We start from the raw sequence: 56,750 nt of genomic DNA on the forward strand, positions 1-56,750 counted from the left end.
AGGCACAGAAGCAGTCGCAAAAATAGCGATGCAAGCTGCGTAGGCTTTGGGGTTAAGGAGGTTAAGAATAAACCCATCTTTAAAGCTAGGTAGCTGTGCGCCAGCATTACCAAGCGCCGAGTTGTTTGCTGCAATTTTATAGGCAACGTAAATTAAGTAGGCGGCTGCAAGCCACTTTAGCACGAGCGTCACCTGAGGCTGACTTACCAGCAATCCAGCCACTCCCGTAGCCGCACAGATCACTGCTACTAACAACCCCGCCAAAATACCAGCTAAGAACGGCAAACCTTTTTTCACTCCCTGACTGGCGCCAGCTGCCGCAAGTGCAAGCGGCGCAGGTCCGGGAGAGCCAAGTAACACCGCGGTTGTAACCGCTACCGAAAGTAAAGCTTCAAACATCATATCGTCCTTATGATTTACAAGTCTGCATGGTGATACCAAAGATGAAACCCAATGACAGGCACACCTTCACGACCAAGCAACAACTCGGGAGTTTTCTTATCTTGAAAATAAGGCTCCTGGGAACAGAGCCTTTAATTTAGTATGGAACTACGCCTCAGGGACGCGAACAAAGCCTTCCATTAGCACCCGAGCGCTGCGGCTCATAATGGCTTTTTTAGCTTGCCAGCGACCTGACTCTTGTAGCGCTTCAGCGCCAACCTTTAAGGTGCCTGACGGATGTCCGAAGGTCACAGAATTAAGATTACCGCCACCTGCAGCTTCGTTAACTAAGGTGCCAGGAATTGCTGCTGCAGTTGCTATCGCCACAGCAGCCGTGCCCATCATCGCATGGTGTAACTTACCCATAGATAACGCGCGAACGTTTAGGTCGATGGTATTGGCTTCCACCGCTTTACCGCTCGATGCTGCATAAGATTTAGCAGGTGAAACGAAGGCTATTTTTGGGGTATGTTGGCGAACTTTCGCTTCGTCAATATGACCTATTAAACCCATTTTAACTGCGCCATAAGCACGAATCTTTTCAAATCGCTCTAGTGCAGCTGAGTCCCCATTAATCGCTTCTTGCAATTCTGTACCTTCATAGCCTAAATCGGCGGCACGGAAGAAAAGCGTTGGGATCCCGGCACTAATCATAGTCACTTCAAAGGTGCCTTCATCAGGCACAGTTAACGTATCGACAAGATTGCCCGATGGAAACATATCAACATCCGGATCGCTTGGATCCATAAACTCAACCACCACTTCTGCTGCAGGGAAAGTTACGCCATCCAGTTCAAAGTCGCCCGTCTCTTGTACTTCTCCATTGCTGATAGGAATATGCGCCACTATAGTTTTGCTAATATTCGCCTGCCAGATTTTAACTACGGCGATGCCGTTTTCTGGTACTTTATCGGCGTCAACTAGGCCATTACTAATTGCAAATGCCCCCACGGCAGCTGTTAAGTTGCCGCAGTTTCCGCTCCAATCAATAAATGGCTTGTCGATAGCAACCTGACCAAACAAGTAATCCACGTCATGGTCGGTTTTATCGCTTTTACTTAAGATCACGGTTTTACTGGTGCTTGAAGTTGCTCCCCCCATGCCATCGGTATGTTTGCCATAGGGATCTGGGCTGCCAATCACACGTAACAGTAAATTATCTCGCGCTTCACCCGGTTGCTGCGCACACTCTGGTAAATCCGCTAAATTAAAGAATACCCCTTTTGAGGTGCCGCCACGCATATAAGTGGCGGGAATTTTAATTTGAGGCTTAAACTGACCCATGGTTATACGCCTTCCGCTTCGAGGAAGTCTTGAGCGAAGCGCTGCAATACACCACCTGCAGAGTAAATAGACACTTCTTCAAAAGTATCTAATCGACAAGTCACTGGGACCTCTACACGTTCACCACTTTGACGATTAACCACCAGTGTTAATGTGGCGCCTGGAGCCGGCTCCCCTTCAACGTCGTAGGTTTCTGTGCCATCGAGTTCAAGCGTTTTACGGGTTGTACCCGCTTTAAATTCAAGCGGTAGTACACCCATACCGATTAAGTTGGTACGGTGAATACGCTCAAACCCTTCCGCTGCGATAACTTCAACTCCAGCTAATCGAACACCTTTTGCAGCCCAATCACGAGATGAACCTTGGCCGTAATCGGCACCGGCAACGATGATCAGCGGTTGTTTACGCTCCATGTAGGCTTCGATGGCTTCCCACATTCTGGTGACTTTGCCTTCAGGCTCAACACGCGCCAGTGAACCCTGTACCACTTCGCCGTTTTCAACCACCATTTCGTTTAATAGTTTAGGGTTGGCGAATGTCGCACGCTGTGCCGTTAAGTGATCACCTCGGTGTGTAGCGTATGAGTTAAAATCTTCTTCAGGTAGGCCCATTTTTGCTAAATATTCGCCGGCTGCACTACTTGCCAAAATCGCATTCGATGGCGACAAATGGTCAGTGGTGATGTTATCGCCTAAAATCGCTAATGGACGCATACCTTTCATGGTGCGCTCACTCGCCAGTGCCCCTTCCCAATAAGGAGGGCGACGAATATAGGTACTCATTGGACGCCACTGATAAAGCGGATCATTGTCTTCACCATAGTCTACGGTGAGGTCAAACATTGGCTCATAAACGGCGCGGAACTGCTCTGGTTTTACACTTTCTTTGATCACCGCATCGATTTCTTCATCGCTTGGCCAAATGTCTTTTAGCGTTACCGGATTACCTTCTTGGTCGCGACCTAGAACGCCATTTTCAATATCAAAGCGCACAGTGCCTGCAATTGCATAAGCCACAACTAGCGGTGGTGAAGCTAAGAAGGCTTGTTTTGCATAGGGGTGAATACGACCGTCAAAGTTACGGTTACCCGATAACACTGCCGTTGAATACAAATCGCGGTCAATCACTTCTTGTTGGATTTTTGGATCAAGTGCGCCACTCATGCCATTACAAGTCGTACAAGCAAAGGCAACGACACCAAAACCGAGCTGTTCAAGCTCAGGTAAGAGCTTTGCTTCTTCCATATAAGAACGCACTGCTTTTGACCCCGGAGCAAAAGACGTTTTCACCCAAGGTTTACGAGCAAGGCCTAGTTTATTAGCATTACGCGCCAGTAAGCCTGCGGCAACTACGTTGCGTGGGTTACTGGTGTTAGTGCAGCTAGTGATAGCAGCGATGATCACCGCGCCATCTGGCATTAAACCATCTTTTGGCGCTTCAATCTCTTTAACAATACCTTGATTGGCAAGGTCGTTAGTTGCAACGCGACGATGCGGATTTGAAGGACCTGCAATATTACGAGTCACCGTAGACAAATCGAACTTAAGTACACGCTCGTACTGTACGTTTTGTAAAGAATCAGCCCAAAGCCCTGTTAGCTTCGCGTATTTTTCCACCAGCTTTATTTGCTCGTCGTCACGGCCTGTGAGCTTCAAATAATCAATGGTTTGCTCATCGATATAGAACATGGCCGCAGTTGCACCATACTCTGGGGTCATGTTTGAAATTGTCGCACGGTCACCTAAATTAAGGTCCTGCGTACCTTCACCAAAGAATTCTAAGTAGCTAGAAACTACACGTTCTTTACGCAAGAACTCAGTGATCGCCAGTACGATATCCGTTGCGGTGATCCCCGGTTGACGTTTGCCAATGATCTCAACACCCACAATATCCGGCAGTCGCATGTAAGACGCACGACCAAGCATCACGCTTTCCGCTTCAAGGCCACCTACACCAACGGCAATAACACCGAGTGCATCTACGTGTGGCGTGTGGCTGTCGGTGCCAACAAGTGTATCAGGGAAGGCAACACCGTCGCGCGCTTGAATAACCGGTGACATTTTTTCTAAGTTGATTTGGTGCAAAATACCGTTGCCCGGCGGGATCACATCAACGTTTTTGAATGCCGTTTTAGTCCAGTTGATAAAATGAAAACGGTCGTCGTTACGACGGTCTTCAATCGCGCGGTTTTTCTCAAATGCATTTTCTTCATACCCAGCATGCTCCACAGCCAAACTGTGATCGACAATCAGCTGAGTGGGAACGACTGGGTTAACTTTAGCCGGATCGCCACCTTTTTCAGCGATGGCATCACGCAGGCCGGCAAGGTCGACTAGTGCTGTTTGACCCAAAATATCATGGCAAACCACGCGAGCAGGAAACCACGGAAAGTCTAAATCGCGACGGCGCTCGATAATTTGTTCAAGATAATCATTAAGTTTTTCAGGCTCAGCGCGGCGTACTAAGTTTTCAGCAAGCACACGCGAGGTATAAGGTAAAGTCTCGTAGCTACCTGGTTTGATGGCTTCTACCGCTTCTTTTGTATCGTAATAGCAAAGCCCAGAATCAGGCAAACGTTTACGGAATTGAGTATTCATAACAACTTCCAACAATCTGTGACGGAGAACAGGCGGCCATGGCGACCGCCAGAATAGACTCGAGTAATGTTCGATTAACGCTCAGAAATAGCAGGAACTGGACGTAGCTCCTCACCAGTATATTCAGCCGATGGACGAATAATGCGGTTATCTGCACGCTGCTCCATAACGTGTGCAGCCCAACCCGTTAAACGTGACATTACAAAAATTGGTGTAAACAATTTAGTTGGAATTTTCATGAAGTTATATGCTGATGCGTGGAAAAAGTCGGCATTACAGAATAGTTTTTTCTCGCGCCACATCACTTCCTCACAGCGTACAGATACAGGGTAAAGTACTGTGTCGCCAACATCTTCCGCTAGTTTTTCAGACCAACGCTTGATGATTTCGTTACGAGGATCCGAATCTGAGTAGATAGCGTGGCCAAAGCCCATGATCTTTTCTTTACGCTCTAGCATGCCCATCATTTCTTGCTCTGCGTGATCAGCAGATTCAAAGCGCTCAATCATTTCCATTGCCGCTTCGTTTGCACCACCGTGAAGCGGGCCACGTAGAGAACCAATCGCACCAGTAATACAAGAATGCATATCAGAAAGCGTTGAAGCACACACACGAGCTGTAAAGGTTGATGCGTTAAATTCGTGCTCTGCATAAAGGATAAGTGATACGTGCATCACACGCTCATGTAGCTCACTTGGTTTTTCGCCGTGCAATAAGTGTAAGAAGTGTGCACCGATTGAGTCGTCATCCGTCTCCACATCGATACGAACGCCATCATGGCTAAAGCGATACCAGTAACAAATAATGCTTGGGAAACTTGCTAGCATGCGATCGGTTACTTTACCTTGCTCATCAAAGCTGGCTTCACCTTCAAGGTTGCCAAGCATTGAACAACCCGTACGTAATACATCCATTGGGTGTGCATCAGCAGGAATACGTTCTAATACTTCTTTTAACGCCTGCGGCAAACCGCGCATTGCTTTTAGTTCGCTTTTATAAGCGTCTAGTTCAGCTTGATTTGGTAAGTTACCTTTAAGGATAAGGTGAGCAACCTCTTCAAACTGACAATTTTCAGCTAGATCCTTTACATCGTAACCACGATAAGTCAAACCTGAGCCCGACTTACCTACTGTTGATAGTGCTGTTTTTCCTGCTACTTGACCGCGAAGGCCTGCGCCACTTAGTACTTTAGCCATATTATTGTCTCCTGAATTTTTTACCTGCTGGGTATTGATATTTTGTGCTGCTGGGCAATCCCAACAGCTTTAATTTTTTACTTATTTTTACCTTCGGCGAAGAGGGCATCGAGCTTTTGCTCATAATCGTGATAACCAAGGTAATCGTACAAATCCATACGGGTTTGCATGGTATCGAGTACCGCTTTCTGATCACCGTTTTCTAAGATAGATTGATATACCAGCTCCGCCGCTTTGTTCATTGCTCTGAACGCACTTAATGGATAGAGCACCATATCTACGCCCCACTCACCCAGCTCAGCTTTGTTCCAAAGTTCTGTTTTACCAAACTCGGTGATATTCGCGAGGATGGGCACATCAAGTGCTTCACTGAATGCGCGATAGTGTTCTTCTGTTTGTACCGCCTCTGCGAAGATGCCATCTGCGCCTGCCGCTACATAGGCTTTTGCACGCTCAATTGCCGCTTCTAACCCTTCTTGCGCAAACGAATCCGTTCTCGCCATAATGAAAAAGTCAGGATCGGTGCGCGCATCAACTGCCGCTTTGATACGATCTACCATTTCGTCGGTCGACACGATTTCTTTATTTGGACGATGGCCACAGCGCTTTTGCGCAACTTGGTCTTCCATATGTACCGCTGCGGCACCTGCTTTTTCCATATCTCGAATGGTTTTTGCAATATTAAATGCACCACCCCAACCAGTATCAATGTCGACCATTAAAGGTAGATCACAAGCCGAAGTAATGCGACTTACATCGGCAATTACATCATTTAGAGATGTCATTCCTAAGTCAGGTAGACCATACGATGCGTTAGCAACGCCACCACCTGAAAGATAAATAGCTTGGTGACCGATTTTTTTTGCCATCATTGCGCTATACGCATTGATAGTACCGACGATTTGAAGCGGTTTATTGGCTTTTAATGCTTCGCGAAATTTTTTTCCTGCACTCATGATGATGTTCTCTCTTAAAAGTGTGATTGATTACTTGCTAACTTGGCTGCGATATTATTTTTAGAATATTGAATATGTCGACGCATCAGTATTTCTGCGAGTTCTGGGTCACGGTGACTGATCGCACGAACAATGTGCTTATGCTCGTCAAATGCCGTGGTAACACGGGGTCCAGCCATCCCTAACTGTACGCGATACATGCGCACTAAGTGATATAATCCATTGACCAGCATAGAGATAAGACTCGCGTTTTTACTGCCAAGAATGATGCGGTAGTGAAAGTCGAGATCACCCGCTTCTTGGTAGTAAGAATGCTGATTTTTGACTTCATCGAATTGACTCGACAGGAGCACTTCTAAGTCTTGAATTTCAGCCTCAGTCATATGCTGTGCTGCCAGCCTTGCCGCCATGCCTTCTAGTGCTTCACGGATCTGATAAAGCTCCATCAGCCCTTCAGGTGTTAGTGTAACGACTCGAGCACCAACATTGGCTTTACGCTCAACCAGATGACATGACTCCAAACGGTTTATTGCCTCACGGACTACAGCTCTGCTGACTTCGTATTTTGTCGACAATTCCATTTCACTAAGCTTAGACCCTGCCGCTATATCACCCTCAACAATCTCCTTTCGCATGCGAAAGAATGCTTTATCAGAAGATGTAACTGCTTGCTCGTCAAAAAAGCTCATCATTAGTTAGTCAACATTAGTTCATTAAGTTGTAGACAATATAGTGTTGCTTTACGTCCGCGTCAACATCACCAACGCTAAATTGTCGACAATTTTCACTATAGACACTATTCATGGAATTTATACTTCAAAGGTATTCATTAACTGATTTAATTGCGATTCGATGATAAAAAATTGGAGAGTCATTGCACTGGTTATAAATCAGGCATAATATAAAGGTATTCATTTATATTCATGAAGTTTGCGGATGTGGCGTTACAAATCTTTGCTATTCATATTGCTACTGTCTGCCAATTTTGCTGAAGCGAAAACATATTCCATACTGGTTTATCATGGTGCGAACCCGCCTTATTACTTCGAAGAGAACGGAAAACCCACTGGGATTTTTGTCGACATCTTTCAAGAATTAGCCAAACTCACCTCTCACCGATTTGAATTTGTGCCTCTTTCTGTTGCCAGAGGACAGCGCTATTTTGATCAAGGTAAAGTAGACATAGAGCCCGGGATTAGCAAAACATGGCGAGTGGATGCTGAAGTACATGGGATCTACAGCATTGATTATGCTTTTTCTTCTGAGGTCTTGTTAGGATATCAAGACCGGTGTGTGGGAAAGCATCAGCCAGAACAATTTTACGGCACGCTTGTAGGAAAAGTTAGAGGCTATCGATACAACGACTTTGAAATGCACTTTGGCAAAGATAAAATGCTAATCTATGAAAATATCTCAGAGAAAGAGCTGTTGGCTCAACTTGAACATAAGCGTTTAGACTATATCTTAATTGGCTCAGTAACCGCAGACTACTACATTTCACAACATCCAAATTATCAGTCTTTTAAAACTTGTTTAGAAATAAGCCGATTACCTGTTCAAATGCGTTTACAGCCTAAATTGATTGAGTTACGGAAAGAAATAAATAGTGCCCTGAGACTAATGATTAATGGCGGGAAAATTAAAGCCATCTATGCTAAATATAGAATAACCCAGTAAAGTGTGGAGCTTTTTGCTAATGTATGCTGCTGTAGTCCCCCTATTTTTAGCTATTTTCATGCTGTGGTCACCGTCTACAAAGGCAAAACTGCAAGTTGTTACTGAGCTATCTCCACCAAATCAAACTATTGAAAATCATCAAGTTTCAGGCTCAAGTACTGATCTCGTTAAAGCCATTTTAAAGCTAGCAGAGCTCGAAGCCGAATTTGCTATTTACCCGTGGGCACGGGCTTATAAATTGGCAGAGCATGGCAACAATACCTTAATCTATAGCATGGCAAGGACCCCAGAAAGAGAGCAACGCTTCCATTGGATTGGTCCCGTGGCCGTATTTCATCTTGGCTTTGTCACCAATAACTACCGTGAAGACATTAAAGTTCGCTCCCTTGAGGATGCAAAAAAGTACAAAATAGCGGTACAACGAGGAGATATTGCAGCAGGTACATTGAAAGCTTTAGGTTTTAACTTTATACAAACCAGTGACATTGAAAAGTCATATGAATTACTCGTTGCTAACCGTGTTGATCTGGTCATTGATGACCCGCGCTATCTTACGGCAATGGCTACAGAGCTTAATTTACCCAGTGACCATTTTGTTTTTCTCTACGACGTAAAACAGCTTTCTGTGGAGGGATATTTGGCCACCAACAACCAACTCCCTCTAGCAATCGTTGAAAAACTCCGAAAGGCATTCGAAACGGTTAGTAAAACGCAAGCTTATCGGCGTGTTTTAGAGCTGTAACTTCCTTTGCTTAATGGGTTCTCATTTTGCTGTCTAAACCATTTAAACAGTCAAACACTTCCATACTGGCACTTTCCATGTTTGCTAGCATCGTGATGAGCGTCTCTTTATCACCGCGAGCACTCGCACGCAGCGCTGCAATGCCAGATTCATGTACTTTTGCATGGGGCGCTTCTAGACGTTTATAATCGCTGAAATTAGAGAAATCCGCTTTGCCTTCTCCTTCGTAATACCATCGACCCAAGCGACAATGATGATGATCAGCAAATTTGCTTTCGTCTCCTTCTTTGCCTTCTCGGATCGCTTTATAGATGTTTACTTTCCAAACTAAATGATCCAGCTTCACGGTTTGTACAAATGTACTCATACTGGCTGCTGATATCACATCGGCCATCATTTTTGAGGTTGAGGCCATTGTACCAACAGACTCATTGATGTCAGTAGCAGTATTAGAAACAACCTGTGTTTCTTCCGTGCTTTGCTTAACGTGTTCGAATGCATTATCGGTGTGTTGCGTTGTCATGTTGGTTAAACTAGAGATTTTCTCAGCCGCTTCTGATGAACGACCAGCTAGTGTTCGTACCTCATCAGCGACTACGGCAAACCCACGCCCTTGCTCACCAGCCCTTGCAGCTTCAATTGCCGCATTTAACGCCAGTAGGTTGGTTTGTTCAGCAATGCTCTGTACTTGTGAAACAAATGAATTAATTTCTGATGCCGATTGCGATAATTGCTCAAATGACGTGTTTAAACGTGCTGATTGTTCTGTTAAGCCGCACAAGACTTGCACGCAATTTGTTAGCCCTTCGCTTATTCCCTGGAAGTCCTTTAAACTACCCGAAAGCCGCGTTTCTTCGCCTTTTAGCAGATCAGCCGAATTAGCGACATCATGCCTTACCGCATCAAGCATATCTAAAGATAAGAAAAAGTTTTGTACTATCGTTCGCTCAATTTCAACTGCTTTTGCAACCTCAGCGGCTTCTTCATAAGCAGTATGCAATCGCTGTTCTACATCATCCAAACGCGCTTGAAGCGTAGCGTTATCACTTTTAACACTATCCAATTCAGCACGTAACTGTGCTGAGTTATCCTTTTTGAAGAACATCCAACACTCCTAAAAAAGAGGCCAACAGAGATTATTGTGTGGGTTAGACTATCCGTATAAAGAGTAGCCCATATCTTTGAAAAGGGATAACATTTAGCTATTAAAACTGAGTAACGAATTAAAAGGAAGATACAATGATTGAACGAATTGATACTAAACCGAGAATGAGCCGAATAGTAAAGCATAACGGTACAATTTATCTTTGCGGCCAAGTGTGCAAAGACGCCGAGCAAGGTATTAAAGAACAAACTGAAACCATGCTTGAAAAAGTCGATGAGCTACTTATTCAAGCTGGTAGTGACCGAAAACATATTCTTTCTGCAACAATTTATATTCAAGATATGAAGTATTTTGCAGCAATGAATGAGGTATGGGATGCCTGGGTGCCTGAAGGTTATGCACCAGCTCGCGCTTGTGTAGAAGCAAGTATGGCTCGTGATGCATTGCTTGTTGAAATTTCGGTTGTGGCTGCAGAAATCTAGTCTAAAAAGCTTAATGAGTAACACCAAATGTATTAAGTAAATGAGCTATTTGAAGTGAATTCAACACAGTTAGCGCAAAAGCTGGCTGCTAGAAAGGCATTAATTGTCCGAAGCTCAGGTTATTAAGTTATTCTAAAGAAGAAATTTTTAACGACGCTAATATGCCATTTCATCCTTCAAATTGATTAGAGAATTAATTCAGTTGGTATAAGTGCTTTTTGTACAGGACATACTCTTGGTCCGCCAGAGCTGGTGACCAGCCTAATTTCTGAGATCCCAGGTTGCAGCGCTTTTTGAGCCTAACTGATGTTTGGTTCGAGCTCAAAAAACGAGATGAAATAAAGTCGGTTTAATGGTTTTGTCGGCAACTAATCAAGTATTGGCAATAATCCGAAAACCAGCCCTGTACAGGCGACTAGTGATAGTAGCGACCCAGTACCTACCATAACTCTAACAGTTAATTCGGCTGTAATGTTTGCTGAAAATCCAGCACCTGCGACTGGCAGCGCTTTACTTGCCCCCGTTGCAGACGCTACTGTTATTCCCAGCCATATAAGTATGAACCCCAATACCGAACCATAAGCCACGGCAGCTTCAAATAATAAAGGCAGCTCAACCAAAGACCAAATAACACCAAAGATAGCCAGAGCCATACCACACTGAACAGCAGTTAAGTGACCAGAAAGCGCCATCCTAGAGTTTTTCATCGTTGGTATCAGTGCACCTTGTACCAAACCGACAAGGAAAAAGGCAATGCCAATAAAGATGAGCTCTGCGCCCAGCGATGTAAGTGCTATCATCATATTCCCTCTCTATGCTTAACGCTAGGCTCAGTAACGCGATTTATCTTTCGGACGTTACCAGTAGAAAGTGGAGGGTTTTGGTCGTTCTGACAGTTAAATTTTTGCATGATATCCATTGTTATTCCCTATAAAAAACTTATGGTAAACAACCAAATATCAAAATTCATTCACCTAGATTCATTTTTTAATTTACTCAATGTTTGGGGAGCTACACTAAGGTAAGAGGCTATATGATAGGATTTAACTTGCTTAAATATGAAAGGGTATTCGTCAAGTAAACGATCATATCTTTGCGCAGCAGTCTCAGACATAAGGGAAAGGACGCGTTTATATGTTGCAGCATAATAAGTGCTATGTATCCATATTCTCGCTAGTATCTCCCATTTTTTGTCTTGTGATATAAACTTATCCAGCGCTTCTAGCGATGCGACATAAAAAACCGAATCTTCAAGAATTTCAAAGTTTAGCATCGACCCTGTTTTTTCGTAAAAGCTCACACTATCATCCATAAAGTGGTTCAAACCATGTTTACTTTTTCCGCGGAAATAAAGCTGCCAAGTATGCTCTTTACCATTCATATCACTAAAATATGATCTCGCTAAACCACTTTTAATAAACCAGATCTCACTAAACACTTCACCTGCATGATGTACCATTGTTCCTTTTTTAACATATTTGATGCTAAATATTCCGCAAGCACTAGCCCACTCATCATCATGGACAGGAATATATTGTTCAATCATTTTTCTGAAGTATTTCATAGGATTATAATTTTTTTGGTTTTCTCCGCCAATAAACAGACTCTATTTTTAAATCTAATACTTGACCGACAGCTAAAGCATCCATAGAAATAGACAAGCCAAATAGTATTTACCAACGCCCAAATATGGGGCGTAAACACTCAGGCGAAAATTGTAATGTCACCAGAGTGTTAGCACCCCAGTGCGCCTTAGCGCACGCCATAATTTGTTTGTTAGACACCTTTCACTAGTTTTGAAAAATTCTCATTCTGAACAATTTTTCCAATTAGGTTTTGAACTGCGGGCATCAAAGCTTGTGCAGTTTGATTGCACGCGGTTTCACCATAAAACAAGTTAAAGCTCATACTTTCCGCCACATGTTTGCAACACAACTATTAATCAACGGAACCGACATCGGAGCTGTTCAGAAGCTTTTCGGTCACATTAATATTCGTCCAACTGAAAGATATACTCAATGTGATCAACACAAAGTTTGGCTTCCTTCAGCCCACTGCTACAACTTTAAAACGCCATAACCTCTGAACTCTTATCCACTTAAGTATTTGCTTTCTTAACAAATTTCGCTGTCACCATCATTTCACCAGCGCCATCAACCTTGCAGTCAAGCTCATGGTCTTTTTTATCTAGCACGCGCCTTACCACAGCCTTAGTACCAATCTTAATGACTTGTGAACTGCCTTTAATCTTAAGGTCTTTAATCACAGTGACTTTATCGCCATCCGCTAGTAGTGTGCCATTGGCATCTTTTACTTGAATGTCGTCCTCGGTAGCAGTCGCGTTTGGATCCCATTCGTAAGCACATTCAGGGCATACTAACTGACTTTGATCTTGATAAACATATTCAGAATTGCACTTGGGGCAAGCAGGTAAAGACATAATTAACCGTATCACTTTTAAGAATGTGTATCATGGGCATATGATACTGTAAAAATGAGTGGAACGTCCTCTATATTCTTCTTTAACTCGCTATTGAATTAAGAACAACTACCCAAAATGTTGCGGCACGACAATTGCTTAGTTATTAATCTGCATTTCATCATTTAAAGGATTACCTATGCTTGTTAGTCAAACCCAGGGGGTTGGATCACCAACAATTTATAGCAGCCATAGCCCGCATCAACCAAAAGAGGCTGAAGCAGTACAGAAAGACACTCAAGTCTCCATTAGCCAAACCGCAAACAATGCCGAACATAATTGGCAAAATATTGCCTCTAAATACAACGTTCACAACATTTCAGCGGCAGAAGCACGAACTATGTCCAGAGAGCTATTCGAAGGAGGGTTTATTGATTCAGGCCAGATGATGGCTATCGGCGCGCCGATATCAATGAATGAAAGCCCTCACGAAAAGATCAATTTACTTGATGATATGAAGCGTACATTTGAAATTTCAGCAGCCAGCGGCGGGCTCAATAAAACATCGCGAGAGATTTATGCTTCGGCGATCAATACGCTTGAGGATCTCGCTAAGGCACACAGAAAGACTATACCAACTTGAGGGGTTAAGTCTGTCTAGCCGCGTTATAACAATTTGCCTTAATGGTTGCTCAATTTGAGAGAGCAAATAGCAAGATTTTAGCGAAAAAATATGCGCTATTTCAGGCACAAAAAAAGCAAGCCTTGGCTTGCTTTTTCTTCATCAGTTAAGCGATTAAAGCTTAACGATGTTCTCAGCTTGAGGACCTTTCTGGCCGTCAGTTACTGTGAACTCAACTCTCTCGCCTTCAGCAAGTGTACGGAAACCGTCACCTTTGATTGCGCTGAAGTGTGCGAACACGTCAGGGCCATTTTCTTGAGCGATGAAACCAAAACCTTTAGACTCGTTAAACCACTTAACGGTACCTGTAAGAGTGTTAGACATAATACTAATCCTGATATAAAAACAAAAACCAATGCTAAGCATTGATGAGCTATGCCCATGTGGGCGCATAGACCTAAATTTGTAGAGTGGATAAAACTTCAGGACGGTACTACTACAAGCAAACACTTATACAACAACGTAATGGAGATTTTAAAACACTGACTCAAATTCTGTCTATGAACATCATATAGGGATTCCGCCCTAAGTCAATGTATTTTTAATCATCAATATGACTTGTTAATGACAAATACCAATATTTTATTGACCACTTATTCAACACCTTATTTATTCAGGTGTTCTTGAGCTAAGTCTATGCTTAGATTGGTAATTGCAATAAAATCTTCATAAAGCTAGCGTGGGTTTTTAGAGGCTAATTCTCGCACTAATTGCATCACTTGCTCCACCACGACGTGAGGAGCATTCATGGGGACAGTATGGTCGCTACCTTCTGCCACAATCAATGCAGATTCACAATGGGACGCTAACGCTTCTTGTCCTTCTCGCCATGCTTTAACGTCTCGCTGAGTTGGGTCAAATGGTCGCTCCGCCACAATCACTCGGCATGGAATATGTGCTGGGGCTTGATGGGCTCTAACACTCGCAACGGTTTCGCTTAAGGCCTGAGTTTCTCGGCGCAACGCCTCTCCAAATGTGTTTTCTGGAAGTGAGCTTAATGGTTTGAGTAACTTATCTTGGGCCAAAGCGTGTGTTTTATCAATAAAGTGAACCGTCACAGGGTCCACATACAGCAGTGCAGCTACTTGTTGAGGGTTGTAGGTAATATAATTTTGCATAATGTAGTATGCGTAGGAGTGGCCGACATAGATAAATGGAGGACGTATATCAAGCGACCTTAGCACTTCTCGTAAATTACGATTATCGGTATCAACACTATAAGCTCTATTGCTAAGCTCACTTTTACCATACCCCTCACGATTATAGGCGACCAAGGCATTCGGCACTTTTTGCAACAAGCCCTTCATTACTGGAGTCCAGTATATGGCCGGAGCGGCTGAGCCAGTTTCAAATACGATGGCAGGCTCATTTCCCGAGACGTGATAGACCTGTAATGATACCTTATTTGCAACAATAAGCTGCTCACTGATGGTGCGTTCGAGCGCCTCTTTTGCCACGCCTTGACCACTCACTAAAGCACACAATAACACTAGCGTACGATACATATCGGTTCCTTGATGTTTACCCTACTATCGGCTAATAAATTTAGCAGCTGGCAGCCACTAATACTAATGACATTTTTACTGCGCTGAATTAAAACTCAAACTCAAGTGCCAGTCTAAAACTATGGTCTTTACCTGAGTGGCTGATCTCTGAAATAAACCCGGCCTCCCACTTGAGCTGTCTTTGCCCTTCGAAACGATGCAGACCAATAAACCCAGGGCCGATACCAAAAAAATCCTCTCCCGTGTATATTTCAATGGCAGGTTGAAACGCGCTATATAGCCGATAACGAAGCTGAGCTCTAAACTCAGACTCCCACTCATCTTCAATATCCTTACCCCATTCCCTCACCAAAAACGCGTTCATGGTTAGGCTAGTGCGACCAAACTCTTTCTCAAATAAAAAGCCTGCGGTCGCTTCATATGCGTCTACTTTGTGTCCTTTTTCGAGTTCAAACAACATGCCGATGTCAGCCCAATATCGCCCCTGCTCTACAAATTGCCAGCGCGACTCTAATTCATAAGCAGCCAAGTCAAAGTTCCCTTCATCATCGCGCTCCCCGATAACATAACCCTCAATTGTCATGGTTTCTGTTAAGCTCCAACCAAGGCCTAAGCGCTGCGCTAGTACATTGCCCTGTTCAGTTTGACGCGACAGCAAGCGCCATTCTAGCTCCCGTTCAAGGGGCATCACATAAGGATGGTAGACTTTGTCCACCACCATACCATCTGCCTTGGCATCAACCCCCATGAGTCCTAAAAAACTCACCAGCAACGCGAGTATTGCTTTATTTCGCATGCGCTGTTCTCCAATACGTACATCCTAAGAATGTAATCAATGCTCCACCAAACCCAGCGAGTGTCGCGACATTTGGCGTTGCTTCATACCCCACTAAAACTCTCAATACTCGTCCGATCACACTGTGCTCATCAACGAATTGCCTCAGGTCGATTGCTAATCGCTGGGCACTGATTAAATCCACTTGCAGTGCTAGGTCTAGCGCAATTGACACTTTACTGGCCGCATGGAATGCCAATAACAAAAGCAGCAAGCGCGGTAAATGCTTACTTTTAACCCAGTCCAGGAAAAAGAACAGCAATATTGAAAAACTCATGCAAATCCCCACACCAAGTGCGGTGCCAATGGCTAGCGTTTGGCCATCGGTAGGTTTGGAATACGAAAAGGCAAAACTTGCCAAATGATGTAAATATAACACCACTGCAACTCCAAACGCGGTGGCTGCTAGTGTTTCGTTTGCCGTTACCTGTGTTGCCATAATCAAACAGAACAATCCCAGCAGAAGTATAATTTGCAACAGCTCTAACCCCCGGTAGTCAAAGCTCGACGCTATCTCACCACCAAGAAACCAAATGCTAAAGCAACCAAGCAAACCCGCAATCAATGCCACCAATGTTGTTTTAACGGGTATAATTGCACTGGTGCATTGCGTTAAAAGCACCCAAAGCACAGTCACAGGTAATAACTGATTAACGCTGATAACCACGGCATTAAGAAGCATTTTTTGGCTCCTTCACTATCACGGTGCCTTGCGCTGTATTCGGCGAAAATTCACCAAAGAAGCTGTACTCCCCAGGCGCAAGCGGACCAATATAAATTACACTTTTTCGATTTGGAAACAGGACTTTCTCACGATTCAAATCAAAGCTGTCAAACTCCTCAACCTGAGGGTCTTGGTTTTCAATAATAAGCTTCACTTTACGGTTTGCCGGTACTTCAACTTGTGCAGGGGTAAACAAGTGATTTTTCAAAATAATGGTGTAACTTTCTTCCGCCCAAAGCGCAAAACTAAAAGTAACCAATGGCAACCCAAGCGCCAAAGATAGCGCTGAAAACCTACTCCTTTGCATCCAGCCCCCTAGGTAAGCTCACGGACACTCTCAGTCCTCCTAAATGACTACGAGCAAATACAATGTCAGCGTGATAAATTGCAATGATATGGTTAACTATCGCCATCCCTAAACCGGCCCCTTTTTCTCCTGATGGATGCTTGTCTCCGCCAACGCGATAAAATCGGTCAAAAATTCGCTCTATTTCAGCATCCGACATACCGCATCCCGAGTCATCAACTTGCCACAATATATGCTGTGGCTGCTGCTGAATACTCACTTCTATCTCGCCGTTATCAGGCGTGTATTTAATGGCATTGCCAATAAGGTTAGAAAATAATGTGGTTAACGTAAATTCACAGCCAGTTAAAGTGACTTCTTCGGCATCTAAGCTGATATTCTGCGACTTTTGCTCAATCCTAGGATAGAAATTAGCAATCAGGTGTTGTGTTAATGTCACTAAGTCTTGCTCTGAGAACTGTTTATGCCACAATTCGGGCTCAGTACGGGCCAGTGTTAGCATTTGCTCCACTACATGATTCAGCTGTTCAAGTCCCTGAGACATAGCACTGGCACTTGGGTGTTGAGTATCACGCATCAAGTTATGCAAATGGATTTTTAGGCTCGCAATGGGCGTTTTTAATTCATGTGCCGCATCAGACGCAAAATAACGCTCTTTGAGATAAGCAACTTCCACTTTTTGGAATAAATCATTAAGTGTAGCAATAACAATAGCGACCTCGGCTTTATCACTTTGTACCTCTAGCGTAGTGAAATCTTTGGGGTTTCGCCCACGCAATTCCTTAGACAAGTCCCTCAGAGGCTTGAGCGCAGTGTAAATTATCCAAGCAATAAACACAGCAAGAAAAGGCATCACCACCACCAGCGGTGTCATCGCTGAAACAATCATGCCCTCAGCAAGGGCAAAGCGTTTTTGCACCGGTTCGGCCACTAAAACTTGGCGCTCACCAAACGTTTCACTGAAAGTTCTGAGCCTAGTCGCCCCCACATTTTGGGTGCTAAATCCGAGGTGATAATTGAGCTTATCCCTGTGGCTAGATAACAGTTCGCTGCCAGCTACAACTTGTTTTTTATCAAGTACCAAAAAGTAAAACGCGTTGCTGTTTGTGGTCATCTGATTGTTGGTCGCGGTGACTTGCGCATTAACCAGCGCTGCTATCGACTCTAAGTGGCTATCAAGCTGTGCTTCTGCCATCGCCATGCTGGAATGATAACCGCGCAGTAATGCCATTGATGCGCTAAGCACCAAAGCTGAAACTAGGATTAAGGTGAGTTTTCGCGTGATAGACGCACCGCCGAGCGGGCTTTTAGCGACCACTAAACCCCCTTGCCGACCACATAACCAATACCTCTCAAGGTCTTAATAAAGCCCTCTGGCATTTTTTTTCGTAGATGGTGAATATGAACCTCAATGGCATTCGAACCAAGTGCCTCTCCCCAGTCATAAAGCTTGGACTCTAATTGGGCTTTTGACAGCACGCGGCCACTGTTTTCCATCAGCGCTTTAAGCAACATATATTCTTTGCGTGGTAACGCTAGGGTAGTGCCGCTAACAAGTACTTCATGACTCGCAAGATCTAGCACTACCTCGTTGCAACTTAGTGTACTGCTCACTTGTTTGGTGAAGCGTCTACCAATTACCCGTAAGCGCGCAAATAGCTCTTTTGGCTCAAAAGGCTTGGCCAAGTAGTCATCAGCACCAAGATCTAACCCCGCAATTTTATCATCGAGGCTGTTTCTTGCGGTGAGAATAAGCACGGCGGTTTGTGATTTGGCTCTCTTTAAAGCTTTAAGCACCGCTAAGCCATCGCCATCAGGCAAGCCAAGGTCGAGCACCACCAGCTCAAATTCTCCCGACTCTACAAAGCTTATTGCCTGACTTTGAGTGGGGGCATGCTCAATGGCGTACCCCTCTTTTTTTAGTGATGCGATAAGCCCCTGTGCCAACAACTCATCGTCTTCTACAAGTAATAGCCTCATCTATTCCTTCTTTCTAGCTTCTTTTCGACTTTTGCCAGTAGCCTTGCCACTTCTTCTTGGCGATATTCATCCGCTTTTTCTCGACCTGGACGGCTTGGTGCATTCTGTGCTTTTTTTAGATGGGCAAGCGCAGCACTGTATTCGCGCTCGTCATATAAAAACTGTGCATAGAAATAGTTTACATCAATTCCGCTAGGATTGATCGCCAATGACTCTTGGAATAATTTTTTTGCTTTTTTATCGCTGCCAAACCCGATAGGCCAACCCGGTACTTGCGCATAGAGCGTACCTAGGCTGGTTAATGCCGAGCCAGATAAGGCGTGTTTATCAAGAGATATCGCTTTTTCGAACGAAGCTTTTGCATCTTTAGCAAGGCCGAGTGCTCCTAAACCGCCTTTCGCCCCCGCAAAGCTAGACTGCACAATACCGCGCCAAATGTAGGCCTCAGCACGTTCTGGATATTGCTCAACAAATGCTTTGCACTGCTTAACCAACGCTTCGAATGCTTTTTCTTGGGCATCACCTTGGGTTTCGTAGTTTACCATTGCCCACTTTGTTTGGACTTGGCTTAGATCATCGTCAAATGTAGCCCAAGCACCTTGACTGAATACCAGTAGTGTTGCTGAAGCTAACAAGGTTTTTAGTGCGTTCATCGTAATGACTCCTTAGTAGAAAATAAGGTTTGGATGGTTTTCACTTTTTTGATTAATGCGTTGTCAACGAGCTCCGGAAGCAAGCCATTAAGCCTCGCAAAAAACTTTTCAGGAAAACCGATTGCAGCTCGTTTAGCGTGGCTGTGAAGCAACCTCATAAAAGCTTGAGCCACTAGTTCTGGTGAATCCATCTGGTTGCCGAGGGCATGATTCACCGCTGTTGCTCGGTCATCATTCATTTCTGTTGTCGTGGCTCGAGGTGCAAGGTATTTTACCGCCACTTGACCATCTAATTCCCGTGTTAGTGCCTCAGTAAAACCACGCACGCCAAATTTGCTTGCGCAATAACTACTTTGAAACGGAAAACCAATAGAACCAAAGGCCGACCCAACGTTCACTATGGTTCCATGCGTTGCCATCAACTGCGGTAAACAGGCTTGGCTAACTAGCATGGGTGCCAATAAGTTTGTTGCCATTTGCTTTTTAAGATCTTCAGGTGCAATGTCAGCAAATCCGGCCATGGTATTGATCCCAGCATTATTGACGAGTAAATCAGCGCCGCCCATGGTCGCTGCTTTTCTAGCAATTTGTGTCGCAGCATCTTCAGCCGTAATATCGATCGCGAGATAGTCATGCTCACCAGACAACCCTGCTATCACCTGCTTTAGTTTTTCGCTGTCTCGACCAATCAATAAACACCGCCAATTATGCATTGCGAGTTGCTTGCTAATTGCCCGCCCAATCCCCCGGGATGCGCCGGTAATAACGGCTAGTTTTGCTGCTGTCATTAGCTTACCTCCGCAAATTCGACACCTGCTGGGGCCGTTTCGATGCTGCGAAAAATGTCACCGTAAAGGCGATAAAACTGCCTGGCACTATGGATAATAATCGCTTGCTCTTCTTCACAGGTGATCTGGTTCATCAGCCCCTTAAAGAAGTCGATGTGTTCTATATCTAGCGCGCCGTGAGAGGTTAAGTAAGAAAATGCATTGCGCGGTAGGCCGAGTTTATGTGCAATTTGGTGGGCGGCATCATCTGCAAGCGCAATAGACGTGCCTTCCAACACATTCACCATGCCAAAAAAACTGAGTGGATGTTTGCGAGCGATACTATCGTAGGCATAAGACACCATCATTTCTGTCGCAAAACTTGGGGTACTGTGGCGGATAACTTCTTTATCGACTCCACAGGCTGCAATATCGTTCAAGATCCACTCTTGATGCCCCATTTCTTCTTCAATGTAATGACCAATCGCTTCTCGTAACCACTCTTTGCTATCATCTAACCTTGCCCCGCATGCCATAAGAAGTGGGACTGTGTGTTTAACGTGGTGGAACGCCTGCTGCAAGAAAGAAACATACTGCCCCTTGGTGATTTGCCCATGAAAGACATCATCAATGATCGGCGCGCTCAGTAAGTATTGGCGTGCCTGCTCGGTTTCGGCTTGTAGTGTTTGGTAAAAGTTGCTCATCGTTGTGTTCCTTTTAAATTGAGGGCGCAGGCTCAAGCACTGCTACCTCATTGTGATTCTGGGTGTAAAGCATCGAAATTTGTTGTGCAAAGTTGGTTAAAATAGCCTCGCGCTTTGGTCTGCCATTGGCAGTAAGCATGCCGTTGTTTACTGAAAAAGCTTCTATCACACGCACATAAGCTTTTATTTGGGCGTAATCTGGGAGTTGCTGGTTGGCAAGCTCAATGGCGTTGTCAATAACCGCAGCCTTTAACTCTGGTGGGGTGTAAATTAGTGCGGTTAAAAACGGCTTGCCATCTCCCACCACAACACATTGCAGTAAAGGTACATAAGCAAGCAGAACAGACTCTGGCCATTCGGGAGAAATGTTGCGGCCAAAACTATTGATGAGAACATTTTTTAAACGCCCTTCAACAATAAAATGTTGCCCCTGTTGCGACACCCTATCACCCGTCTTCAACCAACTATTTCGCTCCATGGCATCACCACCTAGGTAGCCTAAAAAGTTGTTCCCTTTGATCTGCAACTCACCTGCCACTATGCGGGCTTGAAGATGAGGCAGTAGCTTGCCCACGCTACCATCTTGCTCACCGATATTAAGAGCCACAACGGAGCCTGACTCAGACAAGCCGTATCCCTGAAATACAGGTAGCCCCAACTGCTTAGCTTGTTGCAACAGTTCAGGATCCACCTTAGCACCGCCTACCGCAATAAACCGTAAGCTGCTTGGAGGTTGCCAGCCTTGCTGAGCGGCACTAATTAAGCAGCGGAGTAACTCAGGAACTAAGATCAGGCTATTGGGCTGTGCTGCGCTTATTTTTTGCAGCAACTTGTGTGGATATAAGAGTTGGCTGCCGGAGAACCCCAGAGATTCGAGCCCAACAACCTCAACCATACCGCCACTCAACAGTGGAGCATAAACACCGGCAATGTTTTCAAGTAACACAGAAAGTGGCAGTAAACACAGATGTTTAGGCCGTTGTAATCCGATGACCTCACATAAGCTACTGGCTACAACTAACTGGTTTTCGTAGGACAGGCATACCCCTTTTGGCGCTCCCGTCGAACCTGAGGTATAGGTGATTTTTTGCGTTTTTGGGAAGTATTGCGCGGTATTTTCACGTTCAATTTGGTAGAGATAAATTGCTTGCCCATGAACATCTAACACCGCAAATTCAGCTCTGTTTTTCAGCTTTGTATCACTGACTAACCAATTCGCTTTTGATTGTTCTAAAGTGTGCTCGATTTGTGCGGTAGTAAAAAAATGGGGTACTGGAATAGACACTTTATTCGCTTGTAACAATGCAAAGTCAACGACCAACCAAGCAATCGAGTTGTCTAAAGAAACCGCAACCCCTTCTCCTTTCATCAAGATAAAGCGCTGAGCTAGCACCTGCGTATACGCCTTGACTTCAGCGAAAGTAAGACGAGTTTGCTCTTGCTGTAAAATCACATCATGATTTTGATGTGGCAGCTTTTTTAAGAAATTACACATATAAAAACGCCTCTTTTAAACTCGCCACTTCAACATTAAGTCCTTGTAATAAGTGTTGATACACTTCGGTGCTGGTGATCACTTGCAGGGCTTGTTGTAAGTCAACGGAACACACCATAGGCGCACATTCATAATAACTGCCATAATCTTTGGCTGAGGCGATGGTGTCATGTGCCAAAGAGATCTTATTGACCTCGACTTGGCATAGCTTCATTAGTGCACGAACCTGTTTAGTTGCCGTAAAGACTAAATAGCGGACATCGCTTTCAAGTAAGGCTTGGGTTAGTACAATAAAATGACCAAGTGTTGCCATGCGCCCAGTTGAGAACAAGTTACCAAGCTCAGCGATGTGACTGCGCTTGGCAACCATAGACAAGCATTGCTCGATGGGGTGATTAAGATATTGTTCCACGAACAAAGGTTCTTTGGTTGCGAACCTAAGACCTAAAAAGCAATCCGTTTGACGGTAATTTAGGTGACTCAAAAGCGGATAATATTCATGAATATCCGCACCGAAAGCGTGGGCAAATCCTCTGTGGATCGCGTGCTCTAACTCTTCGCGAGCAGCGCTCGTTTTATTTGCCCATCTAAGCCGGCTTGGCGTATTAAATGTTTGTAGTGCTTCGCCCATCGTTTTCACACCTTTTCCGTTTTGATGTAATAACTTTAAAAAGCGAAAATTAAGAAAACCTTAAGTTTGAAAAAAGTTGAAAAAAACATTGCAAGCTATAAAGGCTAAAACGCTTGCTTGCGACTATGAAAAAATACGACAACAAGCGAAAATAATATAAACAGTGCCGCGAGTAAAAAGGTCATTGAAAATGCCATGTTCAGCTGTGAGAGGCTTGCCAGCGCTGCACTTTGTGCTTGCAGCAGTGTACTAAATACCCCCGCCAGTAACGAAGCTCCAGTCATCAACCCTAGGTTTTTACTGAGGTTGATTAAACCCGATGCCATGCCCTTTTCATTTTCTGCAACCGTTGTCATTACAAAAGTATGATGCGCGGCAAGAAACAACTGCCTCCCAGGTGTTAACACCAACAACGCAATAATATAGCCATACAGACCACATTGTGAGGGTAAGAGAGCAAAACTTAGGGTGCCAATAAATATCATCAGTAAGCCTAAAAGCATGGCAAACGCGATACCACAACGATCAACCACCTCGCCTGAAGGATAACCAGCAACAGCTGCAATAAACGGTCCAATCGACACGATAACTCCAACGGCCACAGGGCTTAGCTCTAATGCATACGTTAAGTAAAAAGGCCCCACAACCAAAGTCGACATCGCGATGGCATCCACTATAAAACTCACTATGAATGAAGTATTACGTAACTTATGCTGAAGAAAAACCAAACTCACCAATGGAAACTGAGTGCGCTTTTGACTGCGTACAAAACAATAAATAAAAACCATAGCGAACAAGAAAAATACGCTATGTAAGGCCGTATTGAACGAGCTACTCGATGGCATAGCCAACACGTAAAACAAACATGCAACCAATAACCACAGGCTTCCCATTCCATCAAAGCGCTGCGAGCCACTTGAGTTTACTACATCGTCTGGCAGACACTTTATCATTAACCAGTAGGCTACGCCGCCTAGCAGCACCAATACTGCAAAAGTAAACTGCCACGATAGCCATTCTAAAATAGCGCCACTAAGCAAGGGCCCAAGTGCTGTACCAATCGCAGCGGTAGACCCGAGCAACCCCATCGCCAAACCCTCTTTGCCCTTTGGCATCACAGAGCTTGCAAGCGCAAATACTTGAGAGAGTAATAACGCCGCGCCCACACCTTGTAACAGCCTAGCGGCAATCAACATCCAAAGGTTTACGCTCAGCCCCGCGGCAACAGATGCCACGCCAAATATAACGACTCCTATGCGTAACGATCTTTTACGGCCGATACGATCTCCAATGGCACCGGCACCAAGAATACACGAAGTCACCGCAAGCAAATAAGCCACCACCACCCAGTTGACCCGAGCCTGAGCAGCTCCAAACACCTCAGCAAGTGTTGGCAATAATACATTGATGCTACTCATTCCGAGTGTGGGTAGAATAAGTACCATAGCCAAACAAAATAAAATCAGCTTTGGTCCAGTTCCCTGTGCTGCCGTATCTTCTGCGTTTGAGGTGCCTTCTAACATGTGTTACCACTCCTACCATTGCGCCATGTCTGAATGCATTAACTTTACTACTTGAAGTCAACTTGAGGTCAAGAGTGTAGCTGGGTTTAAAACTTGATTGGATTAACAGCAAAGACGAACAATAAATAATTGTTTTTACTTCTTTTAATTTTGTACTTGTACAGATGTTTTTGAGGAAAAGTGCACTATAGAAAACAGGTACATTTATTAATGCATTGAAAAGAAAGTTTCAGTATGATGATTTATTGGCCACTTTGGAAATAATAACAACATAATAAATAAGGAATAGTGATGAAATACCTTGCCATTTTTTTGCTCATATTTGCCTCTTTTCAGAACCATGCGGTTGTCAAAAGACATGATGTTGACCCTGATTTGTATAAAGTTAACAGCATCCCCCAGTTTTATGTTGATATGCCATTTCAAGGCGGTTCAGTGTTAATCGATAAACATTGGTTATTGGCACCAGCTCACGTCATTTATACGTTTATGTATGACTATCAAGACAAACCTATCATGGTGCATGGTGTTGAAAATCAAATTGCACAAATCATTATTCATCCGGATTACAAAAAGGTAGAAGGTGATTGGAGTGAAGGCGACCCGGCACCACTTATGGAACAATTAAATAACGCGAAAGACATTGCGTTAATTCGCTTAAGCAAGCCTGTAACACACATTCAACCCATCGCTATATATGAAGGAAATGAAGAGTTAGGCATGGAAATAACTGGATTTGGTCGCGGCGCTATCGGAACGGGGATAACGGGTGAAGAGCACGACTCTGAGGGACCAAGCCTAACGACCTATGCATGGTATCAAGTCACCAAATTTTTCTCAGATTGGGCGTTCACTCAAGACGACTATCAAATGCATGTTTACAACAACGTGATCACAGAAGCAAAAGCCCACTGGCTCAGATTTACCTTCGAACAAGGAGCCGATGCGCTACCGTTAGAGGGCACCATAGGCTCTGGAGATAGCGGCGGCGCAGCAATCATTTATCAAGGGTCAACACCGGTATTGGTTGGATTAGCTGCATGGAGAGAAATTGAAGGCGATTTGGAAAGTTATACTTTAGGTAAATACGGTTCAACAGCAGTATTAACGCGTGTATCTTATTACCAAGATTGGATAAATAAGCATATCAATAAATTAAATTGATTTCAGGAGCGACTAAATAATGACATAGTTAACAAGTCGGTAGTGACAAAGTAGTCGATTTTAGATCAGAAAAGAGGCGAGTGTTAGAGCCTTTTTACAAACCCTATGTGGCGTTATGCCAAGAATACAAGCGCAGGGAATCTACTCAGCTATGTAATGAGAAATGTGCTCACCTCTTACATCACCTTAAAAAAATGCCCACACCGTATGAGTAAAGTAGTTTCGATCAGCATTACCTTTTATGCTCATAAATTTAAGTGGTAAGCGGCTTGTGGCAGCCGCTAGTATTTTAAACGTTAAATATCGTTGTCTTTATTACCTGGTTGTCGAACCAAACCTTCATAGATTACCTTTCTTACTGGCCGGAGGGCTAGATGCTCTATAGCTCGAAACATAGGTGTTGTACGATAGTATTGGTGTACTCCTCCGTCTCCATAAGAAACATTAAATGACGAACCATATTGCACCCCTGCATGAGCAGCGGCAGTGTCAGCCCAATCACCAAAGCTTCCTTCGCGAAGAGCCCTCTCACATGCATCAATACAATTAACCGTAATACGCTCTACCTCTGGAGCATCCTCCCTGCGTTCAAAGTGCTCAGAGCTCCAATTGGTCTGTTCTAGGTGAAGTACTCCATCTGTCAATATTGATTCAAGCTCAGTTCTTGATAAACCATATTGCGCTTGTAGGTCAGATTTAACGCTATCAATTGAAGCTGTCAAACGTGTTAAATCCGCTTTAGTCGTTGAGCGCATATTTAACGAAGATATTTCGACAAGTGTAGGGTTTGAGTAATAAATTTGATGAATATCCAAAATTTCGGCTTCACCAATAGTGGCCGTTTCTGCAGCATTAACAAAGGAACTGCTAAATAGTGCACTAGCAGCGAGTAACATTTTAAATTTCATTATATAATTTCCTTATTAGCAATCACCCTAATGGGTAAAAAACAATAACAAAAAAAACACTTTACAGCCAACAAATTTACCCAAATTTAAAGCAACAGGTCATTCCTGAATATTTACGTTTTAATACTTAGGATGGCCGAACCAAATAAATCCAGACTGAGCATTATCTTTATCAACAGTTCTGTTATTGCATAGCGCTTTTGCCCAGCAATATGCACATGCATATTTTCATGCATCGCGATCACCAAATAACATTGATGCCGATCACTTTTGCCAAAAATGTTATTGAGCGATCGACTTAGGTTATTCGCTGATCGACTTGATGTTATTGACGTAAAAACTACCCTTTCTCTCACATAGAAATCGCTGACACCCACCACTAACTTGCCCTATTTTGCACACAGGTCATATTTTTTATGCATCAATTGGCTCTGAGCATATTGCGCGCCCTCGTGGCGAGGCGAGAATTTTGGTCATGGAGTCAGAGGGTAGTGTATAAAAAACTAGTGTAGCTATGATCCACTCCCCTTATTTAGACAAACAAAGAAGTGGTTTAGATGAGCGAACTAATGTAGGGTTTGTTCAGATGAATTAGTTAAGATAAACGCTAATTTTGCTATATTAGCTTTTGGTTCATTCCTTGAACTTTGCAACTCAGGTAAGTAAATTTAAAGCGGGATTAAAGGCAGATACATGCCTTGTCATTTGCTTTAATGTTGAAGTTTATGAGTCTTAAGACTGTCTATTGATGAAACGTTCAGCACGAGCAAAGAGCTTATCACACTTACTTTTTTGCTCGCTATACTCGGGTGAATCTTCTGCAAGCGCGTCAAGTACTTCTTTTTCTTGACGATATTCGCCTACCACTTGTTCAAGTTTACCTTCAAAATCCTCTTTTCGTGTTTTTTTACTACTTTGTCTTCTTGGTCTGGCCATAATTTACTTCTCTTTAAATCAAAGTCTAATAATTTTTCGCTCTCGTTCGAGGTTAATATTATTTGACTTACTTTATTCAAGGACTGATACTCAATCACTTTTTAACATTATAAAATAAAAGATATAAATCCAAAACTCATAATAATCCCCATCGAAATTCTAAAGAAAGTCAATAAAATGGAGTTCTATGAAGTTTTAGTATTAATATCGGAATGAAGTTTTGCTTTTAGAGGGGATAAAGACTGGAAGTTTATTCCAGTCTAGGTGCTACTTACACTAATGTAACGTTAGCGGCATTAGGGCCTTTCGCCCCTTGCTCAATGTCAAAAGCCACTTTCTGGCCTTCGCTCAATGTTTTAAAACCTTCACTTACAATTGATTTAAAGTGAACAAAAACATCCGCACTGCCATTTTCAGGCGTAATAAAGCCAAAGCCTTTTAACTCATTAAACCATTTTACTGAACCTAAAGTCTTGTTAGACATATATACCTCGATATATTAAAAAATTTAGTTACTAAGCATGTAATAAAGGAAAAGATATCGCAGAGCATATATGACGAACTGATTCGAAAGGAAACTGAGAAGAACTTGATCTAAATGTTACATTAATAGGTAACTTATTGAGCCACCCACTATACACGAAATATAACTAATAGATATAAGTTTCTTTTTTTATTTTATTTATTCAGCCAAATCAACATTTCTTCAAGCCTCACAACTAAAAAAGAGAGGCAAACTACACCTCACTCACATACTGGATCATGCGCCCTGAGCGCTTTTCTTCTTTGAAGTCACAACTGGTTAGACGATATTGAATAAAGTCGTCTGTTAAGCAATGGGTATCGTGAATATCCCCTGGTAAAAACACGCGACAATCACCGGCTTTTAGCGTTTCTTTTCCTCGAGATACAAGGTGGGTCTTGCCGTTTGCTGTGGTGATAGATTTATAGGTTGTCATTTCCATTACGCCAGACTGCACTGCATAAAATACCCAACCTGCACCGTGATCATGGGGTGGCCGATACGTACCCTTGTCTTCGGCGTGCACTAACAACATAAACCCATATTTGGGGTCTCGGTACAGTGTTTTTGCTGCTAGCCTTTCACGCATGATACTTTCGAGCCAAGGCTCGTGTTGTGACGACTCGGTGAGCTCGCTTAGTAACTCACGTATGGTTACTGTGGTGCTTGAGTTTAAGCCACTCCAATTGGCTTTGATGTCGTTGATGATCCTATCTAAGCTGCTTTGCATTGTTTTTCCTCTTACTTTTTGTTCAGTACCATTGGTTTAGTAATCCACCGAGGTTTGGATAAGTAATGAGCTAACTCATTGTTTTTAAAATCGCATTAAATTATTCCCTTATCTAGCCAGTGAGTTTTGGGGATAACCCCGCCCTCGCGCCCTGCTACCGCCTTGGTACCTACATCCTTGTAGGCAAGGCGAGTTTTCGCAGTTGGCGCTAACACTGACTGTTAGAAAGGTATTAATTACCCGAAGCTCTGGTTAATTAGCTTACAACTTCAAGTTGACTTTAAGTCAAGCAGGTAAGCAATAGAGGAATTAAGAGAACTTGTTGACGTATGTTTCTGGCAGTTTTTACAGCTCAACTATCAAACTACTTAAATTAGTTTTGCCCCAATTTGCGCCGTTCAACGCTCATATGTGTGCTAAGCAACGTGCTAATGTCTGCCTCAGGAAGCGGGGAGAATAAATGATTGCCTTGAATAAGATGGCAACCATTGAGATTGAGCGACTTAGCTTGTAACGCCGTTTCAACGCCAACTGCAACGCATTCAACATCAAGACTTTTTGCCATTTGGACGATCATTTTCGCAATGTCATTCTGAGATATTACTGACCGCGGTGTCGCTAGAAAAGCTGGTGGGATCTTAATGGTTTCAAATACCAATTTTTGCAAATAGAACATACTAGTATGTCCAACCCCAAAGTGATCAATAGAAACTCGAATACCCGTTTGCTCTAGCTCAGTTATCACCATAGGAGTGGCTTCTAAAAGATTTATCAAGTCCGCTTCTTTGATTTCTACTTCTATTTGACGATAAGCAATTTGATGATGACTAATTTGCTCGATAAAATTTTTCATCACAGTTTTATTTGTGAGTTCGGCGATAGAAAAGTTAAACGTGATCACCAGATTTTGATATTCATGGCACCAAGCTTTTGCAGCTAACAGCGCTTGTCTCCTAATCTGCTGGCCAATTTCAATGATCAAATCGCTATCATATGCCACTTCAAAAAAGGTTTCCGGTAGCAGCAGCTTTTCATCTTGTTGCCACCGAGCAAGTATTTCAAGTTTTCTAATTTTGCGAGTATGGGCGTCAACAATGGGCTGGTAAAAAGGAATAAACTCTTGCTTTTCAATACCTTCGAACATTCTACTTTCTTGTTTAAATCTTTGTTCCGACTCATGATCTAAACGTGCATTATAGAATTGAAACTCAGTCTGTAGCGCCTTTTTAGCTCTGTACATCGCGGTATCTGCATGTTTAAGTAGTGCTTCGGTGTTATCACCATCATCAGGAAAAATTGCAACACCAGCGCTGACACTCGCCTTTAGAGAGACTTGGCGCAGGCTATATTGGCCATTAATTTTTCCTAACACTTTACTGATAACCTTGCGTACATATTTTTTGTCTTGAATACCGTCAATCAGTAATACGAATTCATCTCCACCCATTCTTGCTACGGTATCGCAGCCCCTTATTTGCTTCGTCAATCGACTCGCAATTTCTTTGAGTAATAGGTCGCCATAATCATGCCCGAGAGAGTCGTTAATTTTTTTAAACTTATTAACGTCAATAAACACCAAAGCAAATTGATGATTCATACGCTTAGCTCTTTTACATGCTTGGACTAGGCGATCATGCAAAAGTAGCCGGTTAGGTAAGCCAGTTAGCGCATCATGGTGAGCTAAGTGGTTCATTTTTTTCGCCATCAGCCGTGATTCTGTCACATCCTGAAAGACCATCACGGTGCCGAGATAACTTCCGTCTTTGGCAATAATGGGAGAAAACGAATCCTGGATTGCAAAAGTGAGCCCTAAATGGTTGGTAATTGAAGTGAGCTCAGGTAAACAGATAGTATGCCCCTGCTTTAGGCAAAGTTCGGGAAATTGACTCACCGAAGCTTTGGTTTCTTCGTGATACATTGACATCACATCGTCAAACTTTCGGCCAACGACTTCCTCATTTAGCATTGCCAAAATCGCCTCTGTGACTGGGTTGATATAGGTGATAATCCCGTCCACATCGGTGCAAATCACACCGTCACCAATTGAGCTCAAAGTGACTTCGAGTAGCTCTTTCTCTTCCTCTAAAGCCTGAGCTAACTGGTTTTCCCTATTATTGCTGGTAAAAAAGCAAAGGTACTCACGAACTTCATCGCTAGCAACAATCGGCACAAGTATTGGTGTTACTGCATCCCCACTATGTTTTAGTATGCAACTAGCGTAGTTTTGAGACACCAGCGCGGGAAGAAAATCCGCTCCCTCTCCGTGATTAACCTCCTCAATTTTACCGCTAACTTGAAGTAAACTTTCTAGCTTAACCCCTGTAATTTGACCGCCAATATCAAGCATTGCACATGCGGCATTATTTGCCTTAGTGATCACTCCTTCACGGGTAAGCATAATTTGTGGCACTGTCGAGCCACAAACAATTTCTATGGTTTCTTTTGCATCAACACGTCGCCACAGCAGTGAACAGGTTAACCCAAATACGGTAAGAGCTAATGCATAAAATAGATAGCTAGATAAGACAAACAGTCCAGCTTTATCGGCGCTGAGTGTAGCCAAAGAAAGTAAAATACCAACAACTAAAAATGTCCGTCTCATTGCTTAATCAAACCCAATCTGAGTGATGATGCTGGTTACGGTATTTTCGTACGATGAGTGCCACTATGATAGCGATTTACCCTCGCGCAGTGTGCTACCCAGTGAGCCATATCAAAGACAAAGAAATGTTTGCATCAGTGTGTATTAACTATTGTTCACAATAGTTATGAATTCAAGTTTCACACTATCATAAACTGAGATTACCTATCCTGACGAACTCCTGTAAAATAACGCTGTAAAGCCCCTTTACAGCGCTTAGTAGTCAAGTGATGGAACTATTTCGACCAAACAGCAAACTCATTACCACTGGGCTCAATAAAGTGAAAACGCCGGCCACCAGGAAACTCAAAGATTGCTTTGCTGATCTTTCCACCTGCTTGCTCAACCTTGCCTTGCACTAATTCTAGCTCGTCACTGTATAATACAACTAAGGCACCGCCTTGTTCTTGCTTAGAGCAGACATCGGCCCGAAAAAAGCCACCGTCTAACCCTGCATTTGAGAAGGCGACATAGTCTGGGCCATATGACGTAAACTTCCAGTCGAAGGCTTGTTCAAAAAAAGTTTGCGTAGCTGCTAAGTCTTTTGCCGCTAATTCGACATAATTAATATGATTGTTCATTGATTTCTCCTTTTCGTGTGTCCACTGTCCGGCTTGACCTACCCCTTAATATCAATCGAAAGCATTTTGTAGTCACTTCCAAATCAGTGTTAAAGTGTAGGTAATTTTATTCAGTGTTTATTATTGATTGTGCGACTATCATCTTTGCTCTTTACATTAGGAACTATCACATTCATGAGTTTCACCTCTTCGTCTAACACCACCGAGGCACAAGCCCCGTTATCTACTTCCCAACTGCTAGGGCAAAAGTTGATGCTCGACTTTCGTTACTATTGCGGTAACAGCGAAAAACCGAGTGGCGATTGCAGAGAACCGATGACAACTCTGCCACCAGAACTTTCAGCCTTGATCAGTGAATATGAAATTGGCGGCGCCATTTTATTTGCCGAAAATGTGCAAAACACCAATCAGATTGTAAAGCTCACCAACGCATTCCAAAGTGCGGCACAAAAGAGCAAAAGTCAACTTCCTCTATTTATTGCCATTGATCAAGAAGGTGGTCGGGTAGCCCGAATTAACCGTGAACAAGCAACCTCATTTACTGGCAATATGAGTATCGGTGCAACTTATCCAAAGCATGGCGATGTCTATGCTACAAAAGTGGCTGAGGCGATAGGTAAAGAATTAAATAGCTTGGGGATCAATGTCAATTTTGCGCCAACCGTAGATGTAAATAGCAACCCAAATAACCCTGTTATCAACGTGCGGTCTTTTTCAGAGCGCCCTGAGGTTGTAGCCAAACTTGGCCTTGCTCAAGTAAGGGCGTTTGAAACCGCAGGTGTGATCTCAGCATTGAAACATTTTCCAGGCCATGGCGACACCCATGTTGACAGTCATACGGGCTTACCTCGAGTCGACCATGATCGCCAACAAATTAATAAACAAGATTTATTGCCGTTTGCCAACATCATCCATACACATCCTCCTGGTATGATAATGACCGCGCATATTCAATATCCAGCGTTAGACGCAAGCACAGTGGTAAATTCCCAAGGCCAGAGCATGATACGACCAGCAACGATGTCATATCAAATAATGACGCAGCTGCTAAGAAAAGAGTTAGGGTATCAAGGAGTAACGGTTACTGATGCGCTAGATATGGCTGGGATCAGCGATTTCTTTAACCCTATCGATGCAACCATTGAAACTTTTAATGCCGGTGTAGACATTGCACTTATGCCCATAGCCATACGGGATCAAGCGGATATTACACGCTTCAAACATTACATGCTGCAACTAAGTGCAGCCCTAGATAATGGAAAGCTCGATAAAACCCAGCTCAACAAGTCCATCGCCCGTATCACTGAGCTTAAAACTCGTTTACCCAACACATTCGCCTCCGAAGGCATCGCAAATTCAACGCTCGGCAATCCCAGCCACCGCAAGTTAGAGGCTGAATTGGCGTTAGCTGCTATTACACAAGTAAAAAATGATGGTACTTTGCCCCTTACAGGTAAAGCCAACACCATTCACCTTATTATGCCTGATAGACAAAAGTGTTTGGCACTAGAGCAAGCCTTACAAACTTTGAGGAATAATACACTTACGCTAACGTGCACGAGCTTGCAGGCTTACGACTCCGATGTTGCAACCCGTGCTATTAAAAACGCAGATGTCGTCATCGCGGCCCATGCATCGCCACCACAAAGTGCTGTAGAAATTGGAGGTATGGATGACGTCAAAAAACTACGTGCACATGGCCTTGCACGCAATGAACAACCAAAAGCGCTAAAAAGGCTGCTCAAACAGGGTCAACTACTCGATAAGAAACAAGTTTTTATCAGCCTTAGAGCACCGTATGAAATTAGTACATTCGGGCCACTAAGTAACGCAGTATTAGCAAGTTATGCCTATAATGTAGATATTAATCATGATGCGAACGTCTCTGGACCCGCTTATACTGCACTTGCCCAAGTTATTTTAGGATTGGCCAAAGCAGAAGGCGCTTTACCCGTTACAATTGACGATTAAATTGGAGAAAAACATGGATCCCAGTGCTTCTTTAAGTGCACCACATGCCATAAGAAAAATGATCAAGGATGGTGATTATACAGGCCCAACAAAAGGGTTTGTACCTGGGTTCACCCAATGCAATATTATTATCTTGCCCAAAAGTGAAGCTTATTCGTTCTTTCGTTTTTGTGAGAGTAACCCGTCTGTTTGTAAACTGATTATACCGCCCAGTGAACCTGGCGACTTCAACCTAGAAGCATTGGGTAAAGACATAGATATTCGCCACCATATTCCAAAATATCAAATATTAAAACATGGCCAACTCGCTCAAGAGTGCCAAAGCATTGAACCAGTCTGGCGCGACGATTTAGTGACTTTTGCTTTTGCCAGTTATCTTTCTTTTGACAATTTACTTGGGCACTATGGGATCAACCCACCTTCGGCCAACCCGACGACCCCTCTGCCACTGTATATCAGTAACCTCCCTTGTACCAAAGTTGATAATTACGAAGCTAACCAAGTCTTAGCAATGCGTCCGCTTTCAAAACCAAGCCTCATTCATGCAATTCAAGCTGCCACACTAAGTCGGCTTCCTTTTGCGCTGCCTTTACATTTTGGCAAGCCGAGCGAAGTAGGAATTAGTGATCTCAAAAAGCCTAACTTTGGTGAACCAATCAGCTGCAAAAAGGATGAGCTCCCCGTATTTTGGGGCTCTAGTCTCACCGCACAGCTTGCCATAGCCAAAGCAGCACCAGAATTTTGTATAATGAATAGCCCCCACCATCTATTGGTGACGGATATACAAGATTTAGAATTAGCAGTAAATAAATAGGATAGTAGTATGTGGTTAAACTGTGATTTAGGCGAAAGTTTTGGCGCTTGGAAAATGGGGTTAGACGAGCAAGTGATGCCGCACATTGATATGGCTAATGTAGCATGCGGCTTTCATGCTGGATGCCCGGATGTGCTAGCGCATACACTTACATTGGTCAAAGACCATAACGTCACCCTTGGTGCGCATCCGAGCTACCCAGACCGACAAGGTTTTGGTCGCCGCTCGATGCAACTTTCTGACTCAGAGCTCACCCACGCGCTGCATTACCAAATAGCAGCCATTGAAGGAATGGCACGGGTTCAAGGATTAACCTTGAGCTACGTTAAGCCACACGGCGCACTGTATAACGATATGATGAAATCCGAGGCACTGTTAACCTGTGTTATCAAAGCCGTTGCTCGCTACCCAAGCGCTCTCAAACTGATGATACTGGCCACTGCACATCAAGCAGAACATCAACAACTTGCAGAAAAATACGGTGTCTCATTGATTTTTGAAGCCTTTGCAGACAGGCTCTATACCGACGAGGGGCTACTAACTCCACGTTCAATGCCCAAAGCTGTACACGACAAAACCGCGTTACTTGAGCAGGTTAAGCAACTACATCAGCAAAGCAGTGTCACCACGGCAACTGGCAAACCACTGACTTTGCGTGCCGACACCTTGTGTGTTCATGGTGATAACGAAGCCAGCATCTCTTTGATTAAAGAAATAAATAACTTGATAAATCAATAAGGTGTGTTAGTTTTATCGGCCAAATAAAAAAGCGCAAGGACTTATATGCAGCTCACAACCGAAAGGCTCATCTTACGGCCCATTGTTGAAACTGACTGGCCACTTTGGGTAAAGTTACATCAACTACCTGATGTGATGCGATACATCGGGGATATTACCGATGAAACAACACTCCGTGAAAAATTCAACAGCGGCTTAAGCGCTGGACTTGGGCAATGGCACAAAGAAGATAACACCTGGCTCACCTTTATAATCGAAGAAAAGGCGACTGGAGCTGCTATCGGCATACACGGCTTTTTAAGTATGTGGACGCCGTTTCAACAAGCAGAACTCGGCTTTATGGTGGACCCTCAATATCAAGGAAAGGGCTACGCTTTTGAAGCCTCCCAAGCAATCATCAACTTTGCGCTAAAAACATGTGAATACCATAAACTCATTGCCACAGTAACCCAAGGAAATCTGCCTTCCCACCACTTGCTCAGGAAGCTGGGCTTTGAACTTGAAGGTACACTAAAACACAACTACCAAATTAACGGCAAGTGGGTCAATGATGAGAAGTTCGGATTACTAAAGGGTAGTTAGCGCGCTGATACACAGAGCAATACTACCAACCACTTTATTGCCTAGTTATCAGCCCAACCTTAAGCTAAGTTTAAATGGTCTAACGAAGATCAACATACATCTTGAACGAATACTTTTTACATTCATTAACATCCACCTCTATACTTGAAGACCCTAAAAAGGGTAAGTTGCCTGCAAGAGCAATGTAACAAGAAGAGAAAATAATAATGAATAAAAAAGTATTTCAACTCTCTCTTATAATGATGGCTCAATAGCGGGCTTTCAGACAAAGTACATGATACACGCCCCGATAAGTCCATCATGCATACTGACAGGCAAACAGTGCATGAAGAGACGGCACCGCCAAAAGCGATATTTGAACAAATTAAGCGCTGGTCAAACTACCAACAATAAGCTAAACGCAATAACTGGCCCAAACTTGGGCTAGTTATTGCGCTCATTTTAATCACTATTTCTCTGTGTGGGTACGTCACTTAAATATTCCACGAACTCAATTTCGTATCCGGCTGGGTCGATAAAGTAAACGTTTTTTCGGTGTGGGTGCTGTGAACCTACTTTATCAACCTGATAGCCGGCCTCAGTTAACCGATTTACCACCCGCTCAGTGCTTTGAACAACATAAGCAAAATGTGCCAAGCCAACTTGATGACCTTCAAGTGCCCTATTCTCTCCCTCACCATGGTCGCTAAATGCAATGTAATGATAGTCATCGCCAAAGTGCAGCCAGGTTCGCGCTTTACCATACCACTCTCCTTGACCTTTACTTCTGACTTTCCAATGAGGAAATGCTGCGCGATAAAAACGAAGTACTGCTTCAAGGTCGCTCACCACTAAATTTACGTGCTCTAAATACATGCCATACTCTCCTTTAGTATTTTCGCGTTCGATGCGAGTTTGAATTTACTGCTGGCTTGCTTACAAAGATAAAACCTCAAGTTAAGTTCAGGTAAAGTGTTTTATCAATTTTTTATTCGTTCATCGCAAAGAGTTGATAAAGTAGCCATAAGGGGCATAGTGGAAATCACAATCAATAACAGGATGAGTTATGAAATACTTTCTCGCTGGCATTGCGATTGCGAGTACAGCTTGCGCAGTACAGGCAGCATCGCTTCAACCAACCGATATTTTTAATCTTGAATATGCAAATCAAATAGACATCACCAATGACGGTGACAAAGTCTTCTTCGTGCGCAACCGCATGGATATTAAAAGTGATAGAAAAGTCGGTAATATTTGGTCTGTCGACCTTGCTACCAATGCTATGCAGCCAGTTACCTCTGGATTGCATATGGACTATTCTCCTGTGTTGTCGCCTAGTAATGATCGCATCGCTTTTGTTTCTACTCGCGACGGCAGTAGCCAGATTTATGTAAAGTGGCTTGATACAGGCGCAATTGCAAAGATCAGTAACCTAAGCCATGGGCCATCAGGGCTGCACTGGTCTTTAGATGGAAAAAGCCTATATTTTAGCCAGTTTGTTCCCAGCCAAAAGGCACCACCTGTAACTGTTGCGGGTAAACCAAAAGGGGCTGAGTGGGCAAAGCCTCCAGTATTTATTGATGATGTTTACTACCGCGCTGATGGCGCCGGTTATACTGATGCCGGTTTCAACCATATTTTCAAAATAGACGCCAACGGGGGCAACGCAAAACAATTAACCTCAGGCGACTTTGATCATGGCGGTACGCTGAGCTTTAGTGATGATGGAAAGTCACTTTATTTTTCGGCTAATCGTCACAAGGATAATCAGTTAAATCCAACCAATAGCGAGGTATATAAACTAGACTTAAACTCGCTTGAAATCACAGCAGTGACCAACCGGGTCGGTCCAGATACGCATCCAAAAGTTTCTCCAAACGGCCGCTACCTCGCCTACCTTGGCTATGATGACAAAAAAACCAACTACGAAAATAGCCTACTTTACGTCAAAGACCTTAAATCTGGCGAAACCAAAACTTACGCAGCAAACTTAGATAGAAGCCTTGCCTCAATCACTTGGGCCGCCAACAACCGTGGCGTGTATGTAAGTTACGACAGTGAAGGAAAAACGACACTGGGATATCAGCCTTTGAAAGGGCGTTTTGAACAAGTAACCGATGCCATTGGGAGTGTCAGTTTTGGTCGCCCATATTCAGGAGGTGACTACGCCATTAGCGACCGAGGATTAGTGGCATTTACACTGGCAGATACCCAGCGTCCAGCTGATGTTGCCATTGTAAAACGCGGCGAGCCAAGACCAATTACCAAGCTTAACGAAGATGCCCTTGGCGATAAAACACTGGCAAATGTTGAAGAGGTTTGGCTAAAGTCAAAACATGACCAACTGCCCATTCAAGCTTGGGTTGCCTATCCGCCAGGATTTGATAAATCTAAAAAATATCCGCTCGTACTGGAGATCCACGGTGGCCCGGTGGCAAACTATGGCCCACATTTTAGCGCTGAGGTCCAGCTTTTTGCCTCCCAAGGCAATGTTGTGTTGTATATGAATCCACGTGGTAGCGATTCTTATGGAAAAGAGTTTGCTCAAACCATTCATCACAATTACCCAAGTCATGATTTTGACGACCTCATGACCGGTGTCGATCATCTTATTGGGGAAGGCTACATAGACAAAGATCGATTATTTGTTACTGGCGGATCAGGCGGTGGCGTATTAACAGCGTGGACTGTCGGTCATACCGATAGATTCGCCGCAGCCGTCGTAGCTAAGCCCGTGATTAACTGGTATAGCTTTGTGTTAACTGCCGACTTCTATCCGTACTTCGCAGACTACTGGTTCCCAGGAAAACCATGGGAACATATGAAGCATTATATGAAACGCTCGCCTATTAGCTACGTGGGTAATGTCAAAACGCCAACCATGCTACTGACAGGTGAAGCGGATTATCGCACGCCTATCTCAGAAACAGAGCAGTATTATCAAGCGCTTAAGCTGCAAGGTGTAGAAACAGCTATGGTCAGAATTCCAGATGCCTCACACGGCATAACCAAAAGACCATCTAACCTGCTAAATAAAGTGGCTTATATTCAGTGGTGGTTCGACAAGCACGACCCGAAGAAGTAAACCCAATCCCAACCAAGCCGGGGCTGAGTAGCCTCGGTTTCTTTACTCGCCTGAACTCAAGATAAGAAGTTAATTCATCAAATAAAAGGCCAAAACTCAAAGGCATAATATCACTCTCGCCAGAAGTTACTTCCTAATACATAGCAAGTTTAACGCATTCGTACGGGATAACTGCTGCTAGAGAATAACTTTTTAAGCCGAGTTCAGGTTTATCTCCCCTAGCAGTGTAGGTCACTAAGTTTGAGCTTCGAGTATCACGTATATTGTTGCATCATACTTTATGCAAAAAAATCACAAAAAACACCAACCCCAAAAATAACTAGCTGATTTAAATACATTTAATCCAATTCATTTTTTCGAACATACCAATTTGTTTTTCTGGATTTTCTCTTTGTGATTTGTGAACTAAAGTTTAACACGCAGTTTGTGACATACTTTAATCGAGAGGGGATCTCCCATGAACAGAAAATCAAGAACGATGTTGTCTGCAGTAGCACTTGCAATCACAACATCGCTGTCGGCGCCTAGTTTCGCAGCAATGGGCGAAGCAAAAACCAATCAGTTTTGGTGGCCTGAACAACTTAGCTTAAGCCCGCTTAGACAACATAGTCCCGAATCCAACCCTTATGGCGCTAACTTTGATTACGCAGCCGAATTCAGCAAGCTGGATCTACAGCAAGTTAAAAAAGATATTGAACAAACACTCACTGATTCACAAGATTGGTGGCCAGCTGACTGGGGGCATTATGGTCCGTTTATGATCCGTATGGCGTGGCACAGTGCAGGTGTTTACCGTGTACACGATGGTCGTGGTGGCTCGGCAGGAGGTCAACAACGTTTCGATCCGTTAAACAGCTGGCCTGATAACGCAAACTTAGACAAAGCAAGACGATTATTGTGGCCGATTAAACAAAAGTATGGTCGCAGCCTATCATGGGCAGACCTAATGGTGTTAGCGGGTAACGTTGCTCTTGAGTCTATGGGTTTTAAAACCTTTGGCTTTGCCGGTGGTCGTGAAGATGATTGGGAGCCAGACTTAGTTTATTGGGGTCCAGAAGAGGCTTTCTTAAAAGACGAGCGTCGTGACAAAAAAGGCAAATTGAAAGGCCCATTGGCAGCTGTTGAAATGGGGCTAATTTATGTCAACCCAGAAGGCCCGCACGGTAAACCAGACCCGCTACTTGCCGCGAAAGACATTCGCATGTCATTTGGTCGTATGGCAATGAACGACGAAGAAGTGGTTGCACTTATCGCGGGTGGGCACACTTTCGGTAAAGCCCATGGTGCGAAAAAGCCATCGGACTGTGTAGGTAAAGAACCAGCTGCGGCTGCCATTGAAGAGCAAGGCCTAGGCTGGAAAAATAAGTGCGGCACCGGTAAAGGTGCAGACACCACAACCAGCGGTTTAGAAGGTGCATGGACAGTTACTCCAACTCAGTGGTCAACGAACTATCTAGACAACTTGATGAATTTTAACTGGGTGATGACAAAAAGCCCTGCTGGCGCAACACAGTGGGTCCCAGACAACAAAGCCGCGGCAAACCTAGTGCCAGATGCCCATATTGAGGGTAAACGTCATGCGCCCATTATGTTTACTACGGATTTAGCGTTAAAGTTTGACCCAGAATATCGCAAAATTGTAGAGCGCTTCCGTAAAGATCCAAAGCAATATGAACTTGCGTTCGCGAAGGCTTGGTTTAAATTGACCCACCGTGATATGGGCCCGAGAGCACGCTATGTGGGTTCTGAAGTCCCAAGCGAAGTACTCACTTGGCAAGACCCGATCCCTGAAGCTGATTACAAGATGATTAATAGTAAGGACATAAAAGCCCTGAAAAAATCAATCTTAAGCTCAGGTCTCACAAAGCAAGAGTTGATCAGAACAGCATGGGCAGCAGCATCTAGCCACCGAGTTACCGATATGCGTGGTGGCGCAAATGGCGGCCGCTTGCGCCTTGAGCCGCAGATCAGCTGGGAAATAAACAACCCAGATGAAGTAAATAAAGTGCTGGCGACATTAACGGACATACAAACCAGCTTTAACAAACGCGCAGGCAAAAAAGCGGTATCTATTGCCGACTTAATCGTGTTAGGTGGCTCAGCTGCTGTCGAAAAGGCAGCCAGCGACGCAGGTTACAAGGTAAACGTCGAGTTTAAACCTGGCCGTACAGACGCATCACAAGCACAAACGGATATCTTATCTTTTAGCTACCTAGAGCCAAAAGCTGATGCATTCCGTAACTATTACAGCGATGAGGCATTTATGTCACCAACTGAAATGCTGGTCGACAAAGCCAATATGCTTGGTTTATCGGTGCCTGAAATGACCGTACTGCTTGGTGGTTTACGTGCCTTAGATGCAAACTATCAAGGCATTGAGCATGGGGTGCTTACGGATAAGCCCGGACAATTAAGCAATGACTTCTTTGTTAACCTACTAGATATGTCAACCAAATGGTCCAAGGTAGAAGGTCAAGAGGGCTTATACGAAGGTCGTGACCGCAAGACGGGAGAAATAAAATGGACAGCTACCCCTGTTGATTTAATTTTCGGCTCAAACTCTGAGCTCCGTGCCGTTACTGAGGTTTATGCTTCGGATGACGCTAAACAGAAGTTTGTCGATGACTTTATCGCCGCTTGGGTGAAGGTAATGCAGCTAGATCGCTTTGATCTAAAATAAACCAATTAAGCAAAGCAAACAGGGTCTAATTTAGACCCTGTTTTTCGTTTGTATTGCCAGATTATTTTTAGGCAGCTCAACAAAACAAAGTCGCGATACAATATTGTCTGCCACTACATCACTTTGCGCTGTATCGCCACTGTTATACAGGTGCAATTGATTGTTATCGACGTAATAAAACCCTAATTGATTTAATCGCGCTGCCCATTGGTATCCCGATGTTAAATCACACTTTATATAGGCACTTAACTCTCGGTATTGCATTTGCTTATCACCACCCCAAAGCAATTGATAAGGCACATTTGCGCGCTGTAAAGCCCCTTGCCAAAATCGCGATAAGCGCCGATTTTCCTTTTCGCAAAGCACCTTTCCACACGGATTCCACAGACTCAAAATCATACCGTGTGTTGCAAAGCGGAGCGGCTGTAATGGTTGAAAATATACCTCTAAATAAAGCTGCCACAAGTTTGGGTCAATTTTTCTGCTTAAATTTGCTTTAGATTGCATCTACGAGTTACCACAAAGAATCCCGTCGGGTGACTGCGCTACTGAGCCGCCCTGCACATCATCACACCTAAGGTAAAGTTATATTCAGTCGTTATTCCAAGATGGTTGGCTAAGCCAAACGCACCTCAACTTCAGGGTCAAAAGTACAACAACCTCATTCAACCAGCACCGCAACTCGCTTTTGCTCGTTCTCGGTAAAGGTTTGGTTGAGCAAAGCCTCGACGTGCGCTTTGGCTGTTGGGCTTTCACCAAACTCGACTAGAATGCGATGTTTCTCCAGCTTAAAACGTTTTAGCTTTTGCTGCCAGCGTTGTTGTTGCTTTTGTACTTCAAGAATACGAGTTGCAGTTTCATCACCGTATTCAGCGCTTAGCTCGTTATAGCGTTGTTGTTGCCAGTTTGCATTTAGAGCATGTAGCTGGGCTGAGGTTTTAAATAACAGTTGCTCGTGCTTTGGAAGCTCACTGATATGCGCTTCAATGAGTTGCTGTTTTTGCAGTTCAGACATAGCTGGGTCTGACAAAATATGCCAGCGGGTTAATGCATGTGTGTCCCAACTGTTGCTGTCTTCAAACCAAACTGCAATCACGTCATCCGTAAAAAATTGCCGCTGTAGTGCGTGTAGCAGCTCAACACGCTCCTGTAGATTAAGATGCACATCCACTTCAATTAAAGCCTGCTTAAATTGAGCATAGTGACCTGCGATCTCATGAAGGCATTGCGGTAATAATTCTAGATAAGCTGACCATTGTTCAGCTTGATTATTGTTTTGTAGTTCAAAAAGCCAATCGTCAATCTGGTACTTATGTTGTTTGTTAATCGCTTCACAATGTAAGCTCGATGGTTCACCCATTACGGATTGTGGGACCTTCTGCGTATCATGTTGCGGCTTATAAAACGTCACGAACTGGGGAACATGACGCGACGTTTCTTGCTGCTCGTTGTCAATAAAGGCCAACAGCAACACCGTCATAATAATTAGCAAAAGGCCCCACTTTTTCATAGTGCCAGACTCTTTAAACGACGAATATGCTGACGGTAAACCGTTAATGGGTCAGTTTCGAACAGGTGATGTATACCAATGGTGTGGTTTACCTGATCTAAATGATTCATTTTGAAGCGGTTATTAATCACTTGACCTAAGTTACTTGAACAAACCGACACTAAGCCGTCGTTGGCTTCATCAAATACTTGTGAGAAGAGTGCAAGTGCATTATCAGCCGGGTCAAAGACGCTGGTCCATGCTTTGCTGCCACTCCATGAAAAATAGTGCACACCATTACTCGCTAAGCTCTGTGTTTCACCGCAATAATGACTTGGCACCCCCTCGGGATATTTTTGATTAAAAGCCAATGTGCCTGCGGTGGTCAATGCGCCTAGTGCTTCGAGTGCGTCTTTTGGTGCAGTTGCTTTGCCCGATAATAAGTCAATCAGTCCTGCTAGGCCATTAGCAAGCGATACTAAAAACTGCTCCGAAAACGAACCACTATCCACTCCGCCGCGAACAACATCGGCAAAGCGGCTACCCCAATTCACACCGCCAATACTGGTTGCTGAAGCTACCCATTCTGGCTTCACAGAGGCAACGTAACGAATCGTTTGCGCGCCTTGGCTATGGCCAATCAAATTGACTTTGTCTTTACCCGTCAATGCTCTCACTAATGCAACTTGTTCAAGTAATTGCTCACCACGCAATTCTGAATTATGGGCTGATGATACTTCTGCAACATAGACCTGCCCCCCTTCATTCTGGATCACTTGTGGCACGCGATAAAAGTAATCGACTCCAAGTAAATTATCAAAACCAAACAGACCGTGAACTAACACCACGGGATACTCTAGCTCCTCACCGCTATGAGCGGGGGAGGTAATGACCGACAACAACCCTATTAGGGCGCTGAGAATTAACCTTTTCATGTACTTGCTCCAATTATTACAATTTAGTAACAAGTTAACCTTAGATTACAATGGTCAGAGGTCAAGCCAGAATAGTGTGAAAAATGGAATTTTAGTGAATTATACGTAAATAAAAGTAAATAAATCTAAGTTTGGATAGGAAGTGAGCAAACTCATTTTTTAAAAATCACGTTAAATTATATCTTAATCTAGCCAGAGAGCTTTGGGGATAACTTCGCTCTCGTGTCCTGCTACCGCCCTAGTAATTACATCCTTATAGGCAAGGCGAATTCACGCAGTTAGCGCTAAAACTGGCTGCTAGAAAGGCATTAATTACCCGAAGCTCAGGTTAAAAATCCAACACTGAGAATAAGCTCAAAGCAAGCAAAGCGCAGCAAATAAGAAGCTGGACATCAGCTTCTTATACTCATCGCTAAAAGTTAAAAATAATCGAAGAGGAAGATCTATAAGCAGTCTGCTTGAGGGTAAGTAGTAAGCTCATCTAAATGAACTCGATAGCTATTGCCAGTAATGGCTGTGGTGCCGTAATGGCCTGCATCGGCACCAATTGTAAACGCCTCAGATGCTGGGATCCCAGCGTTAATAAAGGCCTCAGCGTCTGTTTTCGCATTACCATAAGCACGTACGACTTCAATGCCTTGCGCTTTTAAACGGTTAATTTCTGCGGTCTTATACTCAGCCGTTTTAAATAAGCTCGTTTCGTTGCTAAGTGATGTACGTAAAAACCCTTGTGGTAGACCCATCCAGTTTAACCATCCGCGGGTCCCTTTGGCATACCAGTATACACGAGCTGTCAAGAATACCGGCTGGTAGCCCAAATCAAGATAATGCCGAACTAAATCATACGCCCCCTCTTTGGGATCAGCATGGTCTATCCCTGTATAGTCACCAATTTGCTCAGCATCAGATTCAGTTAATGTGCCATCGATGTCAAACAAAACCGCTTGAGTGCCAGGCTCAACAACCGTAACGTAACCTTGCGCTCCAGTGCCATCAGCGGGTACGCCAGCGTACACACGATACTGACCTGCAGGTAACTCAGGTAACGTAATAAAGGCTTTACCATCACCATTGGTAGTTTGCTCGCCTAGGTACTGCCAATTTGCGTCCGACTCAGCGCGATAGTAAAACTCTACTGCTTCAAACTCCAAGTCTTTGTGCGTAACACTACCATAATCAAACTTTGCAGTGATCTGTGTTGCAACACCAGCGGCGGTAACTTGATCATGTACCATGTGGTAGCTTGGCAACCAAGATAAATACTTATTAAAGGTGCTAGAAAAGCGACGCTCTTCCATTGTTGGCGCAGAATACTGTGTTTCTAAAGCGGCAATACTTGGACATGCAGGGGTTGCAAGCGAAGAAAAAGAAGCGAATAGCGCGGCGGCTAAAATAGAATGTTTCATGCACGACTCCGTGTTTATTATTGTCAAAACGAATTCATCACCTCAACATGGTAATTGGCTTGTTCAGGTGATGATCAACAAGGCACAACAGAGTTGACCTTGTCATAAAACGCTAGAGCATAAACTCGAAATGTGTCAAATTTGTTAACTAAGTATTTATTAATTTATCTGTCCAGAGATTTTCTACCACCTCTTGAATGCTTACTTCCTTACAGCCTTGGCGATTAACCCCCGACCAAAGTGGGCTAAAGTCACCTTTACCCTGCTCTTCAGCAGTGGCACGCAGTGGCGCCAAGGCCGCTGATGCGTATGGAAATGCCGGAACTTCTGAATTGATAAAGCTGAGATCTATCATCAATCTATTTTCAATTCCGCGAGCAGGGCGACCAGAAAAGACATTCGTTACAGCTGATGGTTCTGCCAATGATTTCAATGCGTTGCGATGTACTTGTGAGGTATCAGCCTCATCGCACAGTAGAAAACACGTACCAATTTGTGTGCCACAAGCGCCAAGCTCATGCATCATAATTACATCATGGTGAGATGCAATGCCTCCGGCAGCGATCACAGGCACTGACAAAGCATCAGCAAGAATAGTCACCAATTGGCGCGTATGTAATTGCGATTCTAGTTTCGTCTCGGTAAAGGTTGCCCTATGCCCGCCCGCTTCAATTCCTTGTGCAATAACAATATCAGCACCATTTTCTGCCAACCATATCCCCTCTTCCAAAGTGGTTGCTGAAGATAAAATCTTTGCGCCCCAAGATTTTACAAACTCAACAAGCGCAGCGTCTGGCAACCCAAAATGAAAACTAATCACTGAGGGCTTATATGGCGCGATCGCTTCGGCCATTTCCATATCAAATGGGCGCCTAAGTACCCCCAAATTTTCATTGGGTTCTACATTAAACTCATCGTAATAGGCCGACAGTTTCTGCTTCCATTTATCCTGCTGATAAGGGTCAAGTTCTGGCATCTCATGGCAAAAAAAGTTGAGGTTATATGGGCCAGAAGCATGCGCTTTGAAGTTTTCGATTTCCTCTATTACTTGTGCTTTACTGAGCATACCACAAGGGATTGAACCTAATATTCCCGCATTAGACGCTGCGGCCGCTAAGCGCCAATTTTGCACGCCAGCCATTGGCGCTTGGATCATCGGAATAGCTATATTGAGTAATTTGGAGAGCTGCATCACAAGGTCCTTGTTTTAAGCAAAACACCAACGAGTGGCGATAATATTCATCGGCGTCTTAAGGTATTTATTAGTGTGGGGAAGAACTGGGAATTGGTCAATGCTTGTGCGACCGCTAAGGTCCACTTTCTCTTGCTTGAGCACGAAAATTCGATAAAAATCCTGTTAACACAAGCCATTAATTCAAGACTATTTACCGTAAGCTTGTGATATATCAAGCCCCCTGCAACTAAGCTGTTTTATACAAGTGTTGATTGGGGCAGATGAAAATGACGATGACTGTCCCGTTAGCTACCAATAACAAGCTGTAATTTAGAGTAATTTGCACCAACATAACTTTGGGTTACACTCATAAATAACGAGATTTATCGGTTCAAGGACTCACCATGCACGAACAAACAAAACTAATTTGTGATTTTCTCACCGAGATTGACCTGCCGTTTCAATTTTGTGCAGTTGACAATGACTCATTTTTACCCGGTCTAGAAACCGTTTATGGCACACTTCATATTGATAACGAACAACTTCTGTACCCAGGCGATATTCTCCACGAAGCAGGCCATATTGCCGTATGTGAGCCCATTTATCGTCCTCAACTTAATGGCGATGTATATAAAAATGGAATTAAGAACGGCCGAGAAAAACAAGCAATGCACGGCGAAGAAATGGCTGCTACCGCTTGGTCAGTGGCAGTGGTTGATTACCTGAACTTGCCTATTGAGGTGGTATTTCACGAAAAAGCGTACAGAAATGCCAGAGAGTCATTAATTGATGCCTTCAATACTGGCGGCCTTTTTGGCCAACCTCTACTTACCGCTTGGGACATGACATGCCCAAAAGAGGGCTTTCCCAAAATGCAAAAGTGGGTACGTGATCTACGCTGGATCCATGAACTAAATTAACGAAAGGTTGGCCCGCTAAATTAAATAAAAAAGCCCGACGATTGCGTCGAGCTCGGGGAGGCGTGGCGCTTTGGATTACCACTGGCTGACTTATTAATCTAAACTCGGGATAACAACTTCTTATCCCAAGTTTAGGTTAAATAAACTCTTTCTCTGAAAGCTTACCATCTCCATCGCTGTCAAGCTTGTCAAAGATGGAAGCGAGGGACTCTGATAGTGAGGCTTCACTTTTTGAAATAAAACCGTCTTTATCTAAATCAAAATCGCTAAATTCAGCTGCCATTGCTGAGCCGGCAAAAAGTACTGTGACGGCTGCTATTACCGTTGCTAACTTTTTCATTGTGACCTCCTAGCCTTTAAAGTTAGAAAATTCAGACGCGCTGAGCTGACCATTTTTGTCTGCATCTAGCTGCTCGAATTGCTCAAGTAATGTTGCTGATACTGACGCTTCTTGCTGATTGATCTGACCATCTTTGTCCTTGTCTATGTCTTGAAACGACAAGGTTGCAGCCAGCGCCATCGTACTTACCAACACACCCACTGTGGTTGCACATACTGTTCTAAGTTTCATAGCCATTCTCCTCACTATGCCCGTCTCTTGATGCGGCTCTCGTCGCAATTTAACCGTTAAAGTTAGAGAACTCAGTTTCGTTTAATTCACCATCAGCGTTGACGTCTAGGTCTTTGAACTGCTCGATAAGTGCTGTATTTACTTTAGCCTCACTCAGGCTGATAGCACCGTTACCATCAGTGTCATAGCTGGCGAAATCTTCTCCAGCCATCGCAGTTGCTGAAGCGAGTGTTAAACCGGTAATTGATATTGCTACTAAAATGTTTTTCATCGTCTTTTCCTTAAATTGGGAGATATTTTAAAATTTGCTACTATGACGTTGGTTTACGATTAGCCTTCAAAGCTATCAAACTCAGACTGGCTTAACTGACCATCTTGGTCGGCGTCAAGGTCTTTAAACTGCGCCATTAAATTCGGGTTCGCTTTCGATTCGCCCAATGAGATGTAGCCATCTCCATCAACATCGTATTTATCAAACTCAGAGCTTGCGTGAGCACCTACTGATGCGAAAGAAAGTACAGCGGCGGATAGTGCGATTGCTAAAGTTTTCATAATCAGTTCCTCTCAAATATATAAACTTGTTGTTGCTTCTCTACACTGATTTGCATTGAAGCGAATGTTTTTTGCTTTCGAGGTAACTATTCCAACTTTGATGCCAAACTTTAAAAACCACTAATAATCAATAACTTGAATTTTAACCTTGGTTTTTATTAAGGAATGATTCAGTGATATTGTTGCCATTTAGCAACACCAATTCACATGGAAGGTGTAAAAAGCTTTATATATCATATTGTTAAGTTGTTGCTTAAAAGCAACAACTTAACAATTGAGGACTTGGCTGAATAGCAATATGATGAATTTAAAGGCAGAAATGTGGTTGTTTTCAAGTCAGCAAGGTAGCGAAATAATATTTTTGCTAAAAAAGTAGAAAAATAAACCGCCCCATCCCAGATACTGAAAAGAACAAAAATAACTTAATTATCAATGGATTAAATTAAAAACCTAATTGAAAACTTGGTTTAGAAATACCAAGTCGAAAGTCACGGGAGTAAAAAAATATTTTTTTTCAGGAAAATCGCAGGGCATATGCAAAACTGTTGCTAAAAAGCAACACCGTCTAGATACAATAGCCAGTTACTGAACTAGTACCTCACCCTCTCGGTTATTTTCCAGTTGCAGCTCCATGTAAACAGAAAAGGGGTCACACTGATAATGACCAAATGCACGACGTTCAACAAAGTTAAACTGTGCATATAGCCCCAATGCTTCAGGTTGCTTAACCCCTGTTTCTAAGCGGATCACTGAATATTGGTGAGCTTTGGCAAAAGCAATTAACTCTGACATGATAATTTTTGATAAGCCTTGACCTCGATAATTGGGCTTTACATACAGCCTTTTCAGCTCTGCATATAAACAATCATGCTGCTTTTTAACGACAGCACCACACGCAACTATCTCTTGGTTTTTAATCACACCAATAAAATGAGCATCAGCGCTACATAACTCTGATAAAGCAGACAACTGATTGCTTTGTGCCGGGTATAGGTCATTCATTAGGCTGTCAATTTCTGCTATCAACTCAGCAAGTGAAGGTGTATTTCGACCAAGTTTGACAATTTCCATTTATCATCCCTTAATTATCATGATATGAGACCGCAGCTCTCCATCACCTTTTTATTAACCGTTAGATTGGCGCTTTAACTCTTCCAGCATCCGCTCATCACCCATCAAATTTTTGAGAATAGCTTTGACCTTAGGGTCTGACGCATTTTCGTAAAGCGATAACAGATCTTGCGCGATCCTTTGCTGCTGTTTTGGATCAGAACCAGATTGAAAGTATTGTGACATCAAGCCTTCAGCCGCGAGGCTCTTCACATAGTCATTCTGCTCTTGTTCTAGCATTTTTACAAAAGACTGTGATAATCGCTCGTCGACTATTGGTGTGCGCGATACTAGTTCAAGAGCCTGTAGCCTGAGCTTTTCGTCGTTCATGCTTTGAGTCATCGTGAGGATTGACTCTACAGCTTGATAGTCATATTGCTCTAAGTCATTGCGGTTCAACATAAACATGTTCATCTGTAACTGACTCATTGCGGCCAAGCGCTCCGCGGCAGGTAAACTACTATTTAATATCTTTTGTTTTAACTCATTGCTAATCTGGCTTGCGTACTCGGGATCAGTTTTGATACGCATTTCATAGTCTTCGGGTAAGTCTTCGTAAAAACCATAAATAGGATTTTCGGCTTTCATCTCATCAATTTTTTGTTGTTCACGTTTCTCAATTAAAGAGAAGACCAAAGATTCGAATTCCTCTGGCGCTTGTGCTGAAAGCAGGTCTGACTTTTCCATTGATAAAGCCTGCAAGCGAGTTTCAAGCTTATTGATCCGAGTTAACAACCGGTCGATTTGCTCTGCATCGTGGTGCGACTTTTGAGCCATTGATGAGTATGGTGTAGTCTGATTTGCAGATGGCTGCGACGACGGCTGATATACTTGATGACCAACGGGACTTGTAGCTAACTTAGTTTGTATTACGTTAAACCCAGAAAAAGCCAATGCAAGAACTGAGCATGAAAGCGCTATATTGAGTTTAAGATTTGACATGAAGAAGTTACCTTTTAAAAAGTCGCAATGTAATAGATCTGCAAGATAAATACTGTAAATGATTGTACTGTAAATTGATACAGCTTGAGACAATTACTCGCATAATTATTACACTTTCCGTAGGATGAAAAAACGCCGCTAACATTTGTATTTTCTCTAGGTAGGCATAATCAACAAGGAACTGTAGTGAATCACATACTTCAAACCGTCCATTACCAAGCAAATGCCTTTCTGTTATTCGGTATTGCGTTGCTAACTGCAATGTTTGGCAGTAGTTCGTTCTGGTCCAGTCATCAAGCTCTATTTCACTGGGTGCTTCCGCTGCTATCTATTGTCCTGCTGTTACGGTTGGCTTGGCACATTAGAGCCATCTGCTTGTCAGTCAGTCCTAAAACGCTGCATCAGGACGTTAAACTGTGCTGGGTTGCTTTATTGCTATGTACTTGTGGTGATATTGTCAATTTTAATCTATTTGAACAATATTACCGTCAAGATCCCAAAATAAAACATGACTACCTTATCGATTCCATTTGGTTTTTTGCTTTAGGTTATGGCTTGCTACTTTGGTTGCTGATACGGTTTTTACGGCGCTCATTTTCACTCAATTCAAAACATGTGCTGGTCATTGCCTTGGTATCTGCAGTACTTTCTTTCATCAGCTACCAACTTATGTACCTGCCAGGGATAAGTAAATACTCACTACTACTTAGTGCTTTATATAGCTTACTGGTAACCTTACTCGGCGTTTTTGGTTTGTGGTTGTTGGTTCAAAATATCAAATCGGGTATAAAGGTGAACTATGCACTTGCATGTGGCTTCATTCTAGCCATGCTGGCCGACGCTATCATTGGACAATTTTGGTTATTTGCCAATGGAGGTGCAGGTTACTTCCCTCTTGCTAGGCATGTCAATTGGCTGTTTTACATCGCCTCCCAATCGCTTCTTTTACTCTTCCCTGTGGCGATGGTTAAAACATTACCTGAGGTTAAATACAAAAAAGGCCGAGCAAATGCCGGCCTCCTCTAATAGTACGTAGCGTACTGCTTATTTTTTCACAATCGCGTTGTGATACACATTTTGTACATCATCAACATCTTCAAGCATATTGATAAGCTTTTCGAAGGTTTCGATGGCTTCTGGATCTTCGATTTCCACATGCGTTTGTGGAACCCAAGTGATCTCATCAACATCAAAAGTGATACCATCGAAGGCTTCTGTTAATGCTGTTTTTGCTTTGAAGTATTCAGTGTGAGGTGCGAAAACTGAAACTTGACCCTCTTCTACTTCAACGTCAGTGACATCAACATCGGCCATCATTAGCGCTTCCAAAACTGACTCGTCGTCATCACCTGCAAATCCAAGGATAGCGAAATGATCAAACATATGTGCCACACAACCTGGGCTACCTAAGTTTGAACCAGTTTTGGTAAACGGTAAGCGTACATCTTTAATTGTACGGTTCATGTTATCAGTTAAACAGTCAACAATGATCATGCTGTTGCCAGGACCATAGCCTTCATAGCGTGCTGGTGTGTAATCTTCACCTGCACCACCAGCTGCCTTTTCAATCGCTTTGTCGATAACGTGCGCAGGAACTTGGTCTTTTTTCGCTTTGTCGATTAAACGACGTAGTGACAAGTTAGTTTCAGGATCTGCGCCGCCATTTTTCGCAACAACGTAAATCTCTTTTCCGTATTTTGAGTTTACTTTTGTTTTTGCCGCCGCCGTTTTTGCCATGGCGTTTTTGCGGACTTCAAATGCTCTGCCCATCTTAGTGCTCGTTTTATAAAAATTGCCCAAGATTTTACCAAGACATTTGAGTTACGGCTATACCCTTATACTCTGTGAAGAAAATTTGCCTCAAGATATTACTTTAGCTAGTTGTTTTGCGGCTATTTTGTGGCGCGGTGAAGCAACTTAACTATAGTTAAAGATGATAAAGTTAACCGTTTAATAGGCGACAACAGTATGATCATGTTTGGCTTTGGCAAAGCAAAAAAGGAAGATGAGCAAGATGCTGCGCTATTTCAGCACTTCAAAGCAACCACCCCCTATCTAGAAATGGATTATCAAAGCAATATTTATCAGGCAAGTGCGACATTTAAACGTTTGCTTGGCTACGGAGTTGACCATGATTTACCATCACTGACTACATTGTGTAGCTCAGCGAATGTTGTAGCTGCTTTAAAGCGAGGTATAGCACAGCTAGAACGTCAAGCTCACATTAAAATAGAAGTTTTACTCAAAACAACCCAACACGCAAAAAAGCCGCTACTACTTGAGCTTTCAAAAACGCAAGCTGGTCGAATACTCGTTATGGCCACCGATATAAGCCATTATTTCTCCACGATTCAGTCTATGCGGGCAAGTCAAACCGCGCTTTCTTCGTCATTCGCAATCATTGAATTTGATATGTCTGGCAACATCTTGACTGCAAACGCCAACTTTTTGTCTGTGATGGGTTATACCCTGACAGAAATCCAAGGCAAGCATCATAGTTTATTTGTTAAACCCGCCTTTGCCGAAACACAGGATTATCAAGAGTTTTGGCAAAAGCTTAATAGCGGGGAGTTTTTTGAAGGAGAATTTGCAAGACAAACCAAATCAGGGAAAACGGTATGGATTCAAGCCACCTATATTCCTATTTTGGATGAGCATAACCGTCCAACCAAAGTTGTAAAATACGCATCAGATATCACTGCACAAAAAGCCAAATCGGCAGAGTTTCAAGGTCAAGTAAACGCGATTAATCAAACTCAAGCGGTTATTGAGTTTGATCCCAACGGCTATATTCTTACTGCTAATGCATTGTTCTTAGATGCTATTGGTTATGCTTTGAATGAAATCCAAGGGCAACACCATCGCTTATTTGTTGATAGTGAGGAAGCGCAAAGCAATCAATACGAGGAATTTTGGCGTGACTTACGACGAGGTAATCACCAGTCTGGGGAATTTAAACGCCTAACCAAGTCCGGACATACTTTATGGATACAAGCCACTTATACACCAATTTATGACGAAAATGGTGAATTAGACAAAATCATCAAATATGCTTCTGATATTACGCAAGCTAAGCTCATTTCTTTCGATTCCAAAGGACAACTGACTGCTATCAACCGTTCTCAAGCAGTTATTGAATTTGATTTAGAAGGTAATATTTTAACTGCAAACCAAAACTTTTTGGCCACCATGGGGTACAAAAAAGAAGAACTTATTGGCCAACATCACAGCCTGTTTGTAGACGCTAGTTACGCGAAAAGCACTGAGTATAAAGCGTTTTGGCAACGGCTAAAACAAGGGCAATTTGAAGCGGGTGAATTCCGAAGGCTTGGCAAAGGTAACAAAGAGGTTTGGATCAGTGCAACCTACAACCCAATTCTTGATGAGCAAGGAAAACCACTCAAAGTTGTTAAGTTTGCTTCCGATATCACAGAGCAAAAACTTACCAATGCTGACTTTACAGGCCAACTAAATGCAATTCATAAGTCACAAGCGGTGATAGAGTTCGCGATGGATGGCACGATTTTATGGGCCAACGATTTATTCCTAAACACCATGGCATACACCTTAGACGAAATTAAAGGCAAGCACCACAGACTGTTTGCGACCGCAGAGCAAGCAAACAGCCCGGAATATCAACAGTTTTGGGAAAAACTAAATCGTGGAGAGTTTGACTCAGGGCAGTATTTAAGACTGGGGAAACAAGGTAAAGAAGTGTGGATCCAAGCTTCTTACAACCCTATTCTCGACCAACAAGGCCGCCCCTTTAAGGTGGTAAAATATGCAACAGATATCACCGCGCAAAAACAAGCTGTGGAACATATTAAGCGCGCTATTTTAGCGATGGAACAGGGTGATCTAAGGCACAGAATCACTCACCATTTAGACGGTGAATTTGCCATACTTCAGCAAGCGATGAATGGCTTGTTTGATAAATTAAGTGATTTAGTTAACACCATTAACTGTGGTGCAGAGCAAGTATTTGATGTTGCACAACAAATTGCCAACAACAATGATGAGTTAAATAGTCGAATTGAGAATCAAGCTGCAAGCTTAGAAGAAACCGCAGCGACGATGGAAGAGTTAACCGCAACGGTGAAGAAAAACGCCACGAGCGCAAGCCATGCCGCAGAGAAGGCAACCTTTGTGAGTGATAAGGCCCACTCAGGGAAAGTGTCGATCGACGATGCCATCACTGCGGTAGGTAAAATTGAATCTTATAGCACAAAGATATCCGACATTATTGGGGTAATAGATGAAATCGCTTTTCAAACCAACTTATTAGCACTCAATGCTTCCGTTGAAGCGGCAAGAGCCGGAGAAGCTGGCCGTGGTTTTGCGGTAGTGGCAGGAGAAGTAAGAAACCTTGCCCAGCGCAGCGCCTCGGCAGCGCGTGAAATCAAATCACTAATTAAAAACAGTGTCGATGCCGTAGCTCAAGGCAGCAAACTGGTGTATGAATCTGGCGTAACGTTTGAGGAATTGATGCAATCCATTGCTGACGTTAGCAAAATGGTCGAAGCCATTAACAGCGCAGGCAAAGAGCAAGCCGACGGCATCGCCGCGGTGTCCACCACGATTGCGCAAATGGATACGATCACCCAACAAAATGTCACACTAGTGGAAACCACCTCACGCTCAGGAAGGAATATGGAAACTCAAGCCAAGCTGCTCACTGATCAAGTTTCCTTTTTTCAGCTAGATGAGTAATGAAAGATGCACTGTCTAAGCTCCCTACCATGATATACCGATAGGGAGTGCTAGTTTGACGGGCTAGAATGCTCATCTAGTAACAATATCGGCAGACCTTTTTAGATTCTTACGAATGCGACTTTATAAATCCATTTAGCTTACATGAGGGACTAAAGTATGGGTCTATTTTATCTCTCCCAGAAGCTCAGGTTTATCCGTTAACGCTCTTATCACTCGGAAATAGGAAAACAAGAAAGTCACGCCATTTACAATTATTTACTATTTAAAAAAACAGAACAAAAAAGCACACCACCTCCAGATTGTACATTTTTCAACCCAGCATTGTTTACTTTTAAAACATAAACACCCTTCATTTTCAACATTGAAGCTAGAGTAAAATTGACAACCACACAAAAATAAAATAATTGTAACAAAACAAAAACAAGGAAAGAAAAATGATAAAACAATTGCTACTTACTTCTACGCTAGTCGGGTTTGTAACCTTTGCAAATAACGCACTAGCAGATCAAGTGTTGTGCGCTGTAAGCCCAACTAGCACACCTCAAGAAATGAAGCCCGACTTTTGTGGGAGTCAAAGAGTAACCTCCTCAAGACCCTCTGTACATTTTCAATTTGAGCCATCAAAACCCATAGAGCATGTGACTTGGCAATTCAACACGTCATTATCTGGTAGATGGGATTGTGGCCCACGCCGTACAGGCTGTATTTTTTATGATGATGGACAAAGTGGTTCGTCTTTCCGCGACGCTACGGCCTGTGTCAAAAGAGTCCTTTACAAAGATGGTACTTGGAAAAGTATGAACGAGTGTGCAACGGCGATTTATAACTTAGGTTCTAGATTCTAGAGCTCATCACAAACCAATAATAAGTTGAACTATAAGGAAGATATAAAATGAAAAAA

The 56,750-nt window shown here is 43.4% G+C and carries 59 protein-coding genes and 1 pseudogene (2 of these 60 cut by a window edge); 17 read left to right on the forward strand and 43 right to left on the reverse strand.

Annotated elements, in window-relative coordinates; all coding sequences use genetic code 11:
* From CEX98_RS04630 to CEX98_RS04655, 6 genes are all read right to left on the reverse strand, one after another.
* Positions 1–402, reverse strand: partial view of a LysE family translocator gene (locus CEX98_RS04630; protein ID WP_242441625.1) — the 5' portion only. The gene continues 198 nt to the left of window position 1, outside the view; only the first 402 of its 600 coding nucleotides appear in the window; it begins with the start codon at positions 400–402; its stop codon lies beyond the left edge, outside the window.
* A 147-nt stretch (positions 403–549) separates the two neighbouring features.
* Entirely contained in the window at positions 550–1,725 is a 1,176-nt protein-coding gene (gene prpF / locus CEX98_RS04635; protein WP_099640945.1) for a 2-methylaconitate cis-trans isomerase PrpF, read from the reverse strand.
* A 2-nt stretch (positions 1,726–1,727) separates the two neighbouring features.
* Positions 1,728–4,322 (reverse strand): Fe/S-dependent 2-methylisocitrate dehydratase AcnD, encoded by a 2,595-nt coding sequence (gene acnD / locus CEX98_RS04640; RefSeq protein WP_099640946.1) that lies wholly within the window; start codon positions 4,320–4,322, stop codon positions 1,728–1,730.
* Between the two features lie 74 nt (positions 4,323–4,396).
* On the reverse strand, positions 4,397–5,518 hold the full coding sequence (gene prpC / locus CEX98_RS04645; RefSeq protein WP_099640947.1) for a bifunctional 2-methylcitrate synthase/citrate synthase: 1,122 nt from the start codon (positions 5,516–5,518) through the stop codon (positions 4,397–4,399).
* Between the two features lie 77 nt (positions 5,519–5,595).
* Complete coding sequence (gene prpB / locus CEX98_RS04650; protein ID WP_099640948.1) at positions 5,596–6,474, reverse strand: methylisocitrate lyase; 879 nt, start codon at positions 6,472–6,474, stop codon at positions 5,596–5,598.
* Between the two features lie 14 nt (positions 6,475–6,488).
* Positions 6,489–7,163: a GntR family transcriptional regulator gene (locus CEX98_RS04655; RefSeq protein ID WP_172439722.1), complete on the reverse strand. Its 675-nt coding sequence runs from the start codon at positions 7,161–7,163 to the stop codon at positions 6,489–6,491.
* A 247-nt stretch (positions 7,164–7,410) separates the two neighbouring features.
* Between CEX98_RS04655 and CEX98_RS04660 the strand changes: the two genes are divergently transcribed.
* Positions 7,411–8,151 carry a substrate-binding periplasmic protein gene (locus tag CEX98_RS04660; RefSeq protein WP_099640950.1) on the forward strand — a complete coding sequence of 247 codons (741 nt, stop codon included), beginning with the start codon at positions 7,411–7,413 and terminating at the stop codon, positions 8,149–8,151.
* A gap of 19 nt (positions 8,152–8,170) precedes the next feature.
* Positions 8,171–8,893 (forward strand): substrate-binding periplasmic protein, encoded by a 723-nt coding sequence (locus CEX98_RS04665; protein WP_099640951.1) that lies wholly within the window; start codon positions 8,171–8,173, stop codon positions 8,891–8,893.
* 10 nt (positions 8,894–8,903) lie between these two features.
* On the opposite strand, the gene CEX98_RS23580 is transcribed toward CEX98_RS04665, so the two are convergent.
* The gene (locus tag CEX98_RS23580) at positions 8,904–9,308 is read right to left on the reverse strand and encodes a CZB domain-containing protein (RefSeq protein ID WP_431520153.1); all 405 of its coding nucleotides are present in this window, start codon (positions 9,306–9,308) and stop codon (positions 8,904–8,906) included.
* A gap of 12 nt (positions 9,309–9,320) precedes the next feature.
* Positions 9,321–9,998: pseudogene (locus CEX98_RS23585) on the reverse strand (methyl-accepting chemotaxis protein); the annotation flags it as partial.
* A gap of 134 nt (positions 9,999–10,132) precedes the next feature.
* Between CEX98_RS23585 and CEX98_RS04675 the strand changes: the two are divergent.
* Positions 10,133–10,480, forward strand: a complete 348-nt coding sequence (locus CEX98_RS04675; RefSeq protein ID WP_099640953.1) for a RidA family protein — start codon at positions 10,133–10,135, stop codon at positions 10,478–10,480.
* Positions 10,481–10,848: 368 nt separating this feature from the next.
* Here the strand turns inward: CEX98_RS04675 and CEX98_RS04680 are convergent, their stop codons facing one another.
* A complete protein-coding gene (locus CEX98_RS04680; protein WP_099640954.1) occupies positions 10,849–11,283 on the reverse strand; it encodes a hydrogenase in 435 nt (144 codons plus the stop codon).
* A gap of 167 nt (positions 11,284–11,450) precedes the next feature.
* Positions 11,451–12,026: a Crp/Fnr family transcriptional regulator gene (locus CEX98_RS04685; RefSeq protein WP_242441626.1), complete on the reverse strand. Its 576-nt coding sequence runs from the start codon at positions 12,024–12,026 to the stop codon at positions 11,451–11,453.
* 374 nt (positions 12,027–12,400) lie between these two features.
* Here CEX98_RS04685 and CEX98_RS04690 point away from each other — a divergent pair, with 374 nt between their 5' ends.
* A complete protein-coding gene (locus tag CEX98_RS04690; RefSeq protein WP_099640956.1) occupies positions 12,401–12,559 on the forward strand; it encodes a tyrosine-type recombinase/integrase in 159 nt (52 codons plus the stop codon).
* 19 nt (positions 12,560–12,578) lie between these two features.
* Here the strand turns inward: CEX98_RS04690 and CEX98_RS04695 are convergent, their stop codons facing one another.
* Entirely contained in the window at positions 12,579–12,920 is a 342-nt protein-coding gene (locus CEX98_RS04695) for a zinc ribbon domain-containing protein YjdM (RefSeq protein ID WP_099640957.1), read from the reverse strand.
* A gap of 178 nt (positions 12,921–13,098) precedes the next feature.
* On the opposite strand from CEX98_RS04695, the gene CEX98_RS04700 reads away from it, so the two are divergent.
* Positions 13,099–13,542 carry a hypothetical protein gene (locus CEX98_RS04700; protein ID WP_099640958.1) on the forward strand — a complete coding sequence of 148 codons (444 nt, stop codon included), beginning with the start codon at positions 13,099–13,101 and terminating at the stop codon, positions 13,540–13,542.
* A gap of 153 nt (positions 13,543–13,695) precedes the next feature.
* Here CEX98_RS04700 and CEX98_RS04705 read toward each other — a convergent pair whose 3' ends face one another.
* From CEX98_RS04705 to CEX98_RS04765, 13 genes are all read right to left on the reverse strand, one after another.
* The gene (locus tag CEX98_RS04705) at positions 13,696–13,905 is read right to left on the reverse strand and encodes a cold-shock protein (protein WP_010603820.1); all 210 of its coding nucleotides are present in this window, start codon (positions 13,903–13,905) and stop codon (positions 13,696–13,698) included.
* A 350-nt stretch (positions 13,906–14,255) separates the two neighbouring features.
* Entirely contained in the window at positions 14,256–15,086 is an 831-nt protein-coding gene (locus CEX98_RS04710) for an alpha/beta fold hydrolase (RefSeq protein WP_099640959.1), read from the reverse strand.
* An 88-nt stretch (positions 15,087–15,174) separates the two neighbouring features.
* A complete protein-coding gene (locus tag CEX98_RS04715; RefSeq protein ID WP_099640960.1) occupies positions 15,175–15,882 on the reverse strand; it encodes a hypothetical protein in 708 nt (235 codons plus the stop codon).
* On the reverse strand, positions 15,872–16,603 hold the full coding sequence (locus CEX98_RS04720) for a hypothetical protein (protein ID WP_099640961.1): 732 nt from the start codon (positions 16,601–16,603) through the stop codon (positions 15,872–15,874). Before CEX98_RS04720 ends, CEX98_RS04715 begins: the two co-directional genes overlap by 11 nt.
* Positions 16,593–16,952 (reverse strand): cupredoxin domain-containing protein, encoded by a 360-nt coding sequence (locus CEX98_RS04725; RefSeq protein WP_099640962.1) that lies wholly within the window; start codon positions 16,950–16,952, stop codon positions 16,593–16,595. Before CEX98_RS04725 ends, CEX98_RS04720 begins: the two co-directional genes overlap by 11 nt.
* A complete protein-coding gene (locus tag CEX98_RS04730; protein ID WP_099640963.1) occupies positions 16,939–18,270 on the reverse strand; it encodes a sensor histidine kinase in 1,332 nt (443 codons plus the stop codon). The genes CEX98_RS04725 and CEX98_RS04730 overlap by 14 nt, the downstream gene beginning before the upstream one ends.
* Positions 18,270–18,932, reverse strand: coding sequence for a response regulator (locus CEX98_RS04735; RefSeq protein ID WP_099640964.1), 663 nt, complete (start codon positions 18,930–18,932; stop codon positions 18,270–18,272). Before CEX98_RS04735 ends, CEX98_RS04730 begins: the two co-directional genes overlap by 1 nt.
* Positions 18,929–19,585 (reverse strand): tetratricopeptide repeat protein, encoded by a 657-nt coding sequence (locus CEX98_RS04740; RefSeq protein WP_099640965.1) that lies wholly within the window; start codon positions 19,583–19,585, stop codon positions 18,929–18,931. The genes CEX98_RS04735 and CEX98_RS04740 overlap by 4 nt, the downstream gene beginning before the upstream one ends.
* Entirely contained in the window at positions 19,582–20,373 is a 792-nt protein-coding gene (locus CEX98_RS04745) for an SDR family oxidoreductase (protein WP_099640966.1), read from the reverse strand. The genes CEX98_RS04740 and CEX98_RS04745 overlap by 4 nt, the downstream gene beginning before the upstream one ends.
* Entirely contained in the window at positions 20,373–21,056 is a 684-nt protein-coding gene (locus tag CEX98_RS04750; protein WP_099640967.1) for a TenA family transcriptional regulator, read from the reverse strand. The genes CEX98_RS04745 and CEX98_RS04750 overlap by 1 nt, the downstream gene beginning before the upstream one ends.
* A 13-nt stretch (positions 21,057–21,069) precedes the next feature.
* Positions 21,070–22,551 (reverse strand): AMP-binding protein, encoded by a 1,482-nt coding sequence (locus tag CEX98_RS04755; protein ID WP_099640968.1) that lies wholly within the window; start codon positions 22,549–22,551, stop codon positions 21,070–21,072.
* A complete protein-coding gene (locus CEX98_RS04760) occupies positions 22,544–23,182 on the reverse strand; it encodes a thermostable hemolysin (RefSeq protein WP_099640969.1) in 639 nt (212 codons plus the stop codon). Before CEX98_RS04760 ends, CEX98_RS04755 begins: the two co-directional genes overlap by 8 nt.
* A 104-nt stretch (positions 23,183–23,286) precedes the next feature.
* The gene (locus CEX98_RS04765; RefSeq protein ID WP_099640970.1) at positions 23,287–24,705 is read right to left on the reverse strand and encodes an MFS transporter; all 1,419 of its coding nucleotides are present in this window, start codon (positions 24,703–24,705) and stop codon (positions 23,287–23,289) included.
* A gap of 291 nt (positions 24,706–24,996) precedes the next feature.
* Between CEX98_RS04765 and CEX98_RS04770 the strand changes: the two genes are divergently transcribed.
* Positions 24,997–25,869: a trypsin-like serine protease gene (locus CEX98_RS04770; RefSeq protein WP_099640971.1), complete on the forward strand. Its 873-nt coding sequence runs from the start codon at positions 24,997–24,999 to the stop codon at positions 25,867–25,869.
* A gap of 296 nt (positions 25,870–26,165) precedes the next feature.
* Here CEX98_RS04770 and CEX98_RS04775 read toward each other — a convergent pair whose 3' ends face one another.
* The 6 genes from CEX98_RS04775 to CEX98_RS04800 form a co-directional block, all read right to left on the reverse strand.
* The gene (locus CEX98_RS04775) at positions 26,166–26,777 is read right to left on the reverse strand and encodes a hypothetical protein (RefSeq protein WP_099640972.1); all 612 of its coding nucleotides are present in this window, start codon (positions 26,775–26,777) and stop codon (positions 26,166–26,168) included.
* A 732-nt stretch (positions 26,778–27,509) separates the two neighbouring features.
* Entirely contained in the window at positions 27,510–27,713 is a 204-nt protein-coding gene (locus tag CEX98_RS04780) for a hypothetical protein (protein WP_099640973.1), read from the reverse strand.
* A 271-nt stretch (positions 27,714–27,984) separates the two neighbouring features.
* Complete coding sequence (cspE, locus tag CEX98_RS04785; RefSeq protein WP_099640974.1) at positions 27,985–28,197, reverse strand: transcription antiterminator/RNA stability regulator CspE; 213 nt, start codon at positions 28,195–28,197, stop codon at positions 27,985–27,987.
* Positions 28,198–28,450: 253 nt separating this feature from the next.
* Positions 28,451–28,966, reverse strand: a complete 516-nt coding sequence (locus tag CEX98_RS04790) for a hypothetical protein (RefSeq protein WP_099640975.1) — start codon at positions 28,964–28,966, stop codon at positions 28,451–28,453.
* 373 nt (positions 28,967–29,339) lie between these two features.
* The gene (locus CEX98_RS04795; RefSeq protein ID WP_099640976.1) at positions 29,340–31,568 is read right to left on the reverse strand and encodes a sensor domain-containing protein; all 2,229 of its coding nucleotides are present in this window, start codon (positions 31,566–31,568) and stop codon (positions 29,340–29,342) included.
* Between the two features lie 275 nt (positions 31,569–31,843).
* Positions 31,844–32,188: a VOC family protein gene (locus CEX98_RS04800; protein WP_099640977.1), complete on the reverse strand. Its 345-nt coding sequence runs from the start codon at positions 32,186–32,188 to the stop codon at positions 31,844–31,846.
* Positions 32,189–32,362: 174 nt separating this feature from the next.
* Here CEX98_RS04800 and CEX98_RS04805 point away from each other — a divergent pair, with 174 nt between their 5' ends.
* Genes CEX98_RS04805 through CEX98_RS04820 form a run of 4 tightly spaced genes read left to right on the forward strand, consistent with a single transcriptional unit; the run spans position 32,363 to position 36,293 of the window.
* Complete coding sequence (locus tag CEX98_RS04805) at positions 32,363–34,159, forward strand: glycoside hydrolase family 3 protein (RefSeq protein WP_099640978.1); 1,797 nt, start codon at positions 32,363–32,365, stop codon at positions 34,157–34,159.
* A gap of 13 nt (positions 34,160–34,172) precedes the next feature.
* The gene (locus CEX98_RS04810) at positions 34,173–34,973 is read left to right on the forward strand and encodes a D-glutamate cyclase family protein (RefSeq protein WP_099640979.1); all 801 of its coding nucleotides are present in this window, start codon (positions 34,173–34,175) and stop codon (positions 34,971–34,973) included.
* Positions 34,974–34,982: 9 nt separating this feature from the next.
* Complete coding sequence (locus CEX98_RS04815; RefSeq protein WP_099640980.1) at positions 34,983–35,711, forward strand: 5-oxoprolinase subunit PxpA; 729 nt, start codon at positions 34,983–34,985, stop codon at positions 35,709–35,711.
* Between the two features lie 45 nt (positions 35,712–35,756).
* A complete protein-coding gene (locus tag CEX98_RS04820; protein ID WP_099640981.1) occupies positions 35,757–36,293 on the forward strand; it encodes a GNAT family N-acetyltransferase in 537 nt (178 codons plus the stop codon).
* A gap of 441 nt (positions 36,294–36,734) precedes the next feature.
* Here the strand turns inward: CEX98_RS04820 and CEX98_RS04825 are convergent, their stop codons facing one another.
* Entirely contained in the window at positions 36,735–37,148 is a 414-nt protein-coding gene (locus CEX98_RS04825; RefSeq protein WP_099640982.1) for a VOC family protein, read from the reverse strand.
* Between the two features lie 190 nt (positions 37,149–37,338).
* On the opposite strand from CEX98_RS04825, the gene CEX98_RS04830 reads away from it, so the two are divergent.
* Together CEX98_RS04830 and katG are read left to right on the forward strand one after the other, a co-directional pair.
* Positions 37,339–39,357 (forward strand): S9 family peptidase, encoded by a 2,019-nt coding sequence (locus CEX98_RS04830; protein WP_099640983.1) that lies wholly within the window; start codon positions 37,339–37,341, stop codon positions 39,355–39,357.
* 457 nt (positions 39,358–39,814) lie between these two features.
* Positions 39,815–42,037 carry a catalase/peroxidase HPI gene (gene katG / locus CEX98_RS04835; RefSeq protein WP_172439721.1) on the forward strand — a complete coding sequence of 741 codons (2,223 nt, stop codon included), beginning with the start codon at positions 39,815–39,817 and terminating at the stop codon, positions 42,035–42,037.
* A gap of 30 nt (positions 42,038–42,067) precedes the next feature.
* Here the strand turns inward: katG and CEX98_RS04840 are convergent, their stop codons facing one another.
* From CEX98_RS04840 to CEX98_RS04860, 5 genes are all read right to left on the reverse strand, one after another.
* The gene (locus tag CEX98_RS04840) at positions 42,068–42,544 is read right to left on the reverse strand and encodes a hypothetical protein (protein ID WP_099640984.1); all 477 of its coding nucleotides are present in this window, start codon (positions 42,542–42,544) and stop codon (positions 42,068–42,070) included.
* Positions 42,545–42,698: 154 nt separating this feature from the next.
* A complete protein-coding gene (locus tag CEX98_RS04845; RefSeq protein ID WP_099640985.1) occupies positions 42,699–43,547 on the reverse strand; it encodes a lipase secretion chaperone in 849 nt (282 codons plus the stop codon).
* The gene (locus tag CEX98_RS04850) at positions 43,544–44,461 is read right to left on the reverse strand and encodes an esterase/lipase family protein (protein WP_099640986.1); all 918 of its coding nucleotides are present in this window, start codon (positions 44,459–44,461) and stop codon (positions 43,544–43,546) included. Before CEX98_RS04850 ends, CEX98_RS04845 begins: the two co-directional genes overlap by 4 nt.
* A 443-nt stretch (positions 44,462–44,904) precedes the next feature.
* Complete coding sequence (locus CEX98_RS04855) at positions 44,905–45,867, reverse strand: LNS2 domain-containing protein (protein ID WP_099640987.1); 963 nt, start codon at positions 45,865–45,867, stop codon at positions 44,905–44,907.
* Positions 45,868–46,015: 148 nt separating this feature from the next.
* Complete coding sequence (locus tag CEX98_RS04860) at positions 46,016–47,059, reverse strand: NAD(P)H-dependent flavin oxidoreductase (RefSeq protein ID WP_099640988.1); 1,044 nt, start codon at positions 47,057–47,059, stop codon at positions 46,016–46,018.
* A gap of 386 nt (positions 47,060–47,445) precedes the next feature.
* On the opposite strand from CEX98_RS04860, the gene CEX98_RS04865 reads away from it, so the two are divergent.
* Entirely contained in the window at positions 47,446–47,961 is a 516-nt protein-coding gene (locus CEX98_RS04865) for a hypothetical protein (RefSeq protein WP_099640989.1), read from the forward strand.
* A 136-nt stretch (positions 47,962–48,097) separates the two neighbouring features.
* Here the strand turns inward: CEX98_RS04865 and CEX98_RS04870 are convergent, their stop codons facing one another.
* The 6 genes from CEX98_RS04870 to CEX98_RS04895 form a co-directional block, all read right to left on the reverse strand.
* The gene (locus tag CEX98_RS04870; protein ID WP_099640990.1) at positions 48,098–48,301 is read right to left on the reverse strand and encodes an EF-hand domain-containing protein; all 204 of its coding nucleotides are present in this window, start codon (positions 48,299–48,301) and stop codon (positions 48,098–48,100) included.
* Between the two features lie 9 nt (positions 48,302–48,310).
* A complete protein-coding gene (locus CEX98_RS04875; protein WP_099640991.1) occupies positions 48,311–48,532 on the reverse strand; it encodes a crotonobetainyl-CoA--carnitine CoA-transferase in 222 nt (73 codons plus the stop codon).
* A 49-nt stretch (positions 48,533–48,581) separates the two neighbouring features.
* The gene (locus CEX98_RS04880) at positions 48,582–48,803 is read right to left on the reverse strand and encodes a calmodulin (protein WP_099640992.1); all 222 of its coding nucleotides are present in this window, start codon (positions 48,801–48,803) and stop codon (positions 48,582–48,584) included.
* A gap of 59 nt (positions 48,804–48,862) precedes the next feature.
* Entirely contained in the window at positions 48,863–49,084 is a 222-nt protein-coding gene (locus CEX98_RS04885; RefSeq protein ID WP_099640993.1) for a calmodulin, read from the reverse strand.
* Between the two features lie 582 nt (positions 49,085–49,666).
* Complete coding sequence (locus tag CEX98_RS04890) at positions 49,667–50,155, reverse strand: GNAT family N-acetyltransferase (protein WP_099640994.1); 489 nt, start codon at positions 50,153–50,155, stop codon at positions 49,667–49,669.
* 54 nt (positions 50,156–50,209) lie between these two features.
* Positions 50,210–51,136 (reverse strand): hypothetical protein, encoded by a 927-nt coding sequence (locus CEX98_RS04895; protein ID WP_099640995.1) that lies wholly within the window; start codon positions 51,134–51,136, stop codon positions 50,210–50,212.
* Positions 51,137–51,322: 186 nt separating this feature from the next.
* Between CEX98_RS04895 and CEX98_RS04900 the strand changes: the two genes are divergently transcribed.
* Positions 51,323–52,162, forward strand: coding sequence for a hypothetical protein (locus tag CEX98_RS04900; RefSeq protein WP_099640996.1), 840 nt, complete (start codon positions 51,323–51,325; stop codon positions 52,160–52,162).
* Between the two features lie 18 nt (positions 52,163–52,180).
* Here the strand turns inward: CEX98_RS04900 and CEX98_RS04905 are convergent, their stop codons facing one another.
* Positions 52,181–52,906: a YebC/PmpR family DNA-binding transcriptional regulator gene (locus CEX98_RS04905; protein ID WP_099640997.1), complete on the reverse strand. Its 726-nt coding sequence runs from the start codon at positions 52,904–52,906 to the stop codon at positions 52,181–52,183.
* A gap of 198 nt (positions 52,907–53,104) precedes the next feature.
* On the opposite strand from CEX98_RS04905, the gene CEX98_RS04910 reads away from it, so the two are divergent.
* The 3 genes from CEX98_RS04910 to CEX98_RS04920 form a co-directional block, all read left to right on the forward strand.
* The gene (locus CEX98_RS04910) at positions 53,105–55,846 is read left to right on the forward strand and encodes a methyl-accepting chemotaxis protein (RefSeq protein ID WP_099640998.1); all 2,742 of its coding nucleotides are present in this window, start codon (positions 53,105–53,107) and stop codon (positions 55,844–55,846) included.
* A 437-nt stretch (positions 55,847–56,283) separates the two neighbouring features.
* Positions 56,284–56,694, forward strand: coding sequence for a hypothetical protein (locus tag CEX98_RS04915; RefSeq protein ID WP_099640999.1), 411 nt, complete (start codon positions 56,284–56,286; stop codon positions 56,692–56,694).
* Between the two features lie 47 nt (positions 56,695–56,741).
* Positions 56,742–56,750: the 5' end (the start) of a hypothetical protein gene (locus CEX98_RS04920; RefSeq protein WP_099641000.1), read on the forward strand. Its footprint extends 408 nt past the window's final position; only the first 9 of its 417 coding nucleotides appear in the window; its start codon is at positions 56,742–56,744; the stop codon falls past the right edge of the window.

The organism is Pseudoalteromonas piscicida (genome assembly GCF_002744175.1).
In the GTDB taxonomy this organism is placed as follows: domain Bacteria; phylum Pseudomonadota; class Gammaproteobacteria; order Enterobacterales; family Alteromonadaceae; genus Pseudoalteromonas; species Pseudoalteromonas piscicida_B.

Excerpts from the sequence above, each read along its gene's own strand:
- acnD (WP_099640946.1), bottom strand. The coding sequence starts at position 4,322 with ATGAATACTCAATTCCGTAAACGTTTGCCTGATTCTGGGCTTTGCTAT.
- CEX98_RS04860 (WP_099640988.1), bottom strand. The coding sequence starts at position 47,059 with ATGCAGCTCTCCAAATTACTCAATATAGCTATTCCGATGATCCAAGCG.
- CEX98_RS04740 (WP_099640965.1), bottom strand. The coding sequence starts at position 19,585 with ATGAACGCACTAAAAACCTTGTTAGCTTCAGCAACACTACTGGTATTC.
- CEX98_RS04815 (WP_099640980.1), top strand. The coding sequence starts at position 34,983 with ATGTGGTTAAACTGTGATTTAGGCGAAAGTTTTGGCGCTTGGAAAATG.
- CEX98_RS04780 (WP_099640973.1), bottom strand. The coding sequence starts at position 27,713 with ATGGCCAGACCAAGAAGACAAAGTAGTAAAAAAACACGAAAAGAGGAT.
- CEX98_RS04825 (WP_099640982.1), bottom strand. The coding sequence starts at position 37,148 with ATGTATTTAGAGCACGTAAATTTAGTGGTGAGCGACCTTGAAGCAGTA.
- CEX98_RS04795 (WP_099640976.1), bottom strand. The coding sequence starts at position 31,568 with ATGAGACGGACATTTTTAGTTGTTGGTATTTTACTTTCTTTGGCTACA.
- CEX98_RS04885 (WP_099640993.1), bottom strand. The coding sequence starts at position 49,084 with ATGAAAACTTTAGCAATCGCACTATCCGCCGCTGTACTTTCTTTCGCA.
- CEX98_RS04675 (WP_099640953.1), top strand. The coding sequence starts at position 10,133 with ATGATTGAACGAATTGATACTAAACCGAGAATGAGCCGAATAGTAAAG.
- CEX98_RS04890 (WP_099640994.1), bottom strand. The coding sequence starts at position 50,155 with ATGGAAATTGTCAAACTTGGTCGAAATACACCTTCACTTGCTGAGTTG.
- CEX98_RS04750 (WP_099640967.1), bottom strand. The coding sequence starts at position 21,056 with ATGAGCAACTTTTACCAAACACTACAAGCCGAAACCGAGCAGGCACGC.
- CEX98_RS04805 (WP_099640978.1), top strand. The coding sequence starts at position 32,363 with ATGAGTTTCACCTCTTCGTCTAACACCACCGAGGCACAAGCCCCGTTA.
- CEX98_RS04665 (WP_099640951.1), top strand. The coding sequence starts at position 8,171 with ATGTATGCTGCTGTAGTCCCCCTATTTTTAGCTATTTTCATGCTGTGG.
- CEX98_RS04915 (WP_099640999.1), top strand. The coding sequence starts at position 56,284 with ATGATAAAACAATTGCTACTTACTTCTACGCTAGTCGGGTTTGTAACC.
- CEX98_RS04765 (WP_099640970.1), bottom strand. The coding sequence starts at position 24,705 with ATGTTAGAAGGCACCTCAAACGCAGAAGATACGGCAGCACAGGGAACT.
- CEX98_RS04680 (WP_099640954.1), bottom strand. The coding sequence starts at position 11,283 with ATGATGATAGCACTTACATCGCTGGGCGCAGAGCTCATCTTTATTGGC.
- CEX98_RS04870 (WP_099640990.1), bottom strand. The coding sequence starts at position 48,301 with ATGAAAAAGTTAGCAACGGTAATAGCAGCCGTCACAGTACTTTTTGCC.
- CEX98_RS04800 (WP_099640977.1), bottom strand. The coding sequence starts at position 32,188 with ATGAACAATCATATTAATTATGTCGAATTAGCGGCAAAAGACTTAGCA.
- CEX98_RS04880 (WP_099640992.1), bottom strand. The coding sequence starts at position 48,803 with ATGAAAAACATTTTAGTAGCAATATCAATTACCGGTTTAACACTCGCT.
- CEX98_RS04770 (WP_099640971.1), top strand. The coding sequence starts at position 24,997 with ATGAAATACCTTGCCATTTTTTTGCTCATATTTGCCTCTTTTCAGAAC.
- prpC (WP_099640947.1), bottom strand. The coding sequence starts at position 5,518 with ATGGCTAAAGTACTAAGTGGCGCAGGCCTTCGCGGTCAAGTAGCAGGA.
- CEX98_RS04840 (WP_099640984.1), bottom strand. The coding sequence starts at position 42,544 with ATGCAATCTAAAGCAAATTTAAGCAGAAAAATTGACCCAAACTTGTGG.
- CEX98_RS04755 (WP_099640968.1), bottom strand. The coding sequence starts at position 22,551 with ATGTGTAATTTCTTAAAAAAGCTGCCACATCAAAATCATGATGTGATT.
- CEX98_RS04810 (WP_099640979.1), top strand. The coding sequence starts at position 34,173 with ATGGATCCCAGTGCTTCTTTAAGTGCACCACATGCCATAAGAAAAATG.
- CEX98_RS04725 (WP_099640962.1), bottom strand. The coding sequence starts at position 16,952 with ATGCAAAGGAGTAGGTTTTCAGCGCTATCTTTGGCGCTTGGGTTGCCA.
- katG (WP_172439721.1), top strand. The coding sequence starts at position 39,815 with ATGAACAGAAAATCAAGAACGATGTTGTCTGCAGTAGCACTTGCAATC.
- CEX98_RS04895 (WP_099640995.1), bottom strand. The coding sequence starts at position 51,136 with ATGTCAAATCTTAAACTCAATATAGCGCTTTCATGCTCAGTTCTTGCA.
- CEX98_RS04850 (WP_099640986.1), bottom strand. The coding sequence starts at position 44,461 with ATGAAAAGGTTAATTCTCAGCGCCCTAATAGGGTTGTTGTCGGTCATT.
- CEX98_RS04875 (WP_099640991.1), bottom strand. The coding sequence starts at position 48,532 with ATGAAACTTAGAACAGTATGTGCAACCACAGTGGGTGTGTTGGTAAGT.
- CEX98_RS04855 (WP_099640987.1), bottom strand. The coding sequence starts at position 45,867 with ATGAAACATTCTATTTTAGCCGCCGCGCTATTCGCTTCTTTTTCTTCG.
- CEX98_RS04720 (WP_099640961.1), bottom strand. The coding sequence starts at position 16,603 with ATGCTTCTTAATGCCGTGGTTATCAGCGTTAATCAGTTATTACCTGTG.
- CEX98_RS04760 (WP_099640969.1), bottom strand. The coding sequence starts at position 23,182 with ATGGGCGAAGCACTACAAACATTTAATACGCCAAGCCGGCTTAGATGG.
- CEX98_RS04690 (WP_099640956.1), top strand. The coding sequence starts at position 12,401 with ATGTTTGCAACACAACTATTAATCAACGGAACCGACATCGGAGCTGTT.
- CEX98_RS04910 (WP_099640998.1), top strand. The coding sequence starts at position 53,105 with ATGATCATGTTTGGCTTTGGCAAAGCAAAAAAGGAAGATGAGCAAGAT.
- CEX98_RS04775 (WP_099640972.1), bottom strand. The coding sequence starts at position 26,777 with ATGAAATTTAAAATGTTACTCGCTGCTAGTGCACTATTTAGCAGTTCC.
- CEX98_RS23580 (WP_431520153.1), bottom strand. The coding sequence starts at position 9,308 with ATGGCCTCAACCTCAAAAATGATGGCCGATGTGATATCAGCAGCCAGT.
- CEX98_RS04660 (WP_099640950.1), top strand. The coding sequence starts at position 7,411 with ATGTGGCGTTACAAATCTTTGCTATTCATATTGCTACTGTCTGCCAAT.
- CEX98_RS04745 (WP_099640966.1), bottom strand. The coding sequence starts at position 20,373 with ATGACAGCAGCAAAACTAGCCGTTATTACCGGCGCATCCCGGGGGATT.
- CEX98_RS04685 (WP_242441626.1), bottom strand. The coding sequence starts at position 12,026 with ATGATTGAACAATATATTCCTGTCCATGATGATGAGTGGGCTAGTGCT.
- CEX98_RS04695 (WP_099640957.1), bottom strand. The coding sequence starts at position 12,920 with ATGTCTTTACCTGCTTGCCCCAAGTGCAATTCTGAATATGTTTATCAA.
- CEX98_RS04820 (WP_099640981.1), top strand. The coding sequence starts at position 35,757 with ATGCAGCTCACAACCGAAAGGCTCATCTTACGGCCCATTGTTGAAACT.
- CEX98_RS04715 (WP_099640960.1), bottom strand. The coding sequence starts at position 15,882 with ATGCGAAATAAAGCAATACTCGCGTTGCTGGTGAGTTTTTTAGGACTC.
- prpB (WP_099640948.1), bottom strand. The coding sequence starts at position 6,474 with ATGAGTGCAGGAAAAAAATTTCGCGAAGCATTAAAAGCCAATAAACCG.
- CEX98_RS04710 (WP_099640959.1), bottom strand. The coding sequence starts at position 15,086 with ATGTATCGTACGCTAGTGTTATTGTGTGCTTTAGTGAGTGGTCAAGGC.
- CEX98_RS04845 (WP_099640985.1), bottom strand. The coding sequence starts at position 43,547 with ATGAAAAAGTGGGGCCTTTTGCTAATTATTATGACGGTGTTGCTGTTG.
- CEX98_RS04905 (WP_099640997.1), bottom strand. The coding sequence starts at position 52,906 with ATGGGCAGAGCATTTGAAGTCCGCAAAAACGCCATGGCAAAAACGGCG.
- CEX98_RS04705 (WP_010603820.1), bottom strand. The coding sequence starts at position 13,905 with ATGTCTAACACTCTTACAGGTACCGTTAAGTGGTTTAACGAGTCTAAA.
- CEX98_RS04830 (WP_099640983.1), top strand. The coding sequence starts at position 37,339 with ATGAAATACTTTCTCGCTGGCATTGCGATTGCGAGTACAGCTTGCGCA.
- CEX98_RS04735 (WP_099640964.1), bottom strand. The coding sequence starts at position 18,932 with ATGAGGCTATTACTTGTAGAAGACGATGAGTTGTTGGCACAGGGGCTT.
- cspE (WP_099640974.1), bottom strand. The coding sequence starts at position 28,197 with ATGTCTAACAAGACTTTAGGTTCAGTAAAATGGTTTAATGAGTTAAAA.
- prpF (WP_099640945.1), bottom strand. The coding sequence starts at position 1,725 with ATGGGTCAGTTTAAGCCTCAAATTAAAATTCCCGCCACTTATATGCGT.
- CEX98_RS04700 (WP_099640958.1), top strand. The coding sequence starts at position 13,099 with ATGCTTGTTAGTCAAACCCAGGGGGTTGGATCACCAACAATTTATAGC.
- CEX98_RS04655 (WP_172439722.1), bottom strand. The coding sequence starts at position 7,163 with ATGAGCTTTTTTGACGAGCAAGCAGTTACATCTTCTGATAAAGCATTC.
- CEX98_RS04790 (WP_099640975.1), bottom strand. The coding sequence starts at position 28,966 with ATGCAAAGCAGCTTAGATAGGATCATCAACGACATCAAAGCCAATTGG.
- CEX98_RS04865 (WP_099640989.1), top strand. The coding sequence starts at position 47,446 with ATGCACGAACAAACAAAACTAATTTGTGATTTTCTCACCGAGATTGAC.